53 protein-coding genes and 2 pseudogenes (2 of these 55 only partly in view) are annotated in these 57,671 nt (G+C 47.1%); 12 read left to right on the top strand and 43 right to left on the bottom strand.

What is annotated here, in order from left to right; translation table 11 throughout:
- The 4 genes and pseudogenes from U2H13_RS04475 to fabL form a co-directional block, all read right to left on the bottom strand.
- Positions 1 to 395, bottom strand: the 5' portion of a protein-coding gene (locus tag U2H13_RS04475; RefSeq protein WP_003155475.1) for a DUF402 domain-containing protein. Its footprint begins 136 nt before the window's first position; the window shows 395 of its 531 coding nt (coding positions 1–395); the start codon lies at positions 393 to 395; the stop codon falls past the left edge of the window.
- Positions 396 to 530: 135 nt separating this feature from the next.
- Positions 531 to 797, bottom strand: a complete 267-nt coding sequence (locus tag U2H13_RS04470) for a YgaB family protein (protein WP_003155476.1) — start codon at positions 795 to 797, stop codon at positions 531 to 533.
- A 160-nt stretch (positions 798 to 957) separates the two neighbouring features.
- Positions 958 to 1,110: pseudogene (locus tag U2H13_RS04465) on the bottom strand (gamma-type small acid-soluble spore protein); the annotation flags it as partial.
- Positions 1,111 to 1,193: 83 nt separating this feature from the next.
- On the bottom strand, positions 1,194 to 1,946 hold the full coding sequence (gene fabL / locus U2H13_RS04460; protein WP_017419158.1) for an enoyl-[acyl-carrier-protein] reductase FabL: 753 nt from the start codon (positions 1,944 to 1,946) through the stop codon (positions 1,194 to 1,196).
- Between the two features lie 81 nt (positions 1,947 to 2,027).
- Here fabL and U2H13_RS04455 point away from each other — a divergent pair, with 81 nt between their 5' ends.
- Complete coding sequence (locus U2H13_RS04455) at positions 2,028 to 2,252, top strand: hypothetical protein (RefSeq protein WP_013351495.1); 225 nt, start codon at positions 2,028 to 2,030, stop codon at positions 2,250 to 2,252.
- 6 nt (positions 2,253 to 2,258) lie between these two features.
- Here U2H13_RS04455 and mutY read toward each other — a convergent pair whose 3' ends face one another.
- Complete coding sequence (gene mutY / locus U2H13_RS04450) at positions 2,259 to 3,356, bottom strand: A/G-specific adenine glycosylase (RefSeq protein WP_022552792.1); 1,098 nt, start codon at positions 3,354 to 3,356, stop codon at positions 2,259 to 2,261.
- 225 nt (positions 3,357 to 3,581) lie between these two features.
- Here mutY and U2H13_RS04445 point away from each other — a divergent pair, with 225 nt between their 5' ends.
- Positions 3,582 to 4,565, top strand: a complete 984-nt coding sequence (locus U2H13_RS04445; protein WP_022552791.1) for a metal-dependent hydrolase — start codon at positions 3,582 to 3,584, stop codon at positions 4,563 to 4,565.
- On the opposite strand, the gene U2H13_RS04440 is transcribed toward U2H13_RS04445, so the two are convergent.
- The 6 genes from U2H13_RS04440 to U2H13_RS04415 all read right to left on the bottom strand — a co-directional run bounded on the left by U2H13_RS04440 (position 4,562) and on the right by U2H13_RS04415 (position 10,577).
- The gene (locus U2H13_RS04440; protein WP_100261660.1) at positions 4,562 to 7,147 is read right to left on the bottom strand and encodes a YfhO family protein; all 2,586 of its coding nucleotides are present in this window, start codon (positions 7,145 to 7,147) and stop codon (positions 4,562 to 4,564) included. The genes U2H13_RS04445 and U2H13_RS04440 overlap by 4 nt on opposite strands.
- A gap of 36 nt (positions 7,148 to 7,183) precedes the next feature.
- Complete coding sequence (locus U2H13_RS04435) at positions 7,184 to 8,164, bottom strand: glycosyltransferase family 2 protein (RefSeq protein WP_003155484.1); 981 nt, start codon at positions 8,162 to 8,164, stop codon at positions 7,184 to 7,186.
- Positions 8,165 to 8,374: 210 nt separating this feature from the next.
- Positions 8,375 to 9,235 carry an alpha/beta fold hydrolase gene (locus tag U2H13_RS04430; protein ID WP_022552789.1) on the bottom strand — a complete coding sequence of 287 codons (861 nt, stop codon included), beginning with the start codon at positions 9,233 to 9,235 and terminating at the stop codon, positions 8,375 to 8,377.
- Complete coding sequence (locus U2H13_RS04425) at positions 9,228 to 9,563, bottom strand: SdpI family protein (RefSeq protein WP_017419152.1); 336 nt, start codon at positions 9,561 to 9,563, stop codon at positions 9,228 to 9,230. The genes U2H13_RS04430 and U2H13_RS04425 overlap by 8 nt, the downstream gene beginning before the upstream one ends.
- A gap of 85 nt (positions 9,564 to 9,648) precedes the next feature.
- Positions 9,649 to 10,176: an SH3 domain-containing protein gene (locus U2H13_RS04420; RefSeq protein WP_376700693.1), complete on the bottom strand. Its 528-nt coding sequence runs from the start codon at positions 10,174 to 10,176 to the stop codon at positions 9,649 to 9,651.
- Positions 10,177 to 10,307: 131 nt separating this feature from the next.
- On the bottom strand, positions 10,308 to 10,577 hold the full coding sequence (locus U2H13_RS04415) for a YfhJ family protein (protein ID WP_003155492.1): 270 nt from the start codon (positions 10,575 to 10,577) through the stop codon (positions 10,308 to 10,310).
- Between the two features lie 123 nt (positions 10,578 to 10,700).
- Here U2H13_RS04415 and U2H13_RS04410 point away from each other — a divergent pair, with 123 nt between their 5' ends.
- The 3 genes from U2H13_RS04410 to U2H13_RS04400 all read left to right on the top strand — a co-directional run bounded on the left by U2H13_RS04410 (position 10,701) and on the right by U2H13_RS04400 (position 12,261).
- Positions 10,701 to 10,853, top strand: a complete 153-nt coding sequence (locus U2H13_RS04410; protein ID WP_003155495.1) for a small, acid-soluble spore protein K — start codon at positions 10,701 to 10,703, stop codon at positions 10,851 to 10,853.
- Positions 10,854 to 10,997: 144 nt separating this feature from the next.
- Entirely contained in the window at positions 10,998 to 11,909 is a 912-nt protein-coding gene (locus tag U2H13_RS04405) for a serine protease (RefSeq protein WP_029973980.1), read from the top strand.
- Positions 11,872 to 12,261, top strand: a complete 390-nt coding sequence (locus U2H13_RS04400) for a DUF2606 family protein (RefSeq protein WP_061861286.1) — start codon at positions 11,872 to 11,874, stop codon at positions 12,259 to 12,261. The genes U2H13_RS04405 and U2H13_RS04400 overlap by 38 nt, the downstream gene beginning before the upstream one ends.
- Positions 12,262 to 12,300: 39 nt before the next feature.
- On the opposite strand, the gene U2H13_RS04395 is transcribed toward U2H13_RS04400, so the two are convergent.
- The 3 genes from U2H13_RS04395 to recX form a co-directional block, all read right to left on the bottom strand.
- Entirely contained in the window at positions 12,301 to 13,494 is a 1,194-nt protein-coding gene (locus U2H13_RS04395; protein ID WP_376700803.1) for an MFS transporter, read from the bottom strand.
- Between the two features lie 146 nt (positions 13,495 to 13,640).
- Entirely contained in the window at positions 13,641 to 13,952 is a 312-nt protein-coding gene (locus U2H13_RS04390; RefSeq protein WP_025650230.1) for a YfhH family protein, read from the bottom strand.
- Between the two features lie 6 nt (positions 13,953 to 13,958).
- On the bottom strand, positions 13,959 to 14,750 hold the full coding sequence (gene recX, locus U2H13_RS04385) for a recombination regulator RecX (RefSeq protein ID WP_376700691.1): 792 nt from the start codon (positions 14,748 to 14,750) through the stop codon (positions 13,959 to 13,961).
- Between the two features lie 91 nt (positions 14,751 to 14,841).
- Here recX and U2H13_RS04380 point away from each other — a divergent pair, with 91 nt between their 5' ends.
- The 3 genes from U2H13_RS04380 to U2H13_RS04370 all read left to right on the top strand — a co-directional run bounded on the left by U2H13_RS04380 (position 14,842) and on the right by U2H13_RS04370 (position 16,171).
- Positions 14,842 to 15,741 (top strand): TIGR01777 family oxidoreductase, encoded by a 900-nt coding sequence (locus U2H13_RS04380; RefSeq protein ID WP_376700690.1) that lies wholly within the window; start codon positions 14,842 to 14,844, stop codon positions 15,739 to 15,741.
- A 57-nt stretch (positions 15,742 to 15,798) separates the two neighbouring features.
- Positions 15,799 to 15,909 (top strand): YfhE family protein, encoded by a 111-nt coding sequence (locus U2H13_RS04375; protein ID WP_003155504.1) that lies wholly within the window; start codon positions 15,799 to 15,801, stop codon positions 15,907 to 15,909.
- Between the two features lie 70 nt (positions 15,910 to 15,979).
- Positions 15,980 to 16,171, top strand: a complete 192-nt coding sequence (locus tag U2H13_RS04370) for a YfhD family protein (protein ID WP_003155508.1) — start codon at positions 15,980 to 15,982, stop codon at positions 16,169 to 16,171.
- Positions 16,172 to 16,210: 39 nt separating this feature from the next.
- On the opposite strand, the gene U2H13_RS04365 is transcribed toward U2H13_RS04370, so the two are convergent.
- The 3 genes from U2H13_RS04365 to mprF all read right to left on the bottom strand — a co-directional run bounded on the left by U2H13_RS04365 (position 16,211) and on the right by mprF (position 20,422).
- Complete coding sequence (locus U2H13_RS04365) at positions 16,211 to 16,795, bottom strand: nitroreductase (RefSeq protein ID WP_007408549.1); 585 nt, start codon at positions 16,793 to 16,795, stop codon at positions 16,211 to 16,213.
- A gap of 76 nt (positions 16,796 to 16,871) precedes the next feature.
- Complete coding sequence (locus U2H13_RS04360) at positions 16,872 to 17,756, bottom strand: PhzF family phenazine biosynthesis isomerase (RefSeq protein ID WP_053285209.1); 885 nt, start codon at positions 17,754 to 17,756, stop codon at positions 16,872 to 16,874.
- A gap of 95 nt (positions 17,757 to 17,851) precedes the next feature.
- Positions 17,852 to 20,422 carry a bifunctional lysylphosphatidylglycerol flippase/synthetase MprF gene (gene mprF / locus U2H13_RS04355; RefSeq protein ID WP_121984646.1) on the bottom strand — a complete coding sequence of 857 codons (2,571 nt, stop codon included), beginning with the start codon at positions 20,420 to 20,422 and terminating at the stop codon, positions 17,852 to 17,854.
- Positions 20,423 to 20,590: 168 nt separating this feature from the next.
- On the opposite strand from mprF, the gene U2H13_RS04350 reads away from it, so the two are divergent.
- Positions 20,591 to 21,073, top strand: coding sequence for a MarR family transcriptional regulator (locus tag U2H13_RS04350; RefSeq protein WP_014417231.1), 483 nt, complete (start codon positions 20,591 to 20,593; stop codon positions 21,071 to 21,073).
- Between the two features lie 108 nt (positions 21,074 to 21,181).
- Positions 21,182 to 22,774, top strand: coding sequence for an MFS transporter (locus tag U2H13_RS04345; protein WP_109566796.1), 1,593 nt, complete (start codon positions 21,182 to 21,184; stop codon positions 22,772 to 22,774).
- Here U2H13_RS04345 and bstA read toward each other — a convergent pair.
- The 5 genes from bstA to U2H13_RS04320 form a co-directional block, all read right to left on the bottom strand.
- Entirely contained in the window at positions 22,734 to 23,276 is a 543-nt protein-coding gene (gene bstA / locus U2H13_RS04340; RefSeq protein WP_022552779.1) for a bacillithiol transferase BstA, read from the bottom strand. The two genes, U2H13_RS04345 and bstA, sit on opposite strands and share 41 nt — an antisense overlap.
- A 23-nt stretch (positions 23,277 to 23,299) precedes the next feature.
- Positions 23,300 to 23,572, bottom strand: coding sequence for a ribonuclease inhibitor Barstar (locus U2H13_RS04335; RefSeq protein WP_007408543.1), 273 nt, complete (start codon positions 23,570 to 23,572; stop codon positions 23,300 to 23,302).
- Between the two features lie 22 nt (positions 23,573 to 23,594).
- Complete coding sequence (locus U2H13_RS04330) at positions 23,595 to 26,006, bottom strand: PEP/pyruvate-binding domain-containing protein (protein ID WP_100261658.1); 2,412 nt, start codon at positions 26,004 to 26,006, stop codon at positions 23,595 to 23,597.
- A 257-nt stretch (positions 26,007 to 26,263) separates the two neighbouring features.
- Positions 26,264 to 27,352, bottom strand: coding sequence for an acyltransferase family protein (locus U2H13_RS04325; protein ID WP_121984643.1), 1,089 nt, complete (start codon positions 27,350 to 27,352; stop codon positions 26,264 to 26,266).
- Positions 27,343 to 27,945 carry an NAD(P)H-dependent oxidoreductase gene (locus tag U2H13_RS04320; protein WP_032872373.1) on the bottom strand — a complete coding sequence of 201 codons (603 nt, stop codon included), beginning with the start codon at positions 27,943 to 27,945 and terminating at the stop codon, positions 27,343 to 27,345. Before U2H13_RS04320 ends, U2H13_RS04325 begins: the two co-directional genes overlap by 10 nt.
- 233 nt (positions 27,946 to 28,178) lie before the next feature.
- Between U2H13_RS04320 and U2H13_RS04315 the strand changes: the two genes are divergently transcribed.
- Complete coding sequence (locus U2H13_RS04315; RefSeq protein WP_012117104.1) at positions 28,179 to 28,730, top strand: PadR family transcriptional regulator; 552 nt, start codon at positions 28,179 to 28,181, stop codon at positions 28,728 to 28,730.
- Positions 28,731 to 28,767: 37 nt separating this feature from the next.
- Here the strand turns inward: U2H13_RS04315 and cyoE are convergent, their stop codons facing one another.
- From cyoE to U2H13_RS04210, 21 genes and pseudogenes are all read right to left on the bottom strand, one after another.
- Positions 28,768 to 29,715: a heme o synthase gene (cyoE, locus tag U2H13_RS04310; protein ID WP_021493850.1), complete on the bottom strand. Its 948-nt coding sequence runs from the start codon at positions 29,713 to 29,715 to the stop codon at positions 28,768 to 28,770.
- A 357-nt stretch (positions 29,716 to 30,072) separates the two neighbouring features.
- The gene (locus U2H13_RS04305; RefSeq protein ID WP_205161083.1) at positions 30,073 to 30,930 is read right to left on the bottom strand and encodes a VOC family protein; all 858 of its coding nucleotides are present in this window, start codon (positions 30,928 to 30,930) and stop codon (positions 30,073 to 30,075) included.
- A gap of 16 nt (positions 30,931 to 30,946) precedes the next feature.
- A complete protein-coding gene (locus U2H13_RS04300; protein WP_012117101.1) occupies positions 30,947 to 31,351 on the bottom strand; it encodes a DoxX family protein in 405 nt (134 codons plus the stop codon).
- Positions 31,352 to 31,518: 167 nt separating this feature from the next.
- Positions 31,519 to 33,336, bottom strand: a complete 1,818-nt coding sequence (locus U2H13_RS04295) for an ABC transporter ATP-binding protein (RefSeq protein WP_014417222.1) — start codon at positions 33,334 to 33,336, stop codon at positions 31,519 to 31,521.
- A complete protein-coding gene (locus U2H13_RS04290; RefSeq protein WP_061861983.1) occupies positions 33,317 to 35,050 on the bottom strand; it encodes an ABC transporter ATP-binding protein in 1,734 nt (577 codons plus the stop codon). The genes U2H13_RS04295 and U2H13_RS04290 overlap by 20 nt, the downstream gene beginning before the upstream one ends.
- A 282-nt stretch (positions 35,051 to 35,332) precedes the next feature.
- On the bottom strand, positions 35,333 to 37,657 hold the full coding sequence (locus U2H13_RS04285) for a peptidase G2 autoproteolytic cleavage domain-containing protein (protein ID WP_376700689.1): 2,325 nt from the start codon (positions 37,655 to 37,657) through the stop codon (positions 35,333 to 35,335).
- A gap of 185 nt (positions 37,658 to 37,842) precedes the next feature.
- Positions 37,843 to 39,429 carry an alpha-glucoside-specific PTS transporter subunit IIBC gene (locus tag U2H13_RS04280; protein ID WP_029974000.1) on the bottom strand — a complete coding sequence of 529 codons (1,587 nt, stop codon included), beginning with the start codon at positions 39,427 to 39,429 and terminating at the stop codon, positions 37,843 to 37,845.
- Between the two features lie 16 nt (positions 39,430 to 39,445).
- Positions 39,446 to 40,207 (bottom strand): MurR/RpiR family transcriptional regulator, encoded by a 762-nt coding sequence (locus U2H13_RS04275; RefSeq protein ID WP_014417219.1) that lies wholly within the window; start codon positions 40,205 to 40,207, stop codon positions 39,446 to 39,448.
- Positions 40,208 to 40,275: 68 nt separating this feature from the next.
- Positions 40,276 to 41,625, bottom strand: a complete 1,350-nt coding sequence (glvA, locus tag U2H13_RS04270) for a maltose-6'-phosphate glucosidase (RefSeq protein WP_021493855.1) — start codon at positions 41,623 to 41,625, stop codon at positions 40,276 to 40,278.
- A gap of 170 nt (positions 41,626 to 41,795) precedes the next feature.
- A complete protein-coding gene (locus tag U2H13_RS04265) occupies positions 41,796 to 41,978 on the bottom strand; it encodes an H-type small acid-soluble spore protein (protein WP_003155535.1) in 183 nt (60 codons plus the stop codon).
- A 66-nt stretch (positions 41,979 to 42,044) separates the two neighbouring features.
- Positions 42,045 to 43,853, bottom strand: a complete 1,809-nt coding sequence (locus U2H13_RS04260; RefSeq protein ID WP_021493856.1) for a sigma-54-dependent Fis family transcriptional regulator — start codon at positions 43,851 to 43,853, stop codon at positions 42,045 to 42,047.
- A 106-nt stretch (positions 43,854 to 43,959) separates the two neighbouring features.
- Positions 43,960 to 45,339: a dihydrolipoyl dehydrogenase gene (gene lpdA, locus U2H13_RS04255; RefSeq protein WP_021493857.1), complete on the bottom strand. Its 1,380-nt coding sequence runs from the start codon at positions 45,337 to 45,339 to the stop codon at positions 43,960 to 43,962.
- A 14-nt stretch (positions 45,340 to 45,353) separates the two neighbouring features.
- Positions 45,354 to 46,553, bottom strand: coding sequence for a dihydrolipoamide acetyltransferase family protein (locus tag U2H13_RS04250; protein ID WP_021493858.1), 1,200 nt, complete (start codon positions 46,551 to 46,553; stop codon positions 45,354 to 45,356).
- Between the two features lie 14 nt (positions 46,554 to 46,567).
- On the bottom strand, positions 46,568 to 47,596 hold the full coding sequence (acoB, locus tag U2H13_RS04245) for an acetoin:2,6-dichlorophenolindophenol oxidoreductase subunit beta (protein WP_021493859.1): 1,029 nt from the start codon (positions 47,594 to 47,596) through the stop codon (positions 46,568 to 46,570).
- 1 nt (position 47,597) lies between these two features.
- Complete coding sequence (gene acoA / locus U2H13_RS04240; RefSeq protein ID WP_053285219.1) at positions 47,598 to 48,599, bottom strand: acetoin:2,6-dichlorophenolindophenol oxidoreductase subunit alpha; 1,002 nt, start codon at positions 48,597 to 48,599, stop codon at positions 47,598 to 47,600.
- A gap of 276 nt (positions 48,600 to 48,875) precedes the next feature.
- Positions 48,876 to 49,355 (bottom strand): DUF6884 domain-containing protein, encoded by a 480-nt coding sequence (locus tag U2H13_RS04235; protein ID WP_015417042.1) that lies wholly within the window; start codon positions 49,353 to 49,355, stop codon positions 48,876 to 48,878.
- 156 nt (positions 49,356 to 49,511) lie between these two features.
- Entirely contained in the window at positions 49,512 to 50,495 is a 984-nt protein-coding gene (locus U2H13_RS04230; protein WP_007408522.1) for a tRNA-dihydrouridine synthase, read from the bottom strand.
- A gap of 735 nt (positions 50,496 to 51,230) precedes the next feature.
- The gene (locus U2H13_RS04225) at positions 51,231 to 53,270 is read right to left on the bottom strand and encodes a hypothetical protein (RefSeq protein WP_376700688.1); all 2,040 of its coding nucleotides are present in this window, start codon (positions 53,268 to 53,270) and stop codon (positions 51,231 to 51,233) included.
- A gap of 320 nt (positions 53,271 to 53,590) precedes the next feature.
- Complete coding sequence (locus U2H13_RS04220) at positions 53,591 to 54,760, bottom strand: hypothetical protein (protein WP_053573593.1); 1,170 nt, start codon at positions 54,758 to 54,760, stop codon at positions 53,591 to 53,593.
- A gap of 223 nt (positions 54,761 to 54,983) precedes the next feature.
- A complete protein-coding gene (rlmD, locus tag U2H13_RS04215; RefSeq protein WP_029974025.1) occupies positions 54,984 to 56,384 on the bottom strand; it encodes a 23S rRNA (uracil(1939)-C(5))-methyltransferase RlmD in 1,401 nt (466 codons plus the stop codon).
- A gap of 133 nt (positions 56,385 to 56,517) precedes the next feature.
- Positions 56,518 to 57,381 (bottom strand): annotated as a pseudogene (locus tag U2H13_RS04210) (DNA-3-methyladenine glycosylase family protein).
- Positions 57,382 to 57,487: 106 nt separating this feature from the next.
- Here U2H13_RS04210 and corA point away from each other — a divergent pair.
- Positions 57,488 to 57,671 carry the start of a magnesium/cobalt transporter CorA gene (gene corA / locus U2H13_RS04205; RefSeq protein WP_007408518.1) on the top strand. The gene runs 776 nt beyond the window's last position, so 184 of the gene's 960 nt are visible here — the first part of the coding sequence; the start codon lies at positions 57,488 to 57,490; its stop codon lies off the right edge, out of view.

Raw genomic sequence — 57,671 nt, 5'->3', positions numbered from 1 at the left:
TTCATTGATTTGCGGTGGTCATCGTATTCATCCTCGTCAAGAATGTTATACGTCATATCCGGAAACACCTTGACATCCAAATCGTAATCAATATATTTGATGGCCTCTCCGTCATAAGCGAACGGCGAGCTGATGTTGCAATAATAGTGTACCCCGTCATCTCTCAGCATTCCGATGACGTTAAACCACTGACGGGCATGAAAGTAGCAGATCGCCGGCTCTCTCGTCACCCACGTCCGTCCGTCGGATTCCGTCACCATTGTCCGGTCGTTGGCTCCGATGATACACAATTCCGTACTTTTTAAAATCGTCGTTTCATTCCAAATTCGATGAAGCAGCCCGTTATGCTTATAGCTGTGAATTTGAATGGTTTCTCCTTCCTTGGGATATCCCATATTTCTCCCCTACTTTCTGTAAAGCCCTGCAGTCAATGCAGCCGCAATTGCTTTCCGACAAGTCTTTTCACTATTATAACGTTACGAATTAAAAAATGAAAATAAAAGAACCACTCCGCTTCCGGAATGGCACATTCATTTCTGCACATAGGAAGACGGCTTTTCCGTGCTGCGATAAGACTGGATGACTTGCTCTGTCTGCCTTTGGAATAACTCCTGTATGCCGGCCAGGTCTTTTCGCTTTGTCGCAATTTCGTCCTGTACATTGTCCAGCTTTGCATCTCTTTCCAGACTGATGAGTTCCGCTTCCACCTGCCGGCAGCGGTCAAGTTCTGACTGCAGCTCGAGAAGCTGATCCATGATTTTCATCTGTTCACTTACAAGCTTTTCAAACTCTGACATCGGGTTCCTCCTTAGGCTTTTAGGTTGATACTCCTTACCATTTCGATTTTCCGCTGGAAAACCCTTTGACTCATTCTGTAGAGGAATCACAAGTTTTGTCGTTTCGGCAACAGAAAAAAGCACTTCCATCCGAAGATGAAGTGCTTTTTCGTTTCAGTGATTAGCTGTTTTGCTGTTTGTTTTGTTCAGCAGATTGGTTTTGCTTTCTAACCTGCTGCGCATCAGTTTCACTGCCGAATTCAGTGCCGAATTGACCCTGACCGGAAGCTGATTGCTGGTTTTGTCTTTTCACCTGCTGAACGTCTGTTTTGCTGAATTTTGAGTTTGCCATTGTTATCACCTCCACGCACTATAGAATGCGCAGGAGACGATAAGGCTATTCATCTTTTTTAAAACTTATACGAGCAGAGAGCGTCCGCCGTCAATTATGATGGTCTGACCGCGGATCATGTCCGCTTTTGAAGAAACTAAAAACTCCACCGTATCGATCATATCTTTAATTTCGACCATTCTGCCGGCCGGCGTATTTTGGCGGGCATCTTCCAGCAGTTCATCTCTGTTAGGGAAATGCTTCAGCGCGTCCGTATCAATCGCTCCGCCTGACACCGCGTTTACGATGATATTTTTCGGAGACAGCTCAACCGCCAGATAACGGGTTAACGATTCTAAAGCGGCTTTTGAGACACCGACCGTCGTATAGTTTTCAAGATAGCGGATGCTGCCGAGCGAGCTGATGCTGACGATGTGGCCGCCTCCGTTTTTCTCCATCATCTTTGCCGCTTCCTGGGCGCAGAAAAGCAATGCTTTCGCATTGATATTCATCGTCCAGTCCCAGTGTGTTTCTTCGAGTTCCATAACCGGTCTCAGCACGCCTGAAGCCGCATTATTGACGAACACGTCCAGTCTGCCGAATGTTTCGTCAATCTGGCGGAACATGTCTTTGATTTTTGCCGGCTGGCCGACATTGGCTTTAATGACGAGCGTTTTAACGCCGAGTTTTTCAATTTCTTCGGCGGTTTCTAATGCCGCTTTTTTACTGCGGGCGTAATTGATGACGATGTTGTATCCTTTTTCCGCGAGTCTGATGGCGGCTGCTTTCCCGACGCCGCGGCTGCTTCCCGTGACCAGTGCGCATTTATTTTGTTCCATTTTTCCTCAGCTCCTTGCTGTGTATAGTTCTTTTCATTCAACAAACAATAAAAGCAATATGTGTTGAAAGGGGTCTTTTATATGTATGTCGGACGTGATATGGGCGAATTGGCCATGATGCCCAAAAAAGATTGGAAAGATTCAGAGCTCGCCTATTTCCATCATGCCTTCCAGCAAATTATGCCGTATTTAAACGAAGAAGGCCAGTCCAAATACCGGGAACTGATTCAGGAAATCGAAGCCCGCGGCGGACTGAAACGGAATGAAGCGGATTACGGCCACGGCACTCGCGTCAGCTATGACTGACGCTTTTTACAGGCGGCCGCTTTCTTCCGCCATTTTCCATATCTTTTGATGGGAAACGGGAAATGCGTATTCCTCGAGCTCCTCTTTTGTGACCCGTATGAATTCCGTTGTATCCGACACTTGTTTTACTTTACCGAAAAAGACCGAAATATTCCAGACGAGATGGGTGAAAACATGCTCTACGATGCCTTCCAGCTCCCCGATTTCAGCGGTTGTTCCCATCTCTTTTTCTAAATAGGTTTCAAGCTGCTCTCTCTCGGTTTTGATTCCTTTCTGGGTTTCGGTATTCGGAAACTCCCACAAGTTGGCGAGCAAGCCTTTTGGCGGCCGTTTATGAATATAGACATCGCCTTGATCGTCTGTCAGCACAACGGCTGCCATTGTTTTTATTCCGGGCTTTTTCTTTTTGCTTTTAACGGGCAGCTCCCGCTCTGTCCCTTCCGCAAATGCCGAACAGTGCTTTTGTACGGGGCAAAGCAGGCAGGACGGCGATTTCGGGGTGCAGATGATCGCGCCGAGCTCCATTAAACCCTGATTGAATTCAGATGGTTTTTCATGAGAAATGAAAGCGGATACCGCCTGTTCGAAAATAGTTCTCGTTTTAGGTTTTGCGATATCGTCCCATATGGAAAGAATTCTCGACATGACACGCATCACATTGCCGTCTACGGCGGGAATCGGTTTGTTGTATGCGATGCTGAGCACGGCGCCTTTTGTATAAGGGCCGACGCCTTTCAGTCCGCCAAATTCCTTTTCCTCGGCAGGGACGACTCCCCCGTACCGCTCATGCACTTCTTTTACGGCACTTTGCAGATTTCTTACACGGGAGTAATAACCTAGCCCTTCCCAGGCTTTGAGCACTTTTTCCTCATCGGCTTCCGCGAGCGCCGAAACGGTCGGAAATTGCTCAACAAACCGCCGGAAATAAGGAATGACGGTTTCTACGCGCGTCTGCTGCAGCATCACCTCTGATACCCACACCCGATACGGGTCCTGATTTTCTCTCCACGGCAGAATTCTCTGTTCTCTTTCGAACCATGTAATTAAGTCCTCGCGAAATTTGTCTATATCTTTTTGTTTCATTTTTTCTTCAAGTGCGTTCATATCTTCTCCTCAGATGTTTCGGGTTCCGCTTTTCTTGACACCGTATTTTGGTGTAAACTTAGGGCACGTTACGATAATATGTTACATTAAATAGTGATAAAGAAAAAGCGGAAACATATGAGAACGGCGGATAAACGCCATGATTGGGCAAACAGAAAATGGGGAATATCTTATAATGCGAAATATGCGGGCGACTGATTTTTAACGCCTGCTAGGAGGTCAACAATGGATACTGGCACTCACGTTGTCATGGGTATCGCGCTTGGCGGAATCGCAACTCTTGATCCTGCCGTCGGCATGCACACCCCCATGTCTCAGGCAGTTATGATCGCCGCTCTTGCCGGCTCTCAGGCACCTGATATTGATACCATATTGAAGCTGAAAAATAATGCCGTTTATATTCGAAATCATAGAGGGTTCACGCACTCCATTCCCGCCGTTTTATTTTGGTCCGTTCTGATTCCGGGTATTTTGTTTATGTTTTATCCGGAAGCGAACTTTTTGCACCTGTGGCTGTGGACGCTTCTCGCTGTCGTTTTGCATGTGTTTGTTGACATTTTTAACGCGTACGGCACGCAGGCCATCCGCCCGTTTTCGAGAAAATGGATCGCTCTCGGTTTAATCAATACCTTTGATCCGTTTATTTTCGTCAGCCATTTGGCCGCGATTGCCGTGTGGTATCTCGGAGGTCATCCGGGCGTGACATTTCTGATGCTTTATATCATCCTCGCAGGATATTACGCCGTCCGGTTTTTGATGCAGCTGCGGATAAAGCGAAGGCTGCGCGAGATGATTGAAGAGGAGATTGAAACCATCATTATTTCGCCGACGATGAAATTCAGGCAGTGGCGTATCGCCGTGACAACGGCGCATGCCTTTTATGTCGGCAGAAGCCTTGACGGCCATGTCGTGATATTGGATACATTCAACCGCGTGCCCGTTCCGGAAACCGATGTGATGAAGGCCGCGAAACAGGACGAAAATATTGCGGCCTTTCTTTCCTTTTCCCCTGTTTACAGGTGGGAGGTCGATACCTTTAAAGATCATTATGAGGTGCGCTTTATTGATTTGCGCTACCGGAGCAAAGGCCACTATCCTTTTGTCGCCATCGTCCACCTCAGTCATGATTTAGAGCTTCTCTCTTCTTACACGGGCTGGATTTTCAGCGAGGAAAAACTGCAGAAAAAATTAAAGCTCGGCTCTGTTTAAGAGCCGGGCTTTTTTTGTCTTCTCACATATATAGCGGCAAACACGAGGCTGATCACCGATAGAGCGGCCGCGGGTTTAAAAAACGGCGGGTAATACGTTAATTGAATATCGTTTTTTCCTTTTTGCGCTTTAAATCCGATAAAGGAATAATCCGCTTTTTCAATCTGCTCTTTTCTGCCGTTTATCTTCAGCTCCCAGCCTTTTTCATATGGAATCGGAAGCATGATATACGGCGCGCGGGTTTTGTTATCATACGAGATATGAAGCGTATTTCCGCGCCAGCTGAGATCGGCCGGCGGTTCTTTTTCCGCTTTTCGGTATGCGCTTTTCAGCGTATCGTACCGTTCTTCATAAAGCGCCAGTCTGTCAAGCTGATACGATCCTTTCGGCAGACGGATTTGGATGTTTTTTGTTTTCGGCACTCTCACAGTAAGATCGTTGACACCTGTTTTGTAAATGGATTGATTCGATTTTCTCGTTGTCGTGTAATCGTTCACTTTTAATGTAAAGCCCTGGTCCTTCGCTTTATTCTTCAAATAAAAGCTGACGTAATAATCGCCGCCGTCCATCTTAGCGGCTTGCGGCTTAATGATCAGGCCGCCGCCGTCTTCGTTTACCGTCAGGATGCCGTTATGATAATCGCCATGTTCGGCCGCTACCTCTGCATGGCGGATCATATTTTTCGCCTCAGGCGCTTTTTTCGTGTTGGTTGTGCTTGATTCCGTGACGATCCCGTCAAGCATTGCCCGTTCCCTGGCAAGGGCGGGCGCTTTTTTCAGACCGCCCTCGTTATATACGCGATCGGCTGTCCGTACGAACGGAAGCATATATTGATTTTGATAAACCGCATAATGGGATGATTCCATGATTTTTTTGAACCCGTACGGCACGCCGGCCTCGTTTGCTTTTTCCGTCATATAATATTTTCCGTAAAGCAGGCTGTATAAATTAGCCCTGTTTCCTAATGTCGCATAGCGGCTGACGCTTTCTCTGCCCATGTCAATCCGGAGGTCGTTCCAGTAAAAGGACAGCAGATTGCGGTTCAGTATGCTTGAGTATACGCTGAATCCGTTGAATCCGTATATGATCGGGGTGTTATTGAAAACACCGTTCATCCAATCTAAACGGGCAAACGGATCAGGGTCTTTTGCTTTCAGACGCTGAATGAGCTCTGATTGCTCTTTGCCTTTATAGTCAGCACCCGTCATAAATGTATGCGATACCGTATAAATCTTCCCGCCTTCTGATAAAGCATATTTTTCATATGTATTAGCCGTAAGCACCGCCGTAAGCAAAATGACGGCATAGACGGCGGGCACCGCGCCTTTCAGTCTTGTCTTTGCTGCGAAGAAAGCGGCTATGGTCAGCACCAGAAGAAGAATGACGGGCAGATTGGCGTGATCAGAAATATCCAGACTGTACCGCCTCACCTGGCTCCAATAGAGCAGAACGACGAGTACGGCGGACATCAGCATACTCTTCATGCTGATGTCTGAAAGCTTAGAAAGCCCGGCTGAAACCGTTCCGGCAATCGTGAAGCACAGGACGTATTCAAACCTGTTCTGCGGAGCTGAAAAGCCGTTAAAGGCACTTGCCGCGAACGGGCTGAAGTGAAACACAATATACAGCAGACTGATTCCCGCAAACAGCCGGAACAAGCGGTTTTTGTATAAAGAAAATGTAAATAGAAAGAGCAAAAAAGCCGCCGGCAGGATGATAATCCGGCTTGAAAATAAAATGTTGTCGGAAAAATCAAGCCATGCAATATGCTCTGAATACGGCGGCCGCAGATTATGAAGGTATCCGTATACGACAGGAATAAAGGAAACTGCGCTTATGCCGAACCCGAGAAGACCCGACAGAATAAATATCCTGCATTGAGTGAGTCTTTTCGCCTCATTGCCTTCAAGGGGGATCACCCACCTGAATAAGATATAAATGCCGATGAAAATCAAATTAATATACGCAAAATAAAAGTTGTTGATCAATGTCAGCGCACAGGCGAAGATAAACCACGCCGGCTTTTTTTCCCTGATGATTTTTTCCGCGCCGAGCACGAGCAGCGGCAGCCACACCATACTGTCAGTGAAAAAGTCCCAATATACCTCATGCCGGAAGTAGATAATCGAGACCCCGTACAACACGGCGCCGGCAAAAGCAGGCACCGTCCGTTTGACGAAATAACGGAACACACACGCCGCCGTGAATATGATAAAACTCTGCTTGGCGATGCTGATAAAAACGGAGGCCTGCGCCCAGAACAGCGCATCAGCCTCGCCCGTCAGCTGAATAAGCTGCAAAAAGCGGACAGCGGCGGAGATAAACAGGAATAGAAAAGAAGTAGAGAAATAATAGCCGAGCTGACTGTACACTCCCCCGCCCAGTCCGAACGAATAGCTGTAAAACAGCCTGCCGTTCATATATTGATCAAACAGCAGCTTTTTGAAGACCGCCATTTGGGCGATCCCGTCTCCAGACCCCGTCATATAGCGGCCTGCCGACCACTCTTTTAAGAAAAAAATATGAGCGGCTGCCGCAGCCAGCACACAGGCTGCCGGCAAGATCCATTTATTTTTTTTCATACAACGTCCCCAGACCCTGCGCACAGCGGCGGCTGTTTAATGGTTCCACTTGCGCTTTTTTGTATAATTCGTTTCATTTTGTTCTCCATACGTTATATTCGCTTCTTTAATTAAGTAGTGCGGGCGTTTTTTTGTTTCATAGTAAATCCGGCCGATGTATTCTCCGATGATGCCGAGACTCAAAAGCTGGATGCCCCCTAAAAACAGCACGGCGGAAATAATGGTGAAGTATCCGGGTACGGACACGCCGTGTGTCAGAATATGAACAAAGGTCGTTACAATATAAACCATCGACAGAAGCAATATCAGAATACCGGTGAAAAAGCACACCCTCAGGGGCTTGTTGTTGAAGGAGACGACACCGTCCATTCCGTAGTTGAACAGATTGCTGAATGACCATTTGGACGTGCCGTTCTTCCTTTCGACATTTTCATAAAATACGATTTTCTGGTCAAACCCGATCCAGCAGAACAGCCCTTTCGAGAAACGGTTCCCTTCACTCAGCTTCAAAAGGGCATCAACGGCCTGCCGGCTCAGCAGGCGGAAATCTCCGACCCCGTCACGCAGGTCCACTTCGACGGCTTTGTTGATAAATTTATAATACAGGGAAGAAAGCACGGAACGCACGGGGCTGTCCCCTTTTCGGTTGCGCTGCGCGATGACTTGGTCATACCCTTCTTCATAGCCTTGAATGAAGTCTTTCAGCAGATGGGTCGGATGCTGCAGATCGGCGTCCATCACGATTACCGCTTCGCCCTGCACGTGTTCAAATCCTGCCAAAATGGCCGCTTCTTTCCCAAAGTTGCGGGAAAAAGATATGTATTTGACGCGATGGTTTCTGGCGGCCAGTTCTTTAATCTGCTGAAGGGTGTCATCCGCGCTTCCGTCATTGATGTAGAAAATTTCATAGTCATAATGAATCGTCTGAAACTCTTTTTTTAAAGATTCATGGATGAGCTTGACATTGTTCCCTTCATTGTAAGACGGAATAATAATTGAGATTAACCTTTGTTTCATGAAGGCACCTTCTTTGTATTATTCTTTTTTTAGGACGTCCTTAAAGGAATTGTCCGCAAAACTTCAGTAAGGCTTTTCCTTTTTTTAATGACGTTTAAACCCTTTTTTTGTTACAAGGAAAGAAAATTTTTTCTGCATATGGTTTATATTTTGTCATGTTTTTCGGCAGATATGAGAAAAAAAAGAAAAAGTCTGTACGCGGGACAGACTTTATTGCTGAAGGTATTCGTGAATCAAATGGCTGACGATGCGCGGTTTTTCGTGAATGACCCAATGTGAGGCATCGTCTATAAAGATTAAGTCGCCGTTTGGAATCATCCGTTTTGTTTCCTTGGCAAGCTTTTTGCTCAGCGCGCGGTCATTGACGCCCCATATTAATCGGTACGGAACGGGCATTTTAAGCGGAACGGCAGGGCCTAAACCGCCGGCTCTGATCGCCCGGTACCAGTTCAGCATCGCCGTGAGCGCTCCTTTTCTGCCCCATGCTTCTTTGTAGCTGCCGATATCTTCCCGTGAAAAAAGCGCCGGGCGTTCGGATAAGCCGATCGCGTGATCCAATACGCGGTAATCGTCTTCAGACAATCTCCGTTCCGGCTTTTCCGGAAGCTGAAAGAACGCGATATAAGAGCTTTTCTTCCACTGCGGCGGGTAGAACGGTGTGACCTTCCGCATAACCGCCGGATGCGGGATATTGACCGTGATCAATTTTTCAACGTATTGCGGCCGCGTGGATGCCAAATGCCAGGCCACGGCTCCTCCCCAATCGTGGCCGATGACGACGGCTTTGTCATCTGTAAAATGCGTGATCAGCCCGATAATGTCGTCTCTGAGCGTATCAATGGTATAGTTTTCAATGCCCTCCGGTTTGTCACTGAGATTATAGCCGCGCTGATCAGGCACGACAACATGATATCCGGCATCCGCCAGCGGTTTGATCTGGCTCTTCCAGCCGTACCAGAATTCCGGAAACCCGTGCAGCAGCACCGCCAAAGGACCGTCTTTCGGACCGGCTGAAGCCGTGTGCAGCGTCACTCCGTTTGTTTCGATCATGTGAAACGTAATGTCATTCATCGATTCTCCTCCCCGTTTGTTTCAATCTTCTTTCTGTTAAGACGATGATCAGTACGCTGATCGCAATCAACAATACGGCCTGAACGATCAGGGCGAACGGCTGAGTCAGCCGGATAAGCAGGCTGCCCGCAAATCCAGCTGCCGCCGAAATAAGGCCGAACAAAATCATGAGGAGCGCACTGAATCGATTTCCTTCTCTCCACTGCGACTCATCCGCCATAGAGCGCTTCGTCCGATATCCGTACAGGCTGTTGATCGACTTCGGCGGAAAAAATGTGACTAAAATGCCGGCTGCAGCCATCAGAAGGCCGCCGATCACCATTATCATATCCCTCACTCTCCTTTTCATCTTTTACGAAAGGAAAGGCGGAAGGTTTCAGAAAAAAAGCAGGCTCATTCGCCTGCCTGAATCTTTATTTTTGAGTTAAGTCGGCCGTTTTCACATAACCTGCTTTCCCGCCGTATGTGATGTACGCCCATTTACGGTCAAACCCTCCGTCATGGCTGAACCCCCAGCCGAGCACATTGACGGTTTCACCCGCTTTAACGGACCCTTTTTTGCAGGTTTCCAAAGTCGGCGTATAAAAAGCGGTTTGTTTCGCCGTCACCGCCTTCATCGGCTGCTTCATCAGAAAATGTGTGGAGATATAGGCTTTGTGACCTTTGTAGTCAATCTCAGCCCAATCTGCTCCTTGAAGCCGTTTAACCTTTACAGAATCCTCTGAACGAAGCGTGCCGATAATCGGCCCTTGTTTATTTGGTTCTTTGCGGACGTTAAGTTCTCCTGCTTTCACGATATATGTATCTGCTGCGGTGTCTATTTTTGTCTGGTGAACTGCTGCGGCATTCGCTGCCGGATCGAAAAAAACGGTGCCTGCGGCTAAAAATAAGCAAAGTCCTGCGGCCGGAATAAATGCGGTTAACCCCTTTTTCATGTTCATTGTGGTTCCTCCCCGCTATTTTATAAGTTATTACACATTTCCACATTCCGCGGGTCGTCAAACATGATTTTCCCATTTCTTTTATCAAAAGAAAAAACCGCCGGACGATATCCGGCGGGCGCACTGCTATGTTAATGCAGGAGACCCCTGCTTTGATCCAAATAATGAGAAACGTCTTCCCGAACGCTCTGGAACATATGGAGCTTGCTGCCGTATGATTCGATCCATTCCTTGACGACGCGTTCCGTCATTTGCTCTCCTTGATACGGGCGGCCGGCTTTTGCGTAAGTCGCTTCGAAATCTCCCCATAAAAGCTCAACCCAAGTTCGCGCTTGCAAATAGCTGAGCATGTCATTTTTCTCAAGCAGCAAATTCGTCAGTTTGTCGATATATGTATTCATGTCTCTGTCTCCTTTCCTTGGGAAAACCTGCTGCTTTTACGCAGCTTGTCACAGGCATATACTAACTTTACGTCTTCAGTCCAGAAGGCGCAACCTTTTGATATTGGCCGAGGGGGAAAACAAATGGTCCGGAACAAGGCAAAAGGATTTCCTAATCAGAACAATAATAAGTTTGAAGGCGAACCGCGGGCAAAGGATGACTACGCTTCTAAACGGGCGGACGGTTCAATTAATTCGCACCCGCAAGAGCGCATGAGAGCTTCAGGCAGACGATAACACACACCGTAAGAGACCGGGAATGATCCGGTCTCTTTTTTGCGGAGAAAAACATTCTTTTGAGGTCATAACGCTAAATAAATTCCATAATATGTTAAATGTTCAACCGAAAGCCGGTAGACAAAAAAGGAGGGGTTTTATAAAATGAAGACAGTTTCAAAACGATTGCTGAGCCTTACCGCATTCTTACTGTCAGTTTCATTATTTGCTGTTTCAGCAGAAGCAGAGGGCAGTCCGCAGACATCTGTATCAAACAGCGGTGAGGAGTTTGACGCACATCTGAATCAGCCTGTACAAACAACACAGACATCCCCCGCTTATGAAGGAACGGGCCTCACCAAAAGACAGCTTGCACAAAACAGCAAAGCTGACATCAAGTCATTAAAGCCTTCCAGTATTATTGGGACAGACGAACGAATCAGAATTTCTCCTACAACATCATTTCCATATCGCGCGACAGCACAGCTGACCGTTACATACAGCGGCAGCACAAGCACTTACGGATGCACCGGTTTTTTTGTCAATGCCGACACGATCGTTACGGCGGGACATTGCGTGTATGATCAGAAAAACGGCTGGGCATCGAAAATTACGGCAGCTCCCGGCCGCAACGGGTCATCGTACCCGTACGGCTCTTATTCAGGCAAGACATTCTACAGCGTCAAAGGGTGGACAGAAAACGGTGACACAAACTACGACTACGGCGCAATCAAAGTAAACGGGTCGCCCGGGAATACTGTCGGCTGGTACGGCTACCGGACGACCAACAGTTCCAGTCCGGCCGGGCTTTCCTCAACCGTGACAGGGTATCCGTGCGACAAAGTGTCCGGTTCCATGTGGTCGGACAGCAAGCCGATACGTTCTGCCGAGACATATAAACTCACCTACACGACAGATACGTTCGGCTGCCAGAGCGGATCGCCCGTTTACCGCAATTACAGCGACACCGGCCAGACCGCCATTGCCATTCATACAAACGGCGGGTCGTCTTATAATCTGGGAACAAGGGTGACAAACAGTGTATTCGACAACATTCAATATTGGTCAAATCAATAAAGCTTTTGTTTTCTTGCTCGCCGCGGCCGTTTTATGCGGATGCGGCAAAGCGGATGATTCCGCCGACAAAAAAGCACTGCCCGTTACGCTCCATGTTGAGGATGCAGACGGTTCACCGGCGGCCGGTGTGACGGTCACCGTGATGAAAGCGGCGGAGTCAGATCATCAGCCGAATATAGACCGCGGAGAGATAATAGGCAAGACTGATCACCACGGCGATATTGCATGGAAAAGCGGCGCGAAAGGAACCTATGCCGTCGTTTTTGAAAAAGACGGGGTACCGGAAACCCGGAATATTTCCTTAGCTGAGAGTGATAAACATACGGTGATCAGCATTACATTGAAACACTGAAAAAAGCTTGCAGGCGGAATATCCCCTGCAAGCTTTTTGTTATCCTTTATGCACTTGGTATTCATAAACATCTTTCTTCTCAGACAGATGAGCGAACGTGGAAAGCACAAGGCCGAGAGCCGTCATCAGCGCACCGCCGGCAAACAGCCATGAGTAAGATCCCGTTCCCCCGAGAATCAATCCGCCGATCCAGGCGCCGAGCGCGTTTGCCAGGTTAAAGGCGGAAACGCTCACCGCAGCGGCGATTGTCGTGCCGTTTTCAGAGGAAGAAATAACCTTGGTCTGCAAAAGCGGCGGCGTGCCGAACGCACATGCGCCGAACAAAAATGTCACTGAAACGGCGGCGGCGGGAAAGACAGCGATATAAGGGAAAATCGCCAAGACGCCGATCAAGCCGATCATCACACCGATCATCGTGCGCGTCAGCAGTTTGAGCGGCACTTTCCCCGCGAAGAAATTCCCCGCCACTCCGCCGAGACCGTAGGCAAATAACGCGCCTGTGATGCCGACTGTGCCGAACCCCGCTGAATCTCTTAAAATCGGCTCAATAAACGTGTAAGCGATAAATACGCCTGAGTAGCCGAGAATGGTGATCGCAAAGGAAAAAATCACTTGTTTATGCTTAAAGACACTCCATTCATTCATCAGCATCGGAATCACTTTCGGTTTTCGGTTCGGTACAACCAGCATCAGGCCGATCAGCCCGATCAGGCCTAAAACGGAAATAATGAAAAAGACGGCCCGCCAGTTAAGGGCATCCCCTAAATAAGAGCCGAACGGAACGCCGAGCATCAGCGCCACGGTTAATCCGCCGTTCATGGAAGCCGCGGCGGCGGAACGTTTTTCAGGCGGCACCATTTCACTCGCAAACACCATGGCGATCGCAAAAAAGGCTCCGTGAATGGATGCGGATAAAATTCTGGAAATCGCCAGCACGGCGAAGTTCGGCGCAAAGACGCTCATCAGGTTGGCAAGGACGAAGATGCCCATCAACCCTAGCAGCACCGGCTTTCTCGGCAGCTTAACCGCGATAATGGTTACGATCGGACCCGTCAGGCAGACGCTTGCCGCGTACGCCGTAACAAGCATGCCCGCTGAAGATACATGTATATGAAAGTCATCGGCAATCGACGTCAGAATACCCATGACAGCATATTCCGTATACCCGATGGAAAATGTGCAAATCATTAAAACAAAAATCATTAATTTCACAGATGGCTGTTTCATTTTGATATTCAACGCAAATCGCCTCCTTTTTATTAAAAAACAACGAATTCCATCTTAAAAGATATCAAAAATGAATTCAATCATTTTTTACTGAAAGGTTGAAACGAATGTGCCCGAAAAGAAAAAGAGGCCGAAACCGGCCTCTTTTGTTATTATTTTTCTTTTAAAACGGAAATCGGCAGTGCTTCTTCCCCGTCAGACGGGGAAGATCTGTGTCCCCAGGCGAATACGCCGTTGATGTAATCAATGCGGAAAGTGTCATCAGAACCTTCTATCTGATACACCCCGCCGGGCCGAAAGTCTTCCGGGTTCAGCATGTAAGCTTTGGCCATCGTCATTTTCCGTTCAAGCACGGCCAGTTCATTTACAATGCCCATCTGTTCCGCTTTACGCGCTTTTTCCGTCAGTCCCGCAATTTCTGTCTGTAGTTCATGAGGCGTCATTTGACTGTATCGTTTGTCCATTTCAGTTTACTCCTCTTCCTGCAAGAATTGATCAATATCGTCAATCGAGAATCCTTTTCTGAATAAGTACTGTTTGACCTTCATTCCGCTTTCATAGCTGCCGTCATAGCGGTATTTCCTGATCGCTTTTTCCGCATGAGCCGTCAGAGCTTCCATCTCGGCTTCATCATCATTTTCATACTCCGTCTGCTCCAGAGCGGCATTGATGACGTCGAAAGGGAAACCTTTTCGCTGAAGCTGCATCTGCGCCCGCTGTCTGATCTCTTTTGTGGACAGCTTTTTGTCTTTTTTGAGGATTTTTCCGATATGTTTCAGCGCTTCTTGTATCTGCTCATCAAATGTAAACGCGCTGAGCGTCTCCTTGATGGTATCGTCGTCTATTCCTTTCGCTTTCAGCTCGCGGAACAGGACGTCAGGCCCTTTGCCGTTTGTTTTTTTGTGGGTGCTCGCATAGGCTTCGGCAAATTCTTTGTCATTTAAGTAGCGGTAATCGTACAGTTTATGGATGACTTCAGAAATGACCATGTCCGGTGTTTCTTTTTTCTTCAGATGATCCCGGACTTCTTTTTCAGAGCGCATCCGGTATGATAAAAATTCTACGGCGCGGTTAAAGGCTTTTTTTACGTCATCACCGTGCTGGATTTCAAGAATGTCAAGCTCGTCAAGTTCTTTCCCTTTTTTCAGGTCAAAACGCACAAGCACGTCGGCGTCGACGCTGAATGCATATTTCTCATCAAGAAAGATGTTGAAGCGCTCGGTATTTTTCTTTTGGGTCGATATTTTTGTAATAAACGGCATCCCGGTCTCCTTTCCCGCCCCGATGTTCAGGCGTTTTTCTTTTTGGCAAATGAGGTACAGTATATGTATCAACGTGTAAGGAGAGATGGATATGAATATCGCGATGACAGGCGGCACTGGTTTTCTGGGCCGGCATCTGACAGGTGTGTTTACCCGCCGGGGACATCATGTCTATATTTTATCAAGAAAACAGAGAGAAACCGAACAAAAAAATGTGACATATGTTCAATGGCTGGCCGAAAACGCGGCGCCTGAGCGCGAGCTTCCCCCTATTGATGTATGGGTGAACCTCGCAGGCAAATCCATCTTTGACCGCTGGACGGACACAACGAAAGAACAAATCATCTCAAGCCGGGTAGAAGCGACGAGAGAAGTCAGACGGATTATGAAGCAGCAGCCGAAAAAACCCCGGGCTTTGATTCAGGCCAGCGCCGTCGGCATTTACGGCACAAGCACAGAGAAAACATTCACCGAACAGTCCGATACGTCAAATGAAGACTTTCTCAGTCATACGGCTCATATGTGGGAACGTGAAGGCCAGAAAATTGAAGCGCTCGGCATCCGGACGGTATATGCCAGATTCGGGGTGATGCTCGGTGAAAAAGGCGCCCTGCCGCTCATGGTTCTCCCTTATAAGCTGTTAGCCGGCGGCACCATCGGCTCTGGACGGCAATGGCTGTCATGGGTTCATGTGGATGACGCCGCGGAACTTATTGCTTTTGCGGCGGAGCATGATGACTTGTCCGGTCCCATGAATGTGACATCGCCGAACCCCGTAGAAATGAAGCAATTCGGAAAGACGATCGCAGGCGTCCTGCACCGCCCCCATTGGATTCCCGTACCGGAACTTTTTCTGGAGAAGGCCTTGGGAGAAATGAGCCTGCTGATCGTAAAAGGCCAGCGCGCCCTGCCTAAGCAGGCGCTGACATCCGGTTTTCAATTTACGTATGGAGAGCTTGATTTCGCTTTAAAGGATCTCTTATCTGCATAAAAACGGAAATAAAAGCCAATCCTATTGGTATTCTGTTTTGAAGGAGGGTCTTCTTTTATGGAAAAGAAGCGCGAAAAACATCAACAGGGAGCCAATCTGAAAAAAATGCAGGAAGTCCTTTATTCCGGTGAATTCAAAAAAGCGGAAAGAGCAGCCAAACGGAAATAAACTGAATAAAGATCGGGACCGGGCAGATACTATGTTTGTTTGATATCACTTTTTTCAGGGGGCGATTGATATGGGCAGAAATCATACTCACAAAAACCGTGATAAAAACAAACAAAAACTTCCTCAAGTTCCGGATGCTTTGAAACGCGAAACAGACGGCACATATGAGGAATATTCAAGCGAGCTTGCTGATTCCGCTGACCGTGAAGCGCAGGCGCGGATGAAAGCCGCTGACAACAGAGCTAAAAGCAAAACCCGCTAATACGAAATCCCCGCCTCTGTATAGAGACGGGGATTTTTTTTACAGTTCGGTAAACAGGCTTTTTGCCGGCGTCCGTTCTTTCGCCTTAGGCTGTTCATCCGGATAGCCCGTTTGAATGATGGCGGCAAAGCGCTCATTGTCAGCAAGGCCGAAGTCTTGGTGCACCTGTTTGTCATACATAATGCGGCCGCTTTTCCAGACCATGCCGATGCCGTTTTCATGTGCGAGAAGCTGAAGGTTTTGAATCATGCCGCTCAGCGCCGCGAAATCATCGTTTCTCGTAAATTCATTTTCATCTTCTTTTAAGACAACCAGCAAAAATCCCGGAACGGCGCTGAGATTTTTTCTCATGTTCCGCTCTTTTTCCTCGTTGAAATCATCTTTTATCTTTTTGAAAAATGAGACGTAGCTGTCCGCAAGCTTTGCTTTTCCCGCTTCGCTTGCTGCGTAGATAAAACGCCATGGCTCCGTCAGTCTGTGGTTCGGTGCGTAAACGGCCGTTTCAAGCATATCTAATATGACTTCAGAAGGTACGGTTTCCGGTTTAAACGACCGGATGGATCTTCTGTTTCTGATTGTATGTGCAAGACTTTCGTTTTGCTGTAATTGTTCGGTTTTCGGCATGCCGATTCACCTTCCTATCCAAATGAAAATGATTATCATTTATAATATAACGGATACGACCGGCTTTTGTAAACCGTTACGGAAGCTGAAAATTGATTGTTTCGGCATACACGGCCGTTCCCGTCATCTCGATGTTCATCTTTTCGTTATCTTCTGTAATCCTGATTTCCACTTTTCCGTCTTTCCCGATTTCATGGCCTTGTTCAATCGTGAGGCATTCGGCTTCGGAGCCTCCGTATTGCCGCATATAGGCCGCCATGACGCCTGAAGCGGTTCCCGTGACCGGATCTTCGGTCGTACCGGAGAAAGGGGAAGAAAAATGGCGTCCGTGCAGATCACTTTCCGGATGAACGGTTTCCAGAGAAAACGGATGAACGCTCGCTTTCGGAAGATCGCGCAAAATAGCGGGGAATTGTGCGTTGTCCGGCACCATATTCCGTGATGCTTTAAGTGATCTCAGCGGAACAATCAGTGTCCAGATCCCCGTTGATCCGTAAACAATCGGCAGCCCGCTGTGAAAATCCTCAGCCGTAATCCCGAGCGAGGCCGCAAGCTTTTCTTTGTCGCCCGTAAACGGCAGAAATTGCGGGGGAGCCTGTTCGAGCGTGATGTACACCCGCCCGTTTCGTTCAGCGGCTTTTACGGGAAGAATGCCGGCTTTTGTTTCAATTTGATATGCCTGATCAGCCTGAAGCCTTCCCTTTTCAATTAATGCGTAAAGAGAGGCGACGGTAGCATGTCCGCATAAATTCATTTCGTGGCCGGGTGTAAAATAGCGGATGCGCAGATCGGCTTCTCCGCTTTTACAGAGAAATGAGGTTTCATTGTACCCTGCCATTTCGGCGATCATCTGCATCTCTTCATCTGAATAATCATCTCCGTTAAAGACGATTCCCGCGGGATTTCCTAAATCCGGAATATCGGAAAACGCTTCATATTTAAACACGGTTGCCTGTTTCATTCATCAGCCTTCCTTTCACCTTATGATCATGTTATTCAGTATAACAGAGTGAAATTAGAATTTTTAGTCAATTATTCAAAAAAAAAAGACGCCTTTTAACGGCGTCTTTTTTTGGTTTTTCCGATCAGGCGGGTGACGAGGATCATCGTGACGGACAGCGATCTGTTTTTGCGGTACGCCAAGTATTTCCCGCGCCACTCCGGTTTGTATTTTTCTTTAAAGGCCCGCAGCCCGCTGAAGCTGTACATATACCGGACGTTGTTGAAGATGACGGCCGCGATTCTTTCCGACCAGAAAGATGTAAAAGCCGTACCTACGTTTGACAAAGGCGCCATGCCCATATTGAAGGTGGTATAGCCTTTTTCCTGCGCCCAGAGAAACAGACGGATGAAAAGCGCGTCCATAATACCGTTCGGCGCGCTTTTCCGATAACGCATCAAGTCGACGGATATCTCGCCTTCCTGATACATCGGCATCAGGTTGGCAAAAGCGATGATCTCCCCTTCCGCGTCTTTCACGTAAGCAATCGGCGCCTGTTCCAGATAATCCCTGTCGAAGAAACCGAGGGAAAAACCTTTCTCTTTTTTCGGACCGAGCCATTCGTCCGAAATGCCTTTCAGCTTGGCGATAAACTCGGAGGAAAACGGCGGTTCCCCGACATGGAACGTGTAGCCTTCGCGGTCAAATTTGTTGTTAATCGCCCGCAGCCCCGCTTTTTTCTTACCTGAGAGCGTAAATGCCTCCATATCCACGAACGCTTCTTCTCCAAGCTTGAAGAAGTTATAGCCGAAGTCATGGTACAGCGCCAGATCTTCACGTTCGATCTGATAAAACATGACACTCAGCCCCTGCTTATGCGCTTCATTCAGAAATTCCTCAATCACAAGCGGAAAAGAGTCTCTCTGTCCTGACGGATCACCGAGCACGACAAGCCTTCTGGAAATCTGGCTGAACAATAAAAGCGCTTTGCCGTCGCTTGAGAAATAAAACCGCTTATCCCCGAGAAAGCCGAGATGGCTGAGGGCATTTCCTCCTTCTTCCGCCAAAAAGGACTTCAGCCGTTCAGGATCGGCCTCTTCTCCGATCGGCTTCGATCTTTTATGATAAAAGAACGTAAACACAAGGAAAAACAGCGGCACAACAATAATGGCCGTCATCGTGGCATATGTAATGTGCGAATTGTTATGGACGAAATAGTCGTGGCGCAGCAGCCGATTCATTTTATCCCAAATAAAGCCGGCAATGAGATTGTAGTTAAACAAGGCGATAATAAACAGAGCGGCCGCAAAAATCATCTGGCCGAGCGTATACGATGCCTGCTCTCTGATAAACTGCCGCTTTAACAGCACAAGCAATACGATGACGACAGGCAGAATAAAGATCGCGCTGATGTTCATTCCTTTTAAGAAACTGAACACAAAGCCGCCGACCAGCGCGGCAACCGCCATTGAATAAGAACGTTTCGTCCGTTTGTATAATTCAATCGGCAAAATTAATAGAATCAAAGCCGCGCTTAGCGATAACCCGTTAAACGCAAGGAGCGCCGGGCGCGGAATGTGCGGAATGACCGTCTCCCTGTCGATCGGCAGGGCGACGGACGCAAGCACGACGACTCCCGACACGAAAACCAAAAGCGACAGCGAACCGTAAAGCACCCTGATCAAGATAGCGCGCTGGAATACGAGAAGCACGTTCGTCGTTTCCACGGCAGGCGCCATCTTCGGATTTGATTCCAGCCGTTTCAGCGTATTTTCCGTTAAGTCGCCGGCCGCAAAGAACAGCCCGAACACAAACGGAATAAATGAATACACAATCCGGTAGATGACGATGGATGTCACGACCGCCTCCTGCGGAAAGCCCATATTCTGCATGCCGAGCAGAAACAGAAGGTCAAACGAACCGAATCCTCCCGGCACAAGGCTGATGATTCCCCCGATAGCGGCAATGGCAAATACCCCGAATACATGGCGGACATCCGCGTGAATTCCCATGACATACAGAGAATAATACATGACGACAGCCGCCGCGAACCATTCGGCAAACGATGCCCCGATGTAAGAAAAAACCGGATGCCTCGGTTTTGCTTCACCGTCTTCTGCGCCAGCTTTTTTATTGTTGATCCCAGCGGCGATTAAGGCCACCGGCACAATAAGCGCCACGCCGGCGATGACAGCCCACAGCCACGGTTTCTCACCTGTAATCTCTCCAACCGGCAGAACCCGGGCGATGGTCAGGATACTGAACACGGACAGCCCGAGCAGCGCTGAGGACGTAAGCCAGGCGATGCCTGCGACGAGGCGTTTTACGTCATTCGTATGTTCTTTGTAAAGCATCGTCCGCAGCCCGACGCCCGCCAGACCGCCGAATCCAAGGACATTGTTAAAGGAATTGGCGATAAAGGAGACCCTGAATACTTTCCAATTCGGAATGTTGAGGCGAAGCGTCCGTTTCAGCACAAAGTCATAAAAGGACATCGCGCTGACGGCAAGAAGGCCGAGCAGAACGAGAATAAATAAATCGTAACGCTCAATCCCGTTAATAATGTACAGCGTTCGTTTAAAAGAAAGGTCTGTCAATTCCTTTTTGGACTGATAAATGACTAAAAGCAAAACTGCAATAGGAAATAATACTTTTAATATCGATAAGGCATTCTTTTTAGTCAGCAATGTTCTCTCCAATCATCATAAAATAGCTTATTTATTATAATTCCCCCAATAATCTCCAACATATTATACACTACCACCTCACATTCAAACAAAACTCGCCTGCAACTTTCTTTCTCTGATTAAAATCAGTAATATGGTATGCAGGAGTATGAATGAGGAAGTGAGACGATGGATTATAATCTGCATGATACAACGGTATTAGGCGGCGATATTTTTTCTCCTGAGGAACGGGATATTTGGGTGCTGTACATGAAAGTGATGACATCGGCGGGGCTCGGCGATGTGTCGGAGTGGATGAAGCTTGATATGAGCATGCCGCAAATGAAGGTGCTGATGCTTCTGAACAACCACGGGACGCTTAAGGTGAGTGACATAGCGGAGAAAATGGGCGCTTCCCTTTCAAATACGACGGGGCTGCTTGACCGTTTAGAAAAATCATGTTTCATTACACGCGCTCCGTCAGAAGAAGACCGCCGTTCAGTCGTCGTTCAATTAACGGAAAACGCGAAAGATATTTTCCGCAGCCTTTATCAAAAAGGACATGTAAAATTGAAGCGTTCATTGGAAACGCTGACCGCTGAAGAAAAACAAACGGTCAATCAAGGGCTTGCCATTTTGGCAAGAGCGCTTGATTCTTCCAAACAGGGATAGAGATGAAAAAGGCCTGCCGATATCGGCGGCCTTTTTTTGTTTGACATTTAATTCATTCAAAGTGAATAATATATTTGAAGTGAATTAAAAACGGAAGGATTGATCAGTATGCCGGAGCCTTTGCAAACAGAAAAAAACCAGCGCCGGGCCATCACTCTCTTTACGATCGGTGTGTTCATGGCGGCGCTGGACAACGGAATTATTTCCGCTGCTCTGACGACGATTAACAGCTCTTTTGATGTTTCTCCTTCATGGGGATCGTGGGGAGTGACCCTTTACACATTGGGACTCAGTGTCAGTGTGCCGATTGTCGGCAAGCTGTCGGACCGATACGGGCGGAAAAAGCTGTTTATGATTGAAGTCGGGCTGTTCGGACTCGGCTCTTTGCTTGTCGCACTCAGTCAGAGCTTCCCGATGTTTTTGGCGGCACGGCTCATTCAGGCGCTTGGCGGCGGCGGAATTTTTATAATCGGGAGTTCGCATGTGCTGGCCGTGCTTCCGAAGGAGAAACAGGGGAAAGCTCTCGGGCTTTTAGGGGCGATGAACGGTATGGCGGCCGTCCTCGGACCGAATATCGGGAGCTTTTTGCTTGATGTAACCGGGTCGTGGCATTGGCTGTTCTTAATTAACCTGCCGATTGCCGCCGCTTTGGTTGTGTGCGGCGGTTTGTTTATCGCTGAAACGAAAGAGCCTGGGGCGAAACGGCTTGACCTCGCCGGCACAATGCTGCTGTCTCTTGCGATCTTATCTTGCATGATCGGTATTACGAATCTCAATGGGGCGAAGCTGTCAGAAAGCATAATGGACGTAAAGGTGTACGGGTATCTTTTGGGATCGGCACTTCTCTTTCTGGTGCTGCTTAAGGTCGAAAAGCGGGTTGAAAACCGAGGGGGCGATCCGATTCTCGCCTACTCGCTGCTGCAAAATAAAGTGTTTCAATGGACACTCGTCATCGGATTTTTATCGGGAGGGCTGCTCGCTGCGGTCATTTTTATTCCTTCTTATGCGGAGCAATATTTGCACGTATCGGCGGAGAAAGCGGGTTATTGGATGACGCCGCTCGCTTTGGCGTCAGGCATCGGAGCGTGGCTCGGCGGGGCGATCACGGATAAAAAAGGGCCGGTCTTTTCCGCGGTTGTATCAGGCGCCATCGCATTTGTCGGCTTCAGCCTGTTTCCGTTATGGGTGACGGATAAATGGGAATTTGTCACAGCGAGTGTCATTGCGGGGATCGGTTTCGGATTTCTGCTCGGGGCTCCGCTGAATGTGCTTGTATCAGAAACGGCGGGCCAAAACAAAGGAACAGCGCTCGGCACGCTGTCACTCGTAAGGCAGGTCGGGCTGACGCTCGCTCCGGCTTTATATGCCGGCTTCATTACAGCGGGCTTTGACCGGATCGGAGATGACATCAAAAACCGTTTAGCGAAAAGCGGCATTCCCGCTGATCAGGCGCAAACGCCCGATATCGGCGGCGGACTTTCTTCGTTGCAGGAGCAGGTAAGCCGAATCCCCGTTCCCGCCGTCAAAAAAGCGGTTTCTGATGCGATTGAAGCAGGCATTTCCAGCGGCTACCACCATCTTTATACGGCAGCCGCCGTCATTTCATTATGCACTATTGTGTCTGCGGCTGTTTTGGCGTTTTTCCGGAAGCCGGCATCCTCTAAGACAGATGCCAGCCCATCCGCCGGGAAAGCTCAGTAATATGGGCGATGTGATGTTCAGAGTGCCAGACATATAGTCCGAGCGCCTGTTCCAGCGTAACCGTCTCTTTAGACACAGGATGGAAGTATGTCCGTTTAAATTGGGCTTCCGTCATGGAGCGCAAAAGAGCGGCCCATCTTCTGTGCAGGAGCGTTAACAGCTCAAGCGCATCCCCGCAAGCGGCTGTTTTGGAATCATGAAGATCAGCCCAGCCTTTTTCATCATAAGGACGGATTTCCGGTTCATTCTCCGTTAAGCTCAATTTAAACCGGGTATAGCCGTTCATGTGGCTGTCCGCCAGATGGTGAACCACTTGGCGGACAGTCCATCCCCCTTCTCGGTAAGGCGTATCAAGCTGACTGTCCGACATCGCTCTGACAGCTTGTTTCAGTTTGGCCGGAGCGTGCTCCAGCGCATTGATCCATTCTTGTTTCTGTCCGGCCGAAATCGATTCAGCCGGCTGATACTCTCCAATCGGATAGCTGAGGGTTTGTTTTTCCATTTTTGTCTCTCCCGTTGATCGTATTATGAAAGTATGATGGTGATGTCGCAGCCTTCCGCTTTCGCTTCACGAAAGACCTGAAGCACACTCTCGGCACCATTTTCTGTAAGCTGCTTGCTTTGTTCAAACTGTCTCCATTCCAAAACAAGCGGGTACTCCACCCAGCCGGTCAGACAATCCCATAAAGCGTCAAGGTTTTCACCGTAGTATTCAGGAAGGGCAAGTTCCTTTTTCAATGTCTGATGCAGGTCGCTCATACTTCTGATTTGCTCCCCGTTAATAACTGCTTTATTCATGCGCGGCTCCTTTCCCATGATTTTATTCTATCAGTTTACCATTTTCCTCTTCAGAAGTGGCCGGAGTCTGCCGCGGTTCCAGCTGGACGATGCCTTGCCCGCCGTCAACGGCCACCCTGTCCCCCGTTTTCAGTTTTGACGTTGCATTTCCGCACCCTACAACGGCAGGAATCCCAAGTTCCCGGGCGACGATCGCCGCGTGGGACAAAGGGGCGCCGACGTCCGTTATGATGGCAGCCGCTCTCGGAAAAAGCGGGGTCCAGCCTACATTGGTTGTCGAAGTCACTAAAATTTCCCCGGCCGCAAAAGAATCCCCGTCTTCCGGAGCATCTAGGACACGGACAATGCCCTCCACTCTCCCGGCCGCTCCCGCGAAACCTTTTAAAGTATGCGCATCATCAGTTTCCGCAGGCATAAAAGCATCGTAATAATCCGCTCTTCTGTCAGGCTCCTCAGCCCATTTAAACGGATTGAATCTTCCGTTAATAACGGATGGGAACGGCGGCAGTTTTTTATAGGTTTCATAGTTTTGCTTTCTCGCTTGAATCGACGCAACCGCCGGCTCTTTCCCCGCGAGCAGATCGGTTATTTCATGCAGATACAAGAAGAAAATATCGTCCTTCATGCCGGTCATTTCCGCCGCTCTGAGCGCGAATGCTCTGGCTGTCCGGTACACCCTGACAAATTCGGATCTGGTTGTTTCTCTAATATTCGCGTATTCTGACGCTTTTTCCATTTTGGCTTTGAGCCATTTGACCTTATGAGGAAACTTTTCTTCAAATCTTCGGAAGGCCTGTTCATGCGCCTGCTGCTGTTTCAAAAGCAGTTGTTCGGCATCAATACCCGACTCCTTGTGTTCTTTGATCTGCTTCGTCAGCCAATCCCGGTTTTCTCCGGGATGCGGTATGGAAAGTTCGTATTCATGCGGGCCTCGGTGGCCTTGGTTCCTGAGATATTCTTCCTCGCTCATACGGCCTTTCATGACTTGATCAATGCCGATAATCGGCTCCAGGCTGGCCAGTCCGCCTTTTCCCCTCAGATTGGAAAGCAGGAGATTCGCATCTTCTATTCCTGCGAGTTTTGTTAATTGAGAGGTTAACGACGAAGAGGATTGCGCAGAATCACGCCCGCCGGATATTAACGCAAACCACGCGTTGCATAAATACGGATAGATCTCATTGTTCCATATCGCTAATAATGTCCGCTCCGTTTCGGCACGTTTCAGCTTTTCCTCAATATTCCGGCACCACTCCGGCGATTCGTCCAAATAGGAGGACATGTTTTTTTTCGCGTGCTTCATTTTCGACAGATACGGTTTCAGTTTTTTCGAGATGATCTTCAAAAGTTCATACTTTGAGAACGGATATAAAGGAATCTTCATTTCCGCCGGGATTTCTCCCAATGTATCGCTCATCATTTTTCCTATTTTTCCGCCTTTCGGATTCAGACCGAAAGCGGCGAGAACGGAAAGAGGCTGGCTCATATTGTTATAGGCTCTGCCGCAAATATTGCCGGACCAGACATAATAGCCCGGAATGATGCCCGACTCTTCATCCAGATTCCGGAGGAGCGACCATGTCAGCGGCGTCATCACATCGGGAATCGCTTCTCCTATATTTGTGTTTGTCCATAAAAAATCACCGCTGAAAGAATCATTCCATTCATAGGTTTCCAGATTTCCGGCTTGTAAGGTCGTAATCGGGCGGGATTGAAGAATATACAATGTCCCGCCCGCGGCGGCCCATTCAATATCCTGCGGCCCTCCGAGATCTTTTTCCAGCTTTTTCGCCAGTTTATAGAGCTTTGACGCATATTTGCGAAATTCTGCGGGGCCGTCATATTTTTTCTTGGGCCGTGCCAGTTTAAAAGAATAGGCATCAGCTTCCCCGGAAACAAGCTGCTCCCCGAGACCGTAGACGTAATTGCCTGTCATCTCCCGCCTGCTCCCCGTAATCGGATCTGCGGTAAACAGCACTCCGGATATCTCACACGGTATCATCAGCTGGATGACGATTGCGATTTCATGCTCATCTTCCATTCCCTGAACGGCGCTGTACGCTTTTACCCTTTCTGACTGTGCCGATCGGCGGACTTCATCAATCGCCCTGGACATGTCTTGATCTGTTTTGACATTCAACACCGTATCGAATTCTCCGGCAAAGGAAGCCTGAGCGGAATCCTCGCTCAGCGCGGATGAGCGTACGGCAAACAACGCAGAAGCATGGCGGCTGCGGATGGAATTCACATATTGATCAATAGCCTCTCTCGCCTGATGGCGGAGCTGTCCGTCCTGAAAGGCTGACGGCAAAATCACAAACCCTTCAGGCACAGGATACCCGCTTTGATACATTTTAGAGAGAATGCTTCCTTTTCCCCCCGCAAAGGAATAAAGTTCGGCCGGAAGTTCTCCGAATGTTTTGACACAGTCATTCATAATGTCCCCGCTCCTTTTTAGTCGTTCATCCAAGCTCACAGTTTTTCTCTTTTTCACTTTTTTTGAAAGTATTTCCTATAAGTATACATTATATCGGTCTTCACAAGGGAGAAAATCGATGGCGTTATTTTGTCATAAATGCATCCGTCAAAACGGCCGCAGGCGGGGGTCTGTGTTTGCAGGATGTACAACTATCCGTCCTCGTGCCTGATAAATCGGACCCGTATCAAAAAGGCGGCCGAAACGCCGCCTTTTTTTCAGACTGTGCGGCCTTGATGCGCCGCCGTATTTCTTTTAATCTGCTTCGGCTGATACACTTTTCCGACAAACAGATATCCGTATCTGAAATGATTGCACCCCCAAGATACGAAAATGGGACCGAGCGTGCAGATCAAAAATAAAAGAAGGATGGCAGCCGGCAAAGGCATTGACCGCAAATAGCCTTCCAAAAGATATCCGCTGATTAAAAAGTAGGAGTGCAGCAGATAGATTGAAAACGAATAGTTGCTGATCATCATCACAATCGCGGGCACTTTTTTGAGCTTTGAAAACAGATGAAAACACAGAAAGATCACACTGACCGCGTAAATCATAATATCCGGACGCTTAGAGGAAATGGAGCCGCCGCTGATATATGAAACGGCCACAATCAATATTGCCGATACGGCCGCACTGAAGTAAACTGCATAACGGTACTGATTGATGAGCGCTAAAAAACGCGGATATTCCTTTCCGCAATAAAATGCCAGACAGAAATAAAACACCCAGCCCGGAAACGGAACCCAAAAGAACGGAAAAATAGAATCAAGCCCCGATGATGCCGGCGGATGAAAGATGGAAAAGTAAGCCAGATAGACGGCGTTGATGATAAATGAAACAGACAGCACCCACACGGGAGATGTGTTGTTCAGCCAGCGGTGCAGCAGCATATGGAGAATGTAAAATTGAAAGATCACAAGAATGAAGTAGCCGATGAAGTTTCCTAAAAACACATTTTCTAAAAATTTACCGATCACTGAAACGAATCCGGCTCCTTCTTCCGCCACGCTTTTCATTAAAATGGCATCCACCGCGGCAATAAACAGAAACGGCACGAAAATGACTTTGCCCCTTTTCTTTAAAAAACCCGCGGGAACTCCTCCCGGGTATGACCTGGCAAGCAGAAATTCCGAAATAAAGATAAACGCCGGCGTGCTGAACATCAACAGGGTCCGAAAAGCATCAACCGTATGGGCGGCACTGGCTAAGGACTCTTCCTGAATCATCAGCACCATTGAAACAACGTGAAGCAGAACGACGCTTAAACAGGACAGGCAGCGAATCACGAAAATTTCTTTTATCTGCATGCGGCCGCTCCTTTTTCACAAGCGCGCCGGACTTTAGCGTATGCTTGGCGCAGCCATTTTTCCCGCAGCTCGGGTGTGCTCGTTTTGACGACAGAAAAAAGGTTCCGCTCGGCTTTTTGAATGCCGCAAAATTGCAGAATGCCTTTTTTCAGCGTAATCCAGTCCGAGTTTTTCCGGAACCACTTTAAGTACCAGCCCGGGGAATCCGCCGTATAAAAGACCTGTGCCGTCTCTGCCCGGAGCAGTCCTTTTACGCGGCCGTTTTCATATGTGTAGGCTTCTCCGGCGACAAGCACTCTGTCAAAAAAGCCTTTCATAATCGCCGGAACGCCTCCCCACCACAGCGGGTAGATGAAAATGAGATGATCCGCTTCTTTCATCAGTTTCCGGTATTTCTTCGTTTCAGCGTCCCGGTTCATGTCAGAGCGCTTTTTTTCGCCGCCGTACTTCAGCACGGGATCAAATTGGTCGGCGTATAAGTCAATGACCGTATAGCTTCGGCCGCTGTCCTTTAAAGCCATGACGACGTATTTTACGAGAGCCGCATTGAAACTGTTCTCATCCGGGTTTGCATACACAATCACCGTCTTCATATGTCCCTCCCAATATTTATTAATTTTTACAATGATTATATCATGATGTCATATGAATGAGGCAAAGACATGAGAAAGGCTTTTTCCGGTACTGCTGCCGTTTCAATAACCCCTTTCTGCATATTTTCGCTGATTTTGCCGCCGCAGGTTCAATGACAAGCATCCGGCACTTCTGCGTTTTTGAGCGGCGGTATGGTATACTAGCTGTCAAATGAATGGGCTTGGAGGACAACATGAGAATTTTAAAGTACGCGATTTTAGGGCTTTTGCGAAAAGGCGAATTGAGCGGATATGATATATCGAGCTATTTTAAGGAAGAGCTCGGCCAGTTTTGGAGCGCAAAGCACAGCCAGATTTATCCGGAATTAAAAAAACTGACGGCTGAGGGATTTATTACGTTTCGCACTGCGATTCAAGGAACGAAGCTTGAGAAAAAAATGTACACGCTGACTGACAAGGGAGAGCTGGAGCTTGCTGCCTGGCTGACGAAAAAAGACCCGATCCCGGAAACGGTGAAGGATGAATTTATGCTGAAGGCTTATTTCATCTCAGCTTTGACGCAGGAAGAAGCGGATGAGCTATTCACCGACCAGCTCGTAAAGCGGAAGGAGAAATTGTCCGATCTGGAAAACAGTTATCAAGAACTGATGACATCGTCCGCGGAGGCGGATTCATTTTCTTCTCCTGATTTCGGCCATTATCTCGTGCTGACAAAAGCGCTTGAGCGGGAACGGAATTATATTTCCTGGCTTGAAGATATTTTGGCTCTCATCAAAAAAGCATAAACAAAACGGGGCGGCTCTGTATCTGCAGGCCGCCTGTTTACGTTCTGAGAACCGCATTGATAAACGAATCAGCCATTAAAATAAGAAAAAGCAGACTGAAATACACAATCGAATAAAAAAACATCCCCTTCGACCATTGCGTGTCATCCGCCGCCTGAAAGCCTTTGACGCTCCGGTACAGCCAGATGGCTCCGAGCAGGAGAGCGGACGCGGTATAAAACGGGCTGACGTCTATATAAAGAGGAACGAGCAGCGAAACCGCAGTCAGAACGGCGATATAGCGCAGCATTTTTATTTTTGTGACGCGATTGCCTTTTATGATCGGCAAAAGCGGAATGCCGGCGGCACGATACTCTTCCTTTCGCCTGATTCCGATCGCCCAGAAATGCGGCGGCTGCCACAAAAACATAATCGCGTATAACAAAATCGCGGGCATATCAATGTACCCGGTCAGCGCGCAATAACCGATTAAAGGCGGAGCCGCCCCCGGAAAGCTGCCGACAAATGTGCTCCAGACGGATTGTCTTTTAAACCAAAGCGTATAAACGACGGCATACAGCAAAAAGGCAAGCAGCCCAAGAACGGCGGTCAGTACATTAAGCGAAGCAAGCAGGATGAATCCGCATGCGCCGAGACATGTGCCGTACAGGATCATGACCGGCGGCGGTATTCTTCCCGTGACGCTTGCGCGGGTGCGGGTTCGCGCCATCTTTGCGTCCATGCCGCGGTCAAAGAAGTTATTAAAAACAGTGCTTGATGCCATGACTAACGCCGTTCCGATCATAGCAACCGCCATGGCGGCAAATATACCGGGCCCTCCGCCCGTCCTTTCCGACTGAAGCCATGCGATCCAAAATCCGCCCAATGCGGCGAGTGAATTTGAGATGATAATCCCCGGTTTGGCAAGAATGATAAAGTCCTTGACCGTCATCCGGTTTCCGTTATGTTTCATAGACTGTTCCGTCTGTGCTGCATTTGAGTTCATTTGTTCAGGTTCTCCTTTTTCGGCTTATCATATCAGGAAGAATCAGGAGGCACAATTGCTTTGGACATTTTTCACACAATTGTAAATTGTGTGAAAAGACGCATCTTGTGTCCGGATGCGGCTTTTCCCTTTTTCTATTCAAAGTCTGCCCATACAGCACCCCGATCTGCTGAACGGATACAGTTTTCAATCCAGCGGATGCCCTGAGCTCGAGCCGGCGATGGCGGGCTCTCCGCGTCATTTTTGCGCCTCACTGAGATGTTCGCTCTCTTCAGTCACAGACGTTCTTTCCCGAGCCTTTTCAAGAAAACTTCAGAAAAATAAAAACCCTTGCCGGTTAGACGGCAAGGGTGTTTCTTACAGTGTAAATGCGATATCCGCCCCTGATACAGGGTCTTTGACGAATACGCCCTCTTCTTTTTCTTCGATCTCAAAGCCGGCATCGGTCAGCGCTTTTGTCACACGTGACAGCTCTTTTTGATGCGGCAGCGCGATGGTGTAATAATCCAGCCCGCTTGCATTTCCCGGTTTCGGCGGCGCATGTTTTCCGGCCCATATATTCAGACCGATGTGATGGTGATACCCTCCCGCCGAAACAAACAGAGCGGACATGCCCGCGTAATTGCCGACAATGTCAAAACCGAGAATATCGGTGTAAAACGCTTTGGCTTCCTGTAAGTCCGTCACATGAAGATGGATGTGGCCGATAACAGTTCCTTCTGGGAGACGGCTTTTCCGTTCAGCTCCGGCTTCTTCCAAAAGCCCGTCCACATCGACGGGCGCCGTTTGCATGACATAATTGCCCTCTGCATCCCGGCGCCACGTGCTGCGGGGACGATCGGCGTATATTTCAATACCGTTGCCGTCCGGATCAGACAGGTAAAGAGCCTCACTGACCGCGTGATCCCCCTGACCGAGCGCGATGCCGTTTTCAATCAGCCTGGCCAATGCGATGCCGAGTTCTTTCCGGTCAGGCAGAAGGATCGCGAAATGGTACAGGCCGGTGACAGACCGCTCCGGCAGAACGACGGCGCTTGGATTTTCTTCAAGCAACAGCAGAACGCGTTTTCCGTCTGCTGACAGTCTTGCTGAACGATCTGTCTGCGAGATGACTTGAAAGCCGATTACATTCCGGTAAAAGTCGAGCGAGCGTTCCATATTTTTAATGGTCAATTTGACATAACCGATTGCCGTATCTTGATGAATGCCGGTCATTTGAACGCCTTCTTTCTTATGCTGAAAAAGTTTCTCCCTTTTTTGATTTGAAAAGGAGCTGATCCAATGAAAGCAGACGGCTTCCTGAAAGCGCTAAGTGAATTGACGCAACCAGTAAGATGAAATCAAATTCCGATCCGCCCATAAATGGTGAGGAAAGCTTCGCCGTGAAAATGGCGCCGACTAATGTGACGGCAAACAGAACGCCGATAATGCGCGTTGCCAAACCGAAAAAGATCAGAACCCCGCCGACAAGCTCAATCGTCGCGATGACATAGACCATAAAGGCCGGAATCCCGATGCTCTGGAAAAATTGCGCAGTTCCTTCCAACCCTTGAAACTTGGATAAACCGTGAACAAAAAAGATAATACCTGTTACAACCCTTAAAAGCAGTGTTCCTGTTTCGAATGATTTATTCATAAAATCCTCCTTGAAAATTATTATCACTTACTTTATGTAAGCTAGTATATATACATAACTTATTTACGTCAAGTAATTTTGTTACATTTAACGAAAATAACTTAAAAGTACTATTTGCCTTCGCGAAAAAAAGACCTCCGCACTCTGTCGGAGGTCTTTTTCCCTATCTATGATTCCCGGAACTGGCTTTCATATAATTCTTGGTAAAACCCGTTCTGGCTGAGAAGTTCGGCATGGGTCCCTTTTTCAGCCATTTCGCCGTCTTTCAGTACAAGAATCTGATCGGCTTTTTGAATCGTGTTCAGCCTGTGAGCGATGATGACGCTTGTTCTGCCCGCCATTAAACGGCCGAGCGCTTCTTGTATTTTCACTTCCGTCACCGTATCAATGTTGCTCGTCGCTTCATCCAAAATGAGCAGCACCGGGTCCGCCAGCACAGCTCTCGCGATGGAAATAAGCTGTTTTTGTCCCTGGCTGATGCCCGCGCCGTTTTGGGTAAGGACGGTATCGTAGCCTTTCGGGAGCCGTTCGATGAATCCGTGGGCATTGGCGGCTTTTGCGGCTGCCTCCACCTCTTGATCAGATGCGTCCAGACGGCCGTAACGGATATTTTCCCTGATGGTGCCCTGAAAGAGAAAGGAATCCTGCAGGACAAACCCCATGTTTTTTCTCAGACTGGATCTCGTCAGTTTTTTGATGTCCGTTCCGTCAATGAGGATTTTTCCGTTATTCGGCTCGTAAAAACGGGCGATCAGGCTCGTAACGGTTGTTTTACCCGCTCCGGTCGGTCCGACGAAGGCGATTGACTGTCCTTTCGGAACGCTGAAGGACAGGTGTTTTAAGATCAAGCTGTCTTCCTGATAGCCGAAGGAGACATCTCGGAATTCAATTTCTCCCGTTTTGATCGGCTGGTACAGCGCATGCTCTTCATCTTCCCGCTCCTCTTTTTCATCCAGCACGTCAAACACCCGTTCAGCCCCGGCGATGGCCGATAACATCGTATTGAACTGATTGGCTAAATCATTTAAAGGGCGCGTGAACTGCCGCGAGTATTCGGCGAATACGACGATGGCACCGATTGAAATCCATCCCTTCAGCGCAAACAGCCCGCCGACCGCCGCTATAATCGTAAAGCTTAAATTGTTTAAAGAGTTCATGACTTTCGGAATGAATCCCGAAATTGTCTGCGCCCAAAAACCCGATGATTGTAACGCCGCGTTTTTTTCTAAAAATTGTTCCATGACGCGGTCTTCCCTCGAATAGGCTTTAATGACCTTCGCCCCTGATATCGACTCTTCAATAAAACCGTTCAGCTCGCCGAGGTTTTTCTGCTGCTGTTTAAACAGCAGTCCCGTCCGGTTGGTGATCCATTTAATGCTCAAAAGCATGATCGGAATAATCAAAAGCGTGATCAATGTTAAAAGCGGACTCATGTACAGCATGACGGCGATTGTGCCGACGAATGTAATGACGCTCGACAGCACTTGAATGACGGATGTATTTAAAGTGGAGCTGACATTTTCGATATCATTGGTGACCCGGCTCATTAAGTCCCCGAGCCGCTGTTTATCAAAAAACGGAATCGGCAGCTCATGCAGATGGGTAAACAGCTCGCTCCGCATTTTAAACACGGTGCTTTGCGAGATATTGATCATCCAATAGTTTTGAAACCATAAGGACAATGATTGCACGAGGTAAATCCCAAACAGGATGAACAGCACCCCCGCCAATCCGTCTGTCGTCTGTCCGACGATAAAATGATCAATCGCTTTCCCGATGACGAACGGTCCGAGCAGGCCGAATATGGCGCTTATGACTACCATGATGATCACAAGGGTTAAAAGCCCTTTTTTCTCGGCTACATAAGACCAGATTCTGCGCAGCGTGCCTTTTGTATCTTTTGCTTTCGCGCGTTTTCTGCCGCCTTCATTTGATTTGAGCGGTATTTTCGGATATCGGAAAGGTTTACGAATGTCTTTTTGCATTGTCAGCTCCCTCCTTTCCGAATTGTGATTCATAAATCTGCCGGTACAGATGAGACTGTGCCATCAGCTCTTTGTGCGTGCCTTTGGCCAGCAGTTCGCCGTCTTCAAGCAATAAGATGGTGTCAGCCTTCATCGCAGTCGTTATTTTCTGCGTAATAATCAGTGTCGTGCATTCATAGGATCTGATCGCTTGTAAAAGCTTCGCTTCCGTCTGAAGATCGAGCGCGCTCGTACTGTCATCTAACAGCAGGAGGGACGGCTTTCTGATAAAAGCGCGCGCGATGGAAATCCGCTGCTTCTGCCCGCCTGACAAATTGACGCCCCGCTGTCCCAGCACCGTGTCGTATCCGTTTGACTGCTTCATAATCGTGTCATGGATTTGCGCGTCTTTGGCCGCTTCCATTACTTCATCTAGTGAAGCATCCTCCCGCCCCCAGGCGATATTTTCACGGATTGTGCCCGAAAACAGAAGCACTTCCTGCGGAACATAGCCGATTTCCCTGCGCAGCCCGCAAGCGGAGAATTCACCGATCGGTTTGCCGTCTATGAAAATACTGCCCGAATCAGCCGTGTACAGACGCGGAATCAGCTGAAAAAGCGTTGATTTTCCTGAGCCTGTCGCGCCCATAATGGCAACCGTTTCTTTCGGGCTGGCAGAAAAGGACACGTGATGCAGCGCGTCTTTTTCCATGCCCGGATAGCGGAAGGACACTTCGCGAAACTCAATCGCGCCTGCAAGCGCCCGTGCCGGGTCCTGCCCCGTTCCCTCGCCGCCTTCTGTTTCCAGCACCTCGCCGATTCTTTCTCCGGAAGCCTTCGCCCGGGAAAATACCATGATGAGAAAAGGAAGGACGGACAGCGCGCCTGTAATCCGCGTCGCATAGTTAATGACGGAAACGACATCGCCGACCTGCGCTCCGCCCTGAGCAATGCTTTTGGCGCCGAACCATAAGATAAACAAAATGCAAATGTTCATCAGCAGCATTAAAATCGGCATCGCCGCTTCCACGAGACGAAAAGCGGAGACCGTTTTTTCCATCAGCTTCGTATTCGATTTCAAAAAACGTTTCACTTCGTGGTTTGCACGGAGGAGCGCTTTAATCAGTTTGATCGCCGTCAGGTTTTCCTGCATGATCGTGTTGACCTGATCAAGCCGCTTTTGCACAGACCGAAACAGCGCGCCGCCTCTTTTCAGCACCCACAGCAAAAACAAAAGCAAAATCGGCACCGTGATCAGCAGAAAAAACCCGAGTTTCGCATTAACGGTCAGCGAGAGAATAATGCCGCCCGCGATCATTAACGGCGCACGAAGCATAAACCGGAGACTCATGAAAAGCATATTTTGGACCTGTGTCACATCGTTTGTCAGCCGGGTGATAAACGATGTGGATGAGAATTGCGCAAACGTCGAATAAGAGAAGGATTGAATTTTTTGAAAAATCCCTTTTCGCGTATCATACGCATAGCTCTGGCTGATGTGGGCGGAGTAGAATGAATTTAAAATGCCCGATGCGAATGAAACAGCGGTCAGTCCGATCATCACGCCGCCCCACAGCCAAACCGTACCGAGATCCTGCTTTAAAATTCCTTCGTCAATGATTTTCCCGATCAGCAGGGGCTGTATCAGCTCTACCGCAAGCTCGATGAGCATGAAAAACAGAGCGATTCCCGCCAAAAGAGAATACGGTTTTACATATGATAAAGCCTTTGACATGTGTAAGCCTCCAAATCCTTTGTTCAATATGTATGTATATTTATTTTATTTGTTTGTCTTAAATGAATAAAGGATTAACCCTTGAAACCGCACTTTTATTATATACTTTGTGTAAAATGATTGAAGATAAAAATGAAGGGATGAGGGGTGCAGATATATGGAGGCTGTCTTACCTTTTCTTTTTACCAGCTCCTGAACCGGAGCCTTTTATTTTAAAATGACTAGCGGAGCCTTTAAAAGACGTCCGCTAGTCAGATGATCATCCATACCGTGTCATTTCATTTAACGAATGAAAACGAGAGCGACCCCGAATCCTTTATCAGCATCAAACTCATTGATCACTTTCATGACCTGCCAACGCTGGTTTGGAGCATCAGATTTTGTTGCAATCCCGTTATGAGCGTGAATAAAATCTCCCGCTTTCACAGTCTCATCGCATCTGACATATACCTGGCCGATGAGTCCGACAATGTTCCACTCGTCTCTCTCTTCTCTTGAAACGTAGTCTTCTTCAGGCCGAAAGTCCGGATTTTCTTTTGGCGCCATGACCGTATGGCCGTTCGCATCTTTCTGTTCTTCATAAACATAGCCGCCAAATTCATTCTTTACGTATCGTCCCGACCAGTGAAAACTCGACTCACCAAGAATCACTCCGGCGGTCTCCGAAATGACCCCAAGCATGAGGTCACCTTTTTCAGCCTGCCTGATCTTATCACCTTCAAGTGTGACAAGTGTTCCCGTCGGAATCTTTTCCCCGCTCAGGCTCTCAAAATACTCGGCGTAGTCAGAGAATGTCGAGGAACCTGTTACGCCTCCCGTGGCCTTAATGGTTCCTTCTTTTGCGTGAAGCTCAATCTTTCTGTTGGCTGATGACGGAGTGCTGCCGGAACCCCAGCCCCATACAGTTGAGTTCGCATTTGGGTTAATCGTATTATATGAACCGATTACTCCAGATTGAGAACCTCCTGCAGCCTGTCCCCGGACAGTACCGATGACAAAGCCATTAGTTCCTGTAACATGGGAATCTTTAGATGCCATAACAGAAGATCCTTTATGTTTAAACAACTCATACGGTGTTTTTTTACCGCCTACATGAAATGTTGTTTCATATCCTTGAAAATCAATATTTGATATATTCAGATCCGGACCCGAAGAATAGAGTCCGACCGTTCCGCTGCTGGCTCCCAATCTATGCCCGTATACATTGCTCACTGTACAATTATCAACGCCTCCGCCAAAAGCAAGCCCCGTCGTGCCGCCGTCAACTAGAAAAACGCCGTCAATCATGCACTTTCCTACCGCATTTTCTCCGCCAAGAACATACAGATCATGAGCAGCGGAGCGGAACCCGCGGATCGTGATATTCTTCAGATTGACATACCGCCCTTTGTAATAAATCATAATGATCGTGTCATTGCTGTAATCGTATGAACGATCTTCACAAATAGCTTGGAAATTCACTATATTAACTGAATCATAGCCCGAAACAACCAACGCACTCGCTCCGACGCCTTTATATATAGAATTTTGTTTAGGATTTGTTGCCTGACAATTTACTAATTGAACATCATGGGCAGTTTTTGATGTCGGCTCAGCCGATAAATGATGGCCAATATGTCTAATGCAAAAACCGATCGCATTTTCGTAAGCACGGCAATTAGCCAGTTGAACTCGTTTAGCCGCCGGTGCATAGTCATGCGCCTTAATTTCAAAGCCGCGTGCACCGCCAATTGCAACACAGCTATCTACAAATACATCTTGAGAACCATCATCAATCTCAAAGCAATTTGAATTTGACGTGCCATTCCCATTTCCCATCGGGTGATAGGAAACACAGTGGCTGAAAGTAGTGTGGAATCCAAAATGACAAGTAAAGTTATCATCCCCGGACCCTGTTGCTTCACAATGTGAAAACGTTACAAAGTTACAGCCGTTGGGCTGATAATAAGTTGGATCATCTTTTTCTCCATGTCTGTTATAGTTCGGGCTCGTGGAATCAAAGCCGTGCAGGCCGGCGTTCTTCGCAAACACATGCTCAACAAAAGAATAGTCAACATTCGCAAAAAGCAAACAGCTTGAAGTGGGACCTTTCGGAATCTTCCAGCCGGCAGGACGCGTATCCTTGTTCCAGTCAAGCGTGAGATGGCCGACGTAAATATTTTCATTACCGTTCGTATAATCACTGTTGGTCAGAACAGAATGACCGACCGGTGTTTCGTCTAATAATTTAATGACCGTTCTTTTCTTGCCTGCTCCGACAAGCATTGTATTTGACGGAACGAACAATCCCGATGTTCTGAATACACCCGCGGGAACTGTTACGACATAACCTCCGTCGGCCATGGCATCATGAAATGCCTGCGTATCATCTGTTACGCCGTCACCTTTAGCTCCAAAGTCCATAACGTTCCGCTCTGTAACATTGTCAAACCTGTTTTCATACATGTTAAGTCTTTCGTTTAAGTTTTCATAAGTTGACGTGCCATCACTAAGGGCTGCACCGATTTTGCTGTCAATCGCTTCAAAGTTTTGAGCAATGCTTTCAACTTCAATCCCTTCAGCTTTATCGGGTTTGTAAAGTCCTAAGAAAGTCGTATAGTTTGTCATTGTCTTGCCTCCTATTTTTGAATTGCTGTTTAAAACACCGAACACCACAGAAGTCTTTCGTTTTCACTCCTGCATGTACAGGTGGCAAAGGTATGACAAATTCATACATTTCTTCAAAACATAAAAAGAGCGCCGGATTAACAAGCGCTCTTCCCATTCTGCACATAGTCTGCTGCTGCAGTATTTTAACCGTTCAATATTTTCTCGACACGCTCCCGCATTTGCGGAACGCCTAATCCGACAATGACCTGAAGCGCCCTGCCTTTTCTGACGACGCCGTGGGCTCCCAGCTCTCTGAAATCGGCGTCACTTTTGACCTTTGATTCATCAGCGACAGTGACGCGGAGACGGGTGGCGCAGTTGGTGACCTCCGTAATATTGTCTTTTCCGCCCAGCGCTTCAATATACAAAGCGGCTGTATCCCGCTGTGTTTCGTCTGCCGCCGCTGTTTCTTTTGAAGCCTGCTTCCGTTCTCTGTACTCCTTTTTCGAATAGAGCTTTGTTTCCTGTCCTTCCTCTTTTTCTCTGCCCGGTGTGGCGATGTTGAATTTGAGAATGAGGAAACGGAAGACGAAAAAGTAAATAGCGGTAAAACACAACCCGATGATGATCTGGTATACATACGTCAAGCCATGGCTTGACGCCAGCGGGATCCAGTTCAAGGTCGCAGCTTCGATCAAACCGCCTCCCATATTTCCGACGACGCCGGCCATATACATGACGGTTGCCATGGAAGCGGCAAGCAAAGCATGAACCGCAAATAAAAACGGCGAGATAAAAAGGAATGTAAATTCAATCGGCTCTGTAATTCCCGCGACAATGGACGTTAAGGTGACCGGAATCAAAAGGCCGGCGACGATTTTTTTCTTTTCCTTTGAAGCCGTGACGTAAAAAGCGAGCGCGATTCCCGGAATGCCGAAGATTTTCGAGTTGCCGTGAAGCGCGAATCCCCCCTGCGGGAACAATTCTTTCAGCGGTTTGACGCTTTGAGAGTATTCCCCGAGATGCTGCGCCCAATAGGTGACGATACCGCCTTCAGCCACAGCCGGACCGTAAATAAACGGCGAGTAAATAAAATGATGCAGGCCGGTCGGAATTAAAATCCGCTCCAGGAACGTGTAAATCCACACGCCGATCGCCCCGGAAGAAACGAGAAAACTTTGCAGCGATCCGATTCCGGACTGAACCATCGGCCATACGTATGCCACCGCAAGTGAAATCGGTATCATAATAAAGAAAGAAATGATAACGATGTATGAAGATCCTTGAAAAATCCCCAGAAAATCCGGCAGTTTTTTATCAAAATAACGATTGTGCAAATACACGACAATAGATGAAATAAAGATGGCGCCGATAATATTCGTATCAAGCGTTTTGATGCCGGCGATCATCGTCAGCCCGCTCGTTCCGCCGGCTTCCTGAGTCATATCGACATGAAAAGCCCCGCCCCAAACCGTCAGAATCGCATTGATAAAGTAATTGAATGTCAGATAAACTGTAAGCGCTTCCAAACAGGCTCGTGCCTGCGCTTTTTTCGCTAAAGCGACAGGTATGCCGATCGCAAACAGGAGCGGCATTTGATTAAAGACGGTCCAGCCGCCCTGTTCAATGACGTACCAGCATTGATACCAAAGCCCGTCAGGATCAGCCAGCGGCCCCATCAGCGTTTTATTTTTAAACAGCGTACTCAGACCGACAATAATACCGGAAAATGCAAATAATAAAACAGGCACAAACATCGCGCTGCCGAAGCGCTGGACTTTTTGCATCATTTCACGTGACCTCCCGCTATTTATCAAAATTTTCGAGCTCTTTATAATCAACATATGCACGGAATAACGCTTCGCCCACCAGAAAAAACGGGGCAAATGCGACGATTTCCGTTTTATCGCTTAACGTCACCGGCTTGCTGGTCGCATAAAGATTATACGGCGTCGTTTGCGCCAGTACGTTGTTTTTCAGATTGGTGATTGAAATAAACGGAACTCCCTTTGCGGACAGGGTCCTTACCTGCGGAATTAATTCGGGTGTTTCGCCTGATAAAGAAATAATGATGAATACGTCATCAACCTTAAAATCATCACACATGATATCAAACTCTATAATGTCCTGAATTAAAATCAGATACTTCCGCCGGGATACAAACATCCGCTGCAGCTCACGGGCGCACACCCTCTGAGCCGTCCCCGATCCGTAAACGAAAATCCGTTTTGCTTCATCTATCAGCCGGCACATCTCCGTCATATCTTTTGACTTCACGTATTTTACATTGGCTTCAATATCATCCAGCAGCTTTTCAAACGTCATATTCTCGCCCTCTTCAGGCTGATCCTCCCATTTCAGAAAAACCCGGAATTCACTATAGCCGCTGAAGCCCAGTTTTTGGGCGAGCCGCAGGATGGAAGACCGAGAAACATTGCAGGCTTTCGCCATGTCATTGATACCGAGATGGTAGCACGTATGTTTATGATTCAATATATATTTTAAAATATAAAAATCGTTGTCATTTAATTTCGCGTAATGCTGGTTAACCAGTTCTTCAAGACTCATCCCAAAAATCCCCCCGTTTTCTTTCTATTATATAGAATAACAGATAAAGAAAACGGGGACGATTGTCATCAAGAAATAGGAGACGGACTTACATCAAGTTCAGGCCAGTAGTCCTTATTAGCCTCCATCAGATCTTCAAGAATCAGTTTTGCCACACGGGCGTTCGGCACTGTTTTTGACAGAATCAGCGCCTGCCACAGCTTTTGAAATGACCGCTCTTCCCACGCTTCAGCCGTCAGTTTTTCGACAGACACCTGCTGTTCCATCAGGCCTTTTTGAAATTGCGGTATGTTCCCGATTGAGAGCGGTTCAGGTCCGTTTGAACCTACGAGACAAGGAATCTCAACCATGGCTGACGGATCAAAGTTTGCGATCGCGCCGTTATTTTCAACGATTAACAGCATTCTCTCCCCTGTGTTGTAAGCGATGGCCCGGGCAAGGTCGACGATATAGGAAGCATGATCATCAATTTTAATTTCACTGTTCTCCGATGATTGTTCGCGCGTAATCATATCGCATTGGCTGAAAATGAAAGCTTCGCGCCCTTCCATGACTTCGTTGGCTCTCGTATGGTTCGGGTTTGATTTTTTCACCATATCATCCGGGAATAAGTAATATTGCAGATATGTGTTCGGAAGCGTATCCGGATCAGCCGCCTGAACGTCGCGCGCTTTTTTGAATGTGTCATTCCAGCTTGCTTCAGTCTGTTCGGCCTCCGTCTTCGGAACGTAGCCGTATTCACGGACATGCTCTTTCAGCTTCGGCATTAAATCATTGCCATGCCGGTCTGTGATGGACGTCCACCAGCCAAAGTGGTTCAAGCCGTAGTAACGGACGTTCATTTCTTTCCGTGAAGATAATCCGAGGATGTTCGCCATGCGATCCTCAATTCCGACCGGCATGTCGCAGATGTTCAATATTTTTGAATTCGGTCTGAGGCGCCGTGTAGCTTCGGCCACAATCGCCGCCGGATTGGAGTAATTCAGCATCCATGCGTCGGGCGAGTACGTTTCCATATAATCAAGAATCTCCAGAACACCGCCGATAGAGCGCATGCCGTATGCGATTCCGCCCGGCCCGCATGTTTCCTGGCCGACCACGCCGTACTTCAGCGGGATTTGTTCATCGAGCGCGCGCATCGCATATTTTCCGACGCGGATATGCGCCATGACGAAGTCAACATCCGTAAAAGCCGTCTCTGGGTCATCAGTCGCCAAAAATTCAATGTCCGGCGCTTTTTCTTTTATGAATACCTCACACGCACCCGCAATCCGCTCCTGCCTTTCTTTATCATTGTCATAAAGTTTCAGCTTTCTGATCGGAAACTCTTCCAGGTGATTCAAAAGCATTAATACAATTCCGGGGGTAAATGTGCTGCCGCCGCCTGCAATAACGATTGAGAATGATTTGTCTGTCATGTGAAGCCCTCCTCTGATAACGTTTACATTTTATTTATATCATGAGAAGGTCCGATCTGTACCGGGTTTGGAGGAGTTAGATCATTTAATCATTTTTAGTTATTTTTCTCAAAAAGCGGGAAAGTTCCCACAGGTACGAAAGAGGCCTGCTGTCATCAGCAGACCCATTCTCAAAAATGCTCTTGTAAATCAGAAAGCAGCACTTCCTGCTCAAATTGCGGATTTCCGATCGGAAAAATTCTGGCTGTTTCCTTGTCTTCGTTGACATGCTGAATATAAATCGGGACTCCTTCATACGTCACATACGCCATGGCGGCGGATTCCGAAATGTCTTTCGCACGCTGTGTATTCACGTTTCAAACCTCCTTTAGGGCCTCACACATAACGTGTCCGGCAGCCAAGAGAAGTATGCTTGTTTCTTACAATTGTCCGGCGGTGAGTTTGAATTTTTTGAGGCGTTTGTAAAACGTGCTCCGCGGGATTCCGGCCATTTTGGCGGCCAGCGTGACATTCCCCTTCGCTGATTCAAGCGCGTTTACGATGATGTTTTTCTGAATGTGCTCCCGGATGGAGACGGGGGACGCTTCTTCCTGTTCATAAGACTCGGCCGCCTCTTTAAGACCTGACGCTTCAAGCAGGGCTGCGATGGGGCGCCCTGACAGCCGCCCGTCCGGGAACATGACGGAAAGACGTTCAAATACATTAAACAATTCCCTGATATTCCCCGGCCATTTCCGGCTCTTTAATAGGTCTAAAAAGTCATCAGGAAGCTCCCCCCGCCAGCCGCGATTTCGCTGAAATTCAAGGAAGAGTCCGGGAATGTCTTCGGTGCGTTCTCTTAATGGAGGGAGATGGATCGGACAGACGTGAAGCCGGTAAAATAAATCTTCTCTCAGCTTTTTGCATTCGACAAGCTGTCTCAGATCAGTGTGGGTGGCAGTGATGATTCTGATGTCGACGGGAATCTCTTTTGTCCCGCCGACCGGGGTGACTTTCCGTTCCTGCAGCACCCGTAACAGAGCGACCTGCATGGAGTGTGATATTTCTCCGATTTCATCGAGGAAAAGCGTGCCTTTATCGGCTTTTTGCAAAGCGCCGTTATGTCCTTTCCGTTTGGCCCCGGTGAAGGCGCCTTCCGAGTAGCCGAACAGTTCGCTTTCAATCAGCTTTTCGGGGACCGCTCCGCAATTGACGGCGATAAACGGGCCGTTTTTCCTGGAGCTGTTGTTATGAATCGCCCGGGCGGCAATCTCCTTTCCCGTCCCGGTTTCTCCCGTAAGACAGACGGTTGCGTCCGTTCGGGCGACAAGCTCCAGCTGCTGGAGCATATGTCGGGATGACGGGCTTTTGCCTGCCGCACCATGAAATATAAAAGAAGGCTTTTCTTCTCGTTTGGATAAGTAAATGCACGAGAAGCCGTTCTCCTCCCGCTTCGCCTGCTTGATGTGAAAGCCCTGTTCCTCAAGCTCGCGCAGCGTATGTCCGGTAAAATGCTGAACGGGACGGCTTGCGGCGATAATCCGGCTCATTTCATTGCAAAGCACGATCGGATCGTGAGACCGGGTCAGCCCGGCGAATTTGCTGATCATATCAAGTTCTGTCATTTTGATCTTTAGGGCAAGCTCCCGTTCCGCCGTATAAGCGATGGAGGAGGCAATTCCGAGCATAAAAGGCTGAGCGCGGGCGGCGGGGCAGGAAATATCAATGACACCCGCCAGCCGTCCGTCTTCATAACGGATCGGCGCGGCGGAACAGCTCCATTGATGAGAAGCGAGCGAATAATGTTCAGAGCCGTGTATCATGACCGGCTCATTTGTAAAAAGAGCCGTCCCGATCGCATTCGTGCCGACGGCTGTTTCCGTCCAGCGGGCGCCTTTTAAGAAATTGATGCGGTGCGCTTCATGAATGGTGCGCGGATGGCCGTCAACCGAATGAACCACGCCGTCAGAATCAATCAGAAGAACCATCATTTCCATTTCCCGCATCGCCGTTTTCATTCTTTCTGCATGAGGCATTGAGGCCGCTAAAAATAATGAATGCTTCTCGGCCTGCCTTTCTAAATGATCTGCCGGCATTACATTCGGCCCCTTTTCGAGATAAGGGTTGACGTCGGCTTTTTTGCAGCGGTGCCATGAGGCGGCCACCCGCTTCTGAATACGGGATTCATCAAGCACGCCTTCTTTCACAAAGCGCTTCCAGGTTTTAAAATCATTCCGAATGACATTCATTGTATTCGCTCCCCCCTGTTCAGACCATCTTTTCATATATTGTAGGGGAAAAATAAAGCGCTTTCAACGAAAAATACCCCTTCTCATCTGAGAAAGGGTATTCCGGTTATACGGAATGCACCGCAAGTCCGGTGACATTCAGCAGGGCTTCCTGAAGCGTTTCTGACAGAGTCGGATGCGCCGCGATAAAGTGCTCCGACATATCCGCCGTCATTTCACCGTTCATCATCATGACCGCCTGACCGATCAATTCCGTCACGTCCGGCCCGATCATTGACACGCCGACGATTTCTCCGAATTCCGGTTCGGCAATGATTTTCATTTTGCCGCCATGCTGATGTTTAATTAACGCTTTTCCGTTAGCAGAAAATGAGCATTCTCCGATTTTCACATCTCCGTATGTTTCTCTCGCCTGTGTTTCCGTCAGCCCGACAGCGGCCATTTCCGGCGATGTATAAATACAGCGGGGCACCGCCCGCATATCGACTTTGCTGTCCTTTCCCGCGGCATGCGCGGCGGCTGTGATTCCTTCATGAATGGCGGCATGCGCGAGCTGCATTCCTCCGGCCGCATCGCCGCATGCGTATATATGAGGCACATTGGTCTGCATATGGTCATTGACTTCAATGCCGCGCGGAGAATACCGGATGCCGGCCTGCTCCAGATTCAAGCCATGCAAACGCGGCTTTCTCCCGATTGCAACCAAAACGTGATCAGCCTGCGCCTCAATTTCTTTGCCGTCTTTTGTCCACACGGCAGTTTTCCTTTCTTTATCAATCCGTTGAAGGGCGGCTTTTGTCTGAATATCAGCCCCGCTGTCTCTTAAAGAGTCTTCGAAAACGGCGGCGATTTCCCCGTCTTCTGCCGGGAGCAGCCGGTCAGCCGATTCAATCACCGTCACTTTCGTTTTAAACCGGCTGAATAAAGAGGCAAATTCACAGCCGATCACACCTCCCCCGACAATAAGCAGAGAAGAAGGGATTTTCTGTAAAGAAAGCGCATCTTTGCTGTCGATCACCCAATCGCCGTCAAATGGGGCAAACGGCAGCTCCGCCGGTTCAGATCCGGATGCAATCAATATCCGCTCCGCTTCCAGAATGTCTTTTGCGCCTCCTTCTCCTTCAACAAGCAATGTCTGCTCTGTGAGAAATGAAGCTGTCCCGCTGATGACTTTAATCTGATTTGCTTTCATTAAGTATTGAATTCCCTGCACGAGCCGGCTGACGATTTGCCGTTTGCGCCCCTGCATGCGGGCCCAATTGAGTGTAATGTTTTGCGGCAGTTCGATGCCGAATGTATCTGCATGCCTGATTTTATCGAGCACATTCGCGCTTTCCAAAAGCGACTTTGTCGGGATGCATCCCTCATTGAGACAAGTGCCTCCGAGCGGCCCTTTGTCGATCAGAACGACTTCTTCTCCCCTCCGCGCGGCAGTCACGGCAGCTGCATATCCTGCAGGCCCGCCGCCGATAATGGCTAGTGTCAATCTCTTCACCCTCTCTATAAAATCAATCCGGCCGGCTCTTCAAGCAGCGCTTTGACCGTTTTCAGGAAGTCCGCAGCCGGTGCGCCGTCACATATTCTGTGATCAAAGGTAAGGCTCAGCGGCAGCATGGTGCTTTTGACAAGCTCATCTCCTTTAAACGCCGGCGTTTCATAGCTTGCGCCCACTCCGAGAATACCGGCTTCAGGCGGATTAAGAATCGGGGTGAAATGCTCAATTCCGTAACCCCCGAGATTTGTAATAGAAAATGTCGATCCGCACAGGTCATCTCCGGAAGCATTGCCTTCCCGCGCCCGGCGTGCCGATGTGCTGATATGATCCGCTAGCTCAAGGAATGAAAGCTTTTCCGCATCCCGGATCACCGGCACGACGAGACCGTTTTCAAGAGAAACCGCCATCCCGAGGTGGACATATGGATAGGTGATGATCCGCTCCTCTTGATAAGAGCTGTTCAGCTCAGGATGCTGTTTCAGCGCAAGCACCGCGGCCCGGGATACGAAATGTGTGACCGTCAGTTTAACACCGCTCCGCTTTTTCGCGCTGTCGGCGAGCTGCCGCTGCCATTTTACAAGCTCCGTAATGTCCGCTTTCATCGTCAGCGTCAGCTGGGCGCTGTTTTGCAGGCTTTTGTGCATTCGGTCTGCAATCACTTTTCTCATCGCTGAAGCCGGTTTTCCCTCCGGCTGTGCCGTCTGAACCGAAGACTGCGGTTCAGATTCCGTCTTCATGGCCTTGATGACGTCAGCTTTTACGATTCTGCCTCCGGGCCCCGTCCCGTTCAGCGTATCAACTTTCAACCCGGCTTTCTCCGCCATTTTTCGGGCAACGGGAGATATTTTCACGCGGTGTTTACGCTTTTGCACGGCTTTGGGAGCAGGAATATGTTCAGATTCAGGTTCAGATTGCGGTTTCCCTGCATTTTCAGGAGCCGGCGCCTCCTTCTCCCGCACTTCTTCGCCGTTTTCCCCGATATAACAGATGGGCGTTCCCGGCGGGACTCCTTCTCCCTCTTTGACTTTAATGTGAAGAAGCGTGCCGCTTTCAGGCGCTTCTATTTCCATTTCTATTTTTTCCGAGTTGATGCTGGCGATGCTTTCTCCCTTTTCAACCGGGTCGCCGACTTTTTTATTCCAGACGGATACTTCACCTTGCTTCATTGCCATTCCCAGCTTCGGCATTACTACTTTTACAGCCATTCTATATCCCTCCTTTAATTCATTGCCGGCTCGCCAAGCAATTCAAGCGTGACGCTGACAATTTGGTCTGGTGTCGGCAAATATTGATCTTCAAGCACCGGCGAAAACGGCACCGGTGTATGCGGCGCTGTAATCCGTTTAATCGGCGCATCAAGCAAATCAAAGCCCTTATCGGCGACAATCGCAGCAATATCCGTGGCGATGCTGCAGCGCGGATTGGCTTCGTCTATGATGATCAGCCGGTTTGTTTTTTCTAACGATGTGAAAATCGCTTCCTCATCTAAAGGAGACAGACTCCGGGGATCAAGCACCTCGGCGTCGATGCCTTTCTCAGAAAGCTGTGCAGCCGCTTCAAGCGCGGTATTGACCTGCTTGCCGACCGCAAACAGCGTGATGTCGCTGCCTTCGCGTTTGATATCCGCTTTTCCGAGCGGGATTGTATAATAATCTTCCGGCACCTCGCCCTTCATGTTGTAGGACGTTTTATCTTCAAAAAAGAATACCGGATCATTGTCTTCTATTGCCGCCAGCAGCAAACCTTTGGCGTCATATGGATTGGACGGCACAACCGTCTTCAGACCCGGGATGCTGGTGAACAGGCCATACAGCGCCTGCGAATGCTGAGCGGCTGCCCGGAACCCGGCTCCGTATGTGGTGCGGACGGTGATCGGCACTTGCGCTTTACCGCCGAACATATAGCGGAATTTCGCCCCTTGGTTGATCACCTGATCAAAGCACGTTCCGATAAAATCGTTAAACATCAGTTCCGCAATCGGTCTCAGCCCCGTGGATGCCGCAGCCATGGCCGCACCCATGTAGCCCGCCTCAGAAATCGGTGTGTCCAGCACCCTGTTTCTGCCGAATTCCTGTACGAGCCCCTTTGTGACCCCTAATACACCGCCCCATGCTTCATCATCTTGCAAATGATCGACCGCCGCTCCTCCGGCGACATCTTCACCGATTACAAGCACATTGTCATCTTTTCTCATCGCAAGCTTCATTGCTTCATTGATCGCGTCCGACATGCTTATGACTCTCGCCATCTCACATTCCCCCTTTTTCATATGACACGTAGACGTCTGTCAACAGCTCCGACTCTTTCGGATATGGACTCTTTTCGCTGAACGAGACGGCTTTTTCAATCGATTCGCTGACACGCTGTTCGATGTCTGACAGTTTATTTGCATCTGTTTCTTTTAGAAGATAGTTTTTAAAGCCTTGAATGGCATCTTTTTCTTCAAGATGCTCAGCCTTTTCATCCTTTGTTTTATAAGTTTGGGCATCTCCTTCGAAATGTCCGTAGTTTCTGTAAGTCATACATTCAATCAAAGACGGGCCTCCGCCGTTTCTTGCTCTTTCTATCGCTTCCCCGGCTGCCTGATAAACCGCTAAAATATCTTTTCCGTCCACCGTGACCCCCGGCATGTTATAGGAAGCCGCCCGATCGGCGATTGAATCACAGGCTGACGCGTACTCAAATGTCGTGGCTTCGCCGTAGCCGTTGTTTTCGGCGATGAACACGACAGGAAGGTTCCATACTGCCGCTAAGTTCAGCCCTTCATGGAAAGTCCCTTGGTTATTGGCTCCGTCCCCAAAAAAGCAAACGCTTACATTTTTAGTTTGTTTATATTTAGCCGTGAGCGCTGATCCGCATGCGAGCGTGAATCCGCCCCCGACGATTCCATTTGCGCCTAACATGCCTTTATCAAGATCCGCAATGTGCATAGAACCGCCTTTGCCTTTACACAGTCCGGTCGCTTTTCCGAATATTTCCGCCATCATGCCGTCCAGATCACAGCCTTTGGCGATACAATGGCCATGTCCCCTGTGTGTGCTTGTAATGCTGTCGCCATCATCTAAATGAGCGCACACCCCCGCAGCTACCGCTTCTTCACCGGCATACAAATGGACGAATCCGGGAAGCACTCCTTGCGCGAACAGTTCATGCACTTTGTCTTCAAAGCCCCTGATTTCCAGCATCTTTTGGTACATCCACAGCGCTTTCTCCTCAGTTAATGACAAGCCTTCTCGTTTTAACAATTCCATTTTGTGCGCCTCCTTCTATTTAGGGTTCACACTTATAAATGCAAGAAGCATGCCAGCCTTTGAAGCCCGTAAAATGAATGTTTTTATTTTTACAATGGAGACAGTTTGAGACAGGTGTCTCATTTTGTCTCGATCTGTTCCCTTTGTCTCGTTTTATGGCATACAAAAAAGACCGGTCATCACCCTGTCTTTGACAATGATCGACGTATTTATTTCCTCGGAAATCTTTTAACTGCTTCATTCTTCTGCATACAGTCTATCGCGGCGTTTGAGTGGTTACACTCTTTTTTTCATATCCGCGTGCTGCAGTTCATGCTTTTCTTCAACAGCCCGATTCAGCGCTTGAAGCATGTAGCCAATGCCTTTATACGATGACAAAGGCCAGGTGATATGCTGATGCTCTCCGATGACGGCGTTTAGGACGCTTCGGTATTTTTTCCCGCCAAGCATGACAAGCTCTTCGATGTCGGAAAAGCCTTTTTCATGAAATTGACGGCGCAGCTCGTCCGCTGCCATGATCTCCGGATGACCGGTTCCAAAAGTGACATCGTAATTTCCGGGAACCATATCATCCGGACGAAGGAATCCGTGCTTTGCCGACAAAATTACCCACTCATCGAAAAATGCTTTCGCATATCGCTCGCACGCCTGATGAAACGGGCTGAGATAAACGTCTTCCGCCCTTACCGGACCTGTATCTGAATGGACATCCCAAATTTTTTTCTTGCCGCAGGGGATGATGCACAGTCGTTTCATTTTTCTCTCCCCTTTATGATGTATGTCCTATCAATGTACCATGATTCGTTTATTTCTGCATGACGAAACTGGCCATGGATCTGTCTGGGTAAAAACTGCACACAAAAAGACCCGGAATTCAAACCGAAATCCGGGCCGGATGAAGAGGTATTTATGTCACTCTTGCTCCATCCCATCAAGATACTTTCTCTCAAAGTCATCGAGCAATGCACGCACTTCATCTGTTGACTTTGTATTCATGCATTGATTTCTTAATTCACTTGCTCCACGGAATCCGCGGAGATATATCTTGAAAAAGCGGGGGAGCGGTTTATATGCTCGAGCTTCTGCTTTTGAATATTCATCATGAAGATCCAGGTGCAATCTCAAAAGATCAAGCAATTCCTTACTGCTATGCTCTCTCGGCTCCTTTTCAAAGGCGAATGGATTAGTAAAAATGCCTCGTCCAATCATAATCCCGTCAACACCGTATTGTTCAGCGAGTTTCAAGCCGGTTTCACGGTCAGGAATATCCCCATTGATCGTCAATAGGGTATCCGGCGCTATCTCATCACGAAGTTTCTTGATTTCCGGGATGAGCTCCCAATGCGCATCTACTTTACTCATTTCCGCTCTTGTACGCAGATGAATGGAAAGATTCGCAATGTCTTGTTTCAGTATGTGTGTCAGCCAGCCGCGCCATTCGTCTATATCCGTGTAGCCAAGTCTGGTCTTCACACTTACCGGCAGACCTCCTGCTTTCGCCGCCTGTATTAATTCGGCTGCAACTTCAGGACGGCAAATCAGGCCGCTTCCCTTTCCATTCCCCGCCACATTAGGTACAGGACAGCCCATATTGATATCCAGGCCCTTAAACCCTAATTCCGCCATCCCAATACTCATTTGGCGAAAGTTTTCAGGCTTATCTCCCCATATGTGGGCAACCATCGGCTGTTCATCCTCCGTGAAAGTCAAACGGCCGCGCACACTATCCTTCCCATCCGGGTGACAATAACTTTCTGAGTTTGTAAACTCTGTGAAAAACACATCAGGTCTGCCTGCTTCACTCACAACATGGCGAAAAACGACATCCGTCACATCTTCCATTGGTGCCAGTACAAAAAATGGCCGTGGTAATTCACGCCAGAAATTATCTGTCATAACAAATCCAAATCCTTTCATGATGGGATACAGCCAAACCTTTATCCCAAAATTAAAAACTGACCATGCTTCTTTTACACTTATAGCATGTGTCAGCACTTCTTATCAAACGATAGTAAATTTTGAACATTTCATTAACACACATAAATGGTATTAGGTTGAAACAAATCATTCATATTACTTGCTTTTGCTCTAATCAACGTGATCGCCTGTCCTCTTATGTTTCATTTTTTAAAATGAAAATCTGGAGAGGGCCGTGCAAGAAAAAGACCGAAGATCGACAATGCTCATTATTACTAAGAAGACTCTTTAATGTATACTTATGTCTACTTAATCTATTACGCATGCTACCTTCCCCCACATATATACAATTACGAGTTTGGTTTTTTAAATCTGTTACATAAACACCTTTCATTGATCTAAATTTTTGATCTTTTAGCCCATTTTATATGTTCAGGCAAAGGAATTTCAAAATTAATTGTATGATTAGCCTTTCCCTTAATGAAGAATTCCTATGGTAATTTGATTTTCAAATCCATTATCATCTCCTCCAAAAATCCACATTATAAAAAAATTCCCTATTTATCTATCAACGCTTAGCTTGCCTAACATATATCTTTAATAGTAATTACATCTTAAAAATAGACCCACCATTTATCTCTAAGTTTAGCTGTAGGCATAAATTTAAGCTTGCATTCAATGAGTGGAGCTTAATTTTTTTATTCTGCAATTTTTTTAATCTTTTTTAATTTCATCCTTCTCTAAACCTAATCTTTGCAATAATTCTTTATCGTATTCGATAAAATCACCTAATTGATCATTATAATATGGGTATTGAACAGTTAAATCATTTATCGCAAGGTTTCTATAATTCTTTTTGACTCTTATATTTCCCAACTCTATTTGTGGAGGATTTTTCAACATATTAATTAGCTTTTCAGATGTTATATTTCCTTCAAAATCTTCGTGATACGGTTTTAAAGATCTATTTCCTATTGAAAAACCCGGAGGATTCCTATCTAAAAACCGAACAAAAGCTGAAGTATCAGCAATATAGCAATCATTATAATACATACTTTCACCAAGCATTGCTGTCGTTACAATAACTTTATAAATATTTTTAGGATGCCATTCTTCTTCTAGTTTCAATTCTTCTCTTACAATGTTTATATTCTCCACGTAATAATCAACAATACGATTTAGTTGCTCGACAGCACTTCTTTCTTTATGGCTTTTATTTATCTTTTCCGTTTCCCTTTGTATTATCTTTATTAAGAAATTATAATATTCCCTAATAGTTAGTGGTTGACCAAAGGCTTTTAATTCTACAAAGAACAAATCATTGTCAATAGTAAAAACTACATCACATTCATATGTTTCACCATTAACAATTCTCTTTAGTCTTTTCGCGCCAATATCTAGCTTGTTTAGTTTATTTAATATGTATTCTTCTAATCCAGTACCCTTAAAAGAAATATCCACTTTCTTCTTATTTAACAGAGATATCAATGACATTGAAGGATCTATATGTGATGCCACAGAAGGAATAATAATCAAACTGTCATTATGAACGACAAAAGGACAATCTAACAAATCTTTTGCATCTTGATTAAATTTGAAGTTATTGATGATTTTAAGAGCACTGGCTTGAGATACTCCCTTTGAAACAAATAAGTTTATCCAGTAAGTTTCAGTTTTCATAATAGTCCAATTATTTAAGTTTAATGGTTTAACTACTTTTGACTCGAATCTTTCCTTTAAATAATTTTCAGCCTCAATTTGAATTACAACGTAAGCTCTAATCCATTCTGCGAGTGACACACCTAAAAGCCTTATATTTAGATCATGAGTGTGTAGAAATTCTCCTATCGCAATACAATAATATGCTTCATTCTCGCAAAGATAATGAGCTGGAGGTAATTTCTTTGCATTTTGATCAATTTTACGTTCCAATTCTGTTTTATCGGCTAAATTAAAATCCGTATACCATTTACTTCTTTGATCCTTAAATCTCACTTTTGAGATTTCTTGTGCATGTAAAAAATCTTCATTCTTGGGCTGGATGTGAATTTTCTTATTATCTATATCAAAATCTGTACCGATAAAACGCCATTTTTGTTCAATGTTCAAAAGAGACGACCACAAATCAAATAGTTCAATATGCTCTCTTGCGACTCTTATGTGACTCATGCGCATAGTTTCAAGTTTTCCTATATTACCTTTTCCACCTCCCATAGACTTCAGTAAACTCCCCGCAAACTCTGCAATACTATCAGCTATACCTAATACACGATTTATATCTTTTTGAGCAGGTAATATTTTTTGTTTACCTTCATCAAACAATGAGATGACGTATGGATACACCTCTTTAATTCTATGTATAGAATTCCCATTAATATACTCAATTAGAGAACCTAACATAATCTCTAAAGAAAGAATAAATGTTATTACCTCTCTCTTCTGAGGAATTTGGTCTAATTTCCTGGATGATCTCAATTTATAAAAATCCTTAAAAATTGAATTAATTATATTAATTTTTTCTTCAAAATTATCAATTAACTTAATATCACTCTTATAAACTGCTTTAATGTTAGATATGACTTTTTTTGATATCTTTTGTCTATTATTGTTGATGTTAAAACAAACGCCTGAGACTCTAACGATTTCTAAAGTATCTTCCAGAGAATTGTTTTGCATAAATTCGTTTAAAAAAGGAATAAATTCCTTTGAATCTTTAAACAAAGCCTCAAGTTCATAATGGTTCCATATTTTCAAGTTGTTCTCTCCTTCTATATTTTTTTCAACAAATCCACTATATATATTTCTCCATTTATGTCTAGCTATAATCAAGACTTCTATCGCATGGGGTTTGTATTGTATATCTATTACAGCTTTATATTTCCGTTACCAAAACCCGCATGCAATTGGATCTTATAGACAGTCAAATCTTCTCCTTGGTTTATAATAACCCAATTAATCTCCCTTATAATAAGCAACTTTATACTTTCCTGAACTTCGCTTATGTACTTTGGGTACGAATTAATTTCTTAATGGGAACTATGACTATCCCTCATTAAATGAAAACTCCATTCCTATTAGTTTACTTCCCAATATTTAAATTTATACATACTCTTAAAGGAATCCGTTTGAGATAAGGCAATTTTCTCTGCTTTTCTTTCATCATATGAGGACATACCAGTAATACCAAACACCTCAAATATTATATCCTTGTCTTTATTGATAACGTATCCATCCGGAATAAAATTTCCATAACCTTCTATTGGCAAATAAGGCTTATAAAATGTTAGATTATCTTCACATAACCGATCATATATATTTTTTTCATGAGAACTTTCACAATATAAACCTCTACCAGATATCGGTATTAAACAGTAATTTTTTAGAGTCATACATTTATGATACTTGTCTTCTTTATACACAAAACCTGCTACCACATATTCAGGGCTATGCGGTTCTATTTTTTTCTTGTGTTCATATTCCTCCTTTTCAACATAGAAGCGATTAGTTCGCCCAAAAGCATCTTCACAATACAGAATATCTTTTTTTGTATTATCAAATAGAGTATCTTCTCCAAGCGGTATTACACTATTTACATACATGTAAACAAAATAGATATCTTTTTTTACTTTTACATTCCATATGCCTACTTGTTTATAAAACATCTCGTTTAAAGTTTTTCTTTTTCTCGATAACCTAATTCGAGCCGATATACCATAAACATGTTTAGCTAACTCATATTTATCATTAGGAACTCTATGTTTTTTTCCTAACACCATACTTTCCCACGCCATCATATTTATTCTTGTGGCTAAGCCAAAAATCGTTGATACATTTTTATTAGATCCCGTTCCTTCATGATAAATCACATTATTTCTCACATTACTGTTTCTTTCGTTATTATCCCCTAGCTGAGAAAGATGTAATTCTTTAATTCTAACAATATGTAATCCCTCTTCCTCATCGTAGCTCCAGGCCTTTTCATATGGGCTTGAACCCACAAATTGAGGATGTCGGCAACAATCCTTGGAATGTTTAAATTGTCTGGTAGAATTATATAAATACGGTGATTTTGCATTGGAAACTTTAAGCACTATCTTATCAGAACACTCACACCTTAATTCTATTTCTCCCTTTTCATTCCTAGTTTTTAAGTTTAGTAACAGAGATTCTTTTATAGGTGAATAAGGTAGTTTTGTTATGTTTCCTTTTGGTTTTTCAATTACAATAAATGATTTTTTGACCAATATATCCCTTCCTCCTATATTAAACAGACTACAATTCAATTATAGTTGAAGTTAACACAAAAATCGTTGAAGAATTTCCAAAAATCTCATATTTTAGAATTACTATTAAAAGGAGGAAAAAAGAATCGAAAAGACAGCCAGGGCAAAGGCTGCGCATAAAAAAAACCCGGAAATCGGAATTGTTTATTTACCGAAATCCAGGTCTGATTACGAATTGTTTATTTTAGTTAGACGATTTTAATACAAGCTTCGCCACGGCTTCCACATGAGCCGTCTGCGGAAACATATCAACAGGCTGAATATATTCGACGCGATAGTCCTTCGACAGCGTCTGCAAGTCTTTCGCCAGTGTGGAAGGATTGCAGGATACGTAGACGAAGCGTTTCGGTTTTACTTTTTTGATGGTATCTAAAAATGTTCTGTCACAGCCCGTTCTCGGCGGGTCGACGATGACCACGTCAGGGCGGAAGCCTTCTTTCGTCCATTTCGGGAGCCAGTGTTCGGCTGTTCCTGTGACATATGCCGCGTTTTTGATGCCGTGTTTTTTGGCGTTTTTCTTCGCATCGTCAATTGATTCTTTAATGACGTCCATGCCGCGGATCTCTTTTGCGCCGCTTGAAACCCACATGCCGATCGTACCGACGCCGCAATACGCGTCTACGACTTTTTCTTTTCCTGTCAGCTGAGCCGCTTGTTTCACTTCGTCATACAGCTTAACCGTCTGCTCAGGGTTGAGCTGGAAGAAGGCGCGGGCGCTCAGTTCAAATGACACGTCACCGAGCACTTCTTGAATGGCATGGCTTCCGGCCAGCGCTTTTGTTTTGTCACCGAAAATGACGGATGTGCGCGCGCCATTGATGTTTTGAATAATCGATTTCACTTCCGGCAGACGGTTCTGAATGGCTTTGACGATCTCGTCTTTATTCGGCAGTGTCTCTTTCGCGGTGACAAGCACGACCTGCACTTCGCCTGTTTCAAAACCGACTCTCGTCACGATGGTGCGGACATCGCCTTTTTTGGTCCGTTCGTTATAAACAGATACGTTGTGTTTTTCCAAAATACGGCGGACGATACCCGTTGTTTTGTTTGTCGCCGGATGCTGGACAATGCATTCCTTAATCGGGACGATTTTATGGGAATCAAGTCCGTATAAGCCGGCAATGATGCTGCCGCTTTGCGAGCGTCCGACTTGGAACTGGCTTTTGTTCCGGTAATTCCAAGGGTTGTCCATTCCGATCGTATCTTTAATGTTCATTTCTTCGACATTGAATCTCGTATGACGTTCCAGAGACTGAATGACGATGTCGCGTTTTTCGCGAAGCTGCTGGGTGTATGCCAGATGCTGAAGCTGACAGCCGCCGCACTGGTCGTAGACCGGACATGGCGGCGTGACACGGTGTTCAGACGGCTTGCGGATTTTTTTGACGCGTGCTTCTGAAAATTTCGGCTGCACATTTGTCGCTTCGGCAACGACTTCTTCACCGGGCAGAGCGCCGGGAACGAAGACAACTTTTTTCTTAAAATAGCCGACGCCCTCTCCGTTAATGCCGAGACGTTTGATGGTCAGCGGAAATGTCTGTCCGATTTTCAATTCGGCAGGCGCCTTTTTTTGATGTTGATTCACGTTTTTTTCTCTCCGTTTCTATATAAAGCCTTCCTCATGGGAAAACGGCTGATTTGAAATATCACATCTTTTCAGTATAACATGCAGCCGGCGGTTCCTTCATGTTTTTCACTGGAAGTTTCCAAAATCCTCATCATTCAATACTTCTCCACAAGTACAAGGACGCATAGCTTAAATACGGCGCCCATTCGCTGCTTACCTAGAGCATTACGTCTTTTGACGGTTTATCCTCTAGGGCGAAGCGGCGTTTGACGGCGTTTTGCAGGCCGATGTCCGCCAAAGGAAACAGATTCGGGCGGCCGAGACCGAACATGAGGACGTTTTGGACGGTCCACGGGCCGATGCCTCTGATGGCGATCAGCTTTTTCATAATGTCTTCATCCGACAAATGGGTAAGTTCCGCCAGATTGAGCGCTCCTTCTGCAATCATCCGTGAAATGTCAATCGCATATTCCGCTTTTCTCATGCTGAACTGGAGCTCCCGCAAGTCCTGATACTCAAGCGCCGCGATCGTTTTCGGCTCGGGATAGCTCCAGACGCCGTCTTTTTGTTCACCGAAGGCATGGACGAACCGTTCCGTTAAGGTAAATGCGAAAGACAGGTTGAGCTGCTGGTGGATGATGCATTTCATGAGACAGTTGTAGACGTCATATTCCAAGACGAGCGGGGTTCCCGCATGTTCCTCAAAAAGCGCCGACAGATTTGTTTTTGAGAAATGATCAAGCACAGGCTGAAGCGGCTGTTCCCACTGAAAAATGTGTTTGATCCGTTCAATCATCTCTTTGCGGTCCGTTTCTCCGCTGACGAGAAAAACCGGGTCTGCGGCGGTGCCTTCCCCTTGAACCGTGATGACGGACAGTTTGCCGTCCCGTGTTCTGAGCGGCACTTTGATTGACCTTGCTTTAAGATCGACCGCATTCAGCGGATCGAGCGACAGCCTTTCAAGGACTTTATCAAAATGATACGGCGGCGTGACCGAAACCGTTTCCTTCCACATATGCTCCACCCCTTTTTGTCCAAGTATATCATGAAGCGGCCGGGCGGCAATTCGTATACTTTTCTTCATAACGCCGCATGATATAATGGCAGGCGGAGGGTTGTTTATGATACATATAACCGCAATCACAACACATAATGAGATATTAGATAATATCCCCCTATCACGTACAGAACAACCGGACATCGCATGGTACTGGATTGATTTTTTCGGCGCCGAGATGCATGAAACCGAGCTGCTGCGGGATTATTTTCACTTTCATCCGCTTGCGATCGAGGATTGCTTTCAGC

Origin of the sequence: Bacillus sp. A1 (genome assembly GCF_042296235.1) — a bacterium.
Lineage (GTDB): Bacteria > Bacillota > Bacilli > Bacillales > Bacillaceae > Bacillus > Bacillus velezensis.
This window is presented reverse-complemented; position numbering and strand designations above follow the sequence as displayed.

Coding starts and splice junctions, on each gene's coding strand:
- U2H13_RS04470 (WP_003155476.1), bottom strand. CDS start 797: ATGTCAGAGTTTGAAAAGCTTGTAAGTGAACAGATGAAAATCATGGAT.
- U2H13_RS04275 (WP_014417219.1), bottom strand. CDS start 40,207: ATGAGTCTTGAAGAACTGGTTAACCAGCATTACGCGAAATTAAATGAC.
- U2H13_RS04390 (WP_025650230.1), bottom strand. CDS start 13,952: ATGGACAAACGATACAGTCAAATGACGCCTCATGAACTACAGACAGAA.
- U2H13_RS04230 (WP_007408522.1), bottom strand. CDS start 50,495: ATGACAGATAATTTCTGGCGTGAATTACCACGGCCATTTTTTGTACTG.
- U2H13_RS04440 (WP_100261660.1), bottom strand. CDS start 7,147: ATGAAAAAAAATAAATGGATCTTGCCGGCAGCCTGTGTGCTGGCTGCG.
- U2H13_RS04330 (WP_100261658.1), bottom strand. CDS start 26,006: ATGAATGACTGTGTCAAAACATTCGGAGAACTTCCGGCCGAACTTTAT.
- U2H13_RS04235 (WP_015417042.1), bottom strand. CDS start 49,355: ATGAAACGACTGTGCATCATCCCCTGCGGCAAGAAAAAAATTTGGGAT.
- U2H13_RS04345 (WP_109566796.1), top strand. CDS start 21,182: ATGCCGGAGCCTTTGCAAACAGAAAAAAACCAGCGCCGGGCCATCACT.
- mutY (WP_022552792.1), bottom strand. CDS start 3,356: ATGAACGCACTTGAAGAAAAAATGAAACAAAAAGATATAGACAAATTT.
- U2H13_RS04375 (WP_003155504.1), top strand. CDS start 15,799: ATGGAAAAGAAGCGCGAAAAACATCAACAGGGAGCCAATCTGAAAAAA.
- U2H13_RS04445 (WP_022552791.1), top strand. CDS start 3,582: ATGGATACTGGCACTCACGTTGTCATGGGTATCGCGCTTGGCGGAATC.
- U2H13_RS04430 (WP_022552789.1), bottom strand. CDS start 9,235: ATGAATGACATTACGTTTCACATGATCGAAACAAACGGAGTGACGCTG.
- U2H13_RS04435 (WP_003155484.1), bottom strand. CDS start 8,164: ATGAAACAAAGGTTAATCTCAATTATTATTCCGTCTTACAATGAAGGG.
- U2H13_RS04425 (WP_017419152.1), bottom strand. CDS start 9,563: ATGATAATGGTGATCGGCGGCCTTCTGATGGCTGCAGCCGGCATTTTA.
- acoA (WP_053285219.1), bottom strand. CDS start 48,599: ATGGAATTGTTAAAACGAGAAGGCTTGTCATTAACTGAGGAGAAAGCG.
- U2H13_RS04410 (WP_003155495.1), top strand. CDS start 10,701: ATGGTCCGGAACAAGGCAAAAGGATTTCCTAATCAGAACAATAATAAG.
- U2H13_RS04415 (WP_003155492.1), bottom strand. CDS start 10,577: ATGAATACATATATCGACAAACTGACGAATTTGCTGCTTGAGAAAAAT.
- recX (WP_376700691.1), bottom strand. CDS start 14,750: ATGCCGTTTATTACAAAAATATCGACCCAAAAGAAAAATACCGAGCGC.
- U2H13_RS04285 (WP_376700689.1), bottom strand. CDS start 37,657: ATGACAAACTATACGACTTTCTTAGGACTTTACAAACCCGATAAAGCT.
- U2H13_RS04380 (WP_376700690.1), top strand. CDS start 14,842: ATGAATATCGCGATGACAGGCGGCACTGGTTTTCTGGGCCGGCATCTG.
- U2H13_RS04250 (WP_021493858.1), bottom strand. CDS start 46,553: ATGGCTGTAAAAGTAGTAATGCCGAAGCTGGGAATGGCAATGAAGCAA.
- glvA (WP_021493855.1), bottom strand. CDS start 41,625: ATGACAGACAAATCATTCTCAATCGTTATTGCAGGCGGCGGCAGCACA.
- U2H13_RS04320 (WP_032872373.1), bottom strand. CDS start 27,945: ATGAAGACGGTGATTGTGTATGCAAACCCGGATGAGAACAGTTTCAAT.
- U2H13_RS04455 (WP_013351495.1), top strand. CDS start 2,028: ATGTATGTCGGACGTGATATGGGCGAATTGGCCATGATGCCCAAAAAA.
- U2H13_RS04350 (WP_014417231.1), top strand. CDS start 20,591: ATGGATTATAATCTGCATGATACAACGGTATTAGGCGGCGATATTTTT.
- bstA (WP_022552779.1), bottom strand. CDS start 23,276: ATGGAAAAACAAACCCTCAGCTATCCGATTGGAGAGTATCAGCCGGCT.
- fabL (WP_017419158.1), bottom strand. CDS start 1,946: ATGGAACAAAATAAATGCGCACTGGTCACGGGAAGCAGCCGCGGCGTC.
- U2H13_RS04260 (WP_021493856.1), bottom strand. CDS start 43,853: ATGAATGTCATTCGGAATGATTTTAAAACCTGGAAGCGCTTTGTGAAA.
- U2H13_RS04370 (WP_003155508.1), top strand. CDS start 15,980: ATGGGCAGAAATCATACTCACAAAAACCGTGATAAAAACAAACAAAAA.
- U2H13_RS04300 (WP_012117101.1), bottom strand. CDS start 31,351: ATGAATAAATCATTCGAAACAGGAACACTGCTTTTAAGGGTTGTAACA.
- U2H13_RS04315 (WP_012117104.1), top strand. CDS start 28,179: ATGAGAATTTTAAAGTACGCGATTTTAGGGCTTTTGCGAAAAGGCGAA.
- U2H13_RS04305 (WP_205161083.1), bottom strand. CDS start 30,930: ATGACCGGCATTCATCAAGATACGGCAATCGGTTATGTCAAATTGACC.
- U2H13_RS04365 (WP_007408549.1), bottom strand. CDS start 16,795: ATGCCGAAAACCGAACAATTACAGCAAAACGAAAGTCTTGCACATACA.
- U2H13_RS04295 (WP_014417222.1), bottom strand. CDS start 33,336: ATGCAAAAAGACATTCGTAAACCTTTCCGATATCCGAAAATACCGCTC.
- U2H13_RS04405 (WP_029973980.1), top strand. CDS start 10,998: ATGAAGACAGTTTCAAAACGATTGCTGAGCCTTACCGCATTCTTACTG.
- U2H13_RS04280 (WP_029974000.1), bottom strand. CDS start 39,429: ATGATGCAAAAAGTCCAGCGCTTCGGCAGCGCGATGTTTGTGCCTGTT.
- U2H13_RS04335 (WP_007408543.1), bottom strand. CDS start 23,572: ATGAATAAAGCAGTTATTAACGGGGAGCAAATCAGAAGTATGAGCGAC.
- U2H13_RS04290 (WP_061861983.1), bottom strand. CDS start 35,050: ATGTCAAAGGCTTTATCATATGTAAAACCGTATTCTCTTTTGGCGGGA.
- U2H13_RS04420 (WP_376700693.1), bottom strand. CDS start 10,176: ATGAACATGAAAAAGGGGTTAACCGCATTTATTCCGGCCGCAGGACTT.
- acoB (WP_021493859.1), bottom strand. CDS start 47,596: ATGGCGAGAGTCATAAGCATGTCGGACGCGATCAATGAAGCAATGAAG.
- cyoE (WP_021493850.1), bottom strand. CDS start 29,715: ATGAACTCAAATGCAGCACAGACGGAACAGTCTATGAAACATAACGGA.
- U2H13_RS04325 (WP_121984643.1), bottom strand. CDS start 27,352: ATGCAGATAAAAGAAATTTTCGTGATTCGCTGCCTGTCCTGTTTAAGC.
- U2H13_RS04360 (WP_053285209.1), bottom strand. CDS start 17,756: ATGAAACAGGCAACCGTGTTTAAATATGAAGCGTTTTCCGATATTCCG.